The sequence below is a fragment of the Rhizobium sp. P40RR-XXII genome (assembly GCF_012641405.1).
Taxonomy (GTDB): Bacteria; Pseudomonadota; Alphaproteobacteria; order Rhizobiales; family Rhizobiaceae; genus Rhizobium.
The window spans coordinates 1-57,671 of the sequence record NZ_JABAII010000005.1 but is presented as its reverse complement, the minus strand read 5'-3'; the positions used below and the strand labels follow the sequence as shown (position 1 = coordinate 57,671).

Below are 57,671 nucleotides of genomic sequence, written 5' to 3'. Positions count from 1 at the left end.
CCGGGGGTGACTTCGGTCAGGAAGGGCGACCACGTCATTCCGCTCTATACGCCCGAATGCCGCGAATGCCCGTCCTGCCTGTCGCGCAAGACCAACCTGTGCACGGCGATCCGCGCGACGCAGGGCCAAGGCCTGATGCCGGACGGCACCTCGCGCTTCTCGATCGGCAAGGACAAGATCCATCACTATATGGGCTGCTCGACCTTCGCCAATTATACCGTGCTGCCGGAGATTGCCGTTGCCAAGGTCAATCCCGACGCCCCCTTCGACAAGATCTGCTATATCGGCTGCGGCGTGACGACGGGCATCGGCGCGGTCATCAACACCGCCAAGGTGGAGATGGGGGCAACGGCGATCGTCTTCGGTCTCGGCGGCATCGGCCTCAACGTCATCCAGGGCTTGAGGCTGGCCGGCGCCGACATGATCATCGGCGTCGATCTCAACAATGACAAGAGGGAATGGGGCGAGCGCTTCGGCATGACGCATTTCGTCAATCCGAAGGAAGTCGGCGACGACATCGTGCCCTACCTCGTCAACATGACGAAGCGCGGCGCCGATCAGATCGGCGGGGCCGACTATACCTTCGACTGCACCGGCAACACCAAGGTGATGCGCCAGGCGCTGGAGGCGAGCCATCGCGGCTGGGGCAAGTCGGTGGTGATCGGCGTTGCCGGCGCCGGCCAGGAGATCTCGACGCGGCCGTTCCAGCTGGTGACCGGCCGCTCGTGGATGGGCACGGCCTTCGGCGGCGCGCGCGGCCGCACCGATGTGCCGAAGATCGTCGACTGGTACATGGAAGGCAAGATCGAGATCGATCCGATGATCACCCACACTATGCCGCTCGAAGACATCAACAAGGGGTTTGAGCTCATGCACTCCGGAAAGAGTGTCAGGGGCGTCGTGGTGTACTGACAAAGAAACGAAATCGGCTAAGTTTCCTGAAGGACTTGTAGCAAAGTAGGCTCAGCCTATGCTTGCGACATGAGGGAATTCGTTTGCCCAGTTTATATTTTTCGAAGTGAGCAGTTTGTTCCGCGGAGCCCGACGCTCGTCACCGTTGCTCCGCGGGATTACGTCATTGCGCTTTTCGGTGGCGGAGGCGTCATGGGCGAAGCCGGGCTTTCTTCCATATTCGGCGGAGCCGTCGTTTTTAAAAATGATGCAACGGGAGAGCTCTTCCTCGGCGTTTGGGGCGCACGTAACGCCTCGCGATTTCGCCGGCTGATCCGCACGAATATGCAAACGATCAATTTCAAAGATCCTCCTTCAGCGCGTCTTGTTTTCTGGCAAGCAGAGGAAGTGCGGCCCAGGTCGGTGAGAAAATAATAGGTTTGTAGCGACGGATAAGGTGGCAGCGATCGTTCAAGAAGGACGCCGCTCTCGCAATGTGGGCCGGCGGCTTGAACATGAATGGCCTTCAGCCAAAAGGATATGCCCATGACCCGCAAGCTGCTAAATGCGGCCGTCGCCGCTTTCTTTGTCCTGTCATCCGCAACAGTGGTCTTCGCGCAGACGACGACACCAGCGACGAGCGCTACGCCTGCTTCTACGACGACTCCCGCCACTGCGGCACCATCCTCGACCATGCCGTCGAAGGATGAAATCAAGACGGCGCGGCAGGCCTGCCGGCAAGATGCGATAGGGCAGGGCCTCAAGGGCCAGGCACGCAAGGATGCAGTCAAAGGCTGCTTGCAGCAGAAGTATCCGGTTCTGGCGAAGCGTAAGACCTGCCATGATCAAGGCACGACCAAGGGTCTGGAAAAGAAGGCTCTGCGCGATTTCGTCAAGCAGTGCATCGCCGCAAGCTAAGCTGCCGACACCAGCTTCGATCGGAATGCCATTTCCACGCATGGTCAGCCTCTACAGACCGACCATGCCAGGCTGCCGCGTAAAACCCGACGCTGGCCCTTTTTCGCGACGGCACGTCGCTTTTTCTCCCTGCCAGAGGCAACAGGAGTCAGGGCGTAAGGTGCTTTTCGATCCAGGTCGGCTTTCATTCGGCATTGTTCTGCCGGCACAGGAGAGAACCCCTTAGCTGGGGGTTGCCGCTCAAGCGGATAGATTGGGTTTCGACGCCTTATGGGTGAGGGACGTTCCCTTCAATAGCGAAAGCTATTCCGATCCGATCGGCCATGCCGGTCCATGGGTTTTTCTCGAAGCTTTAGCGGTCTCGACATCCAGGATCGCCCGGGCAACGGGCGCGATCGTGCTGCCTCTGCGGCATCCGCTTCATATCGCCAAAAGCGCATCTCATGCGAACCAGCACTTCTGCCGATTGGGATGGGCTACTTCCATGCAGCCTCGTTTTTCTTCTCGTAGTCGCCAAAGGCCTTTTTCAGGCCCCCTAGAACCTCTGCTGCGGTTTCGAACATGGCCTTCAACTGCGGCTCGTCCACCTTTTGAAGGTCTTCCCGCAGATGATCCATGGTTTCCTGCAGGCGCTTTTGCATCTTTTGCGTATGATGACGCGGATCACGATCGGCTTCACTGATCATCGGTATTCTCCTATGGTTTGTGCTTCGATGAACCGCCAATCAGTTTGGTGGTTAAAGGCCAAACTCTTTACCTCTAGTCTCGGTTCCCGATATCGATTTTCGAGAGTGTTGCTTATTTGATGGTGATGAATGGAGCACCAGGACCTTCTTCGATATGGGGCGTGATCGCGTATCGCGTCCTGGAGTTTTTGGTGCTGCTCGGCGGGGATATTTGCCAATACCTTGTCAGCAGGCAGCGTCACATCGAGATTCTCGGGCTCCGTCAGATGCCACACGAAGCGCCGCACGGCTCCGCCATCGCCAACCGCGCAGCGGTCACCTATGGCCAATAAGCGGCGGCGTGCCAATTCGACACGCAACTATCCCAGCCATACCATCGGCCATAACATGATCGCCTACCAGTATAGGCTGGCCAGTCGAATACCGCATGTGTTCGCCCCAGATTGATTTCCTAGCTCACCAGTCTTGCCGCTCGCCCGTTTTTCCGCTCGGCATTGTTGTAGTAACTCGCAGCCTGCGGCACTGACTTATGCAGCGACTGCTGCATGGCCTCCTGCAGCGGGACTCCGCGGTTCGCCGCCTCGGTCAGATAGCCCGATCGCAGCCCATGCGCCGAAAACATCTCTGCATCCAAGCCAGCCAGCTTGCACCGGCTTTTCAGGATCAGATTGACCGACTGCGGCGTCAGCGCCCGCCTGTCGATATTGCCCCACTGGTCGATCCGCCGGAAGAGCGGCCCGCTCTCGCTCTTGGCCTCCACAAGCCAACGCTTCAGTGCTTCAACCGGCCGGCCGATCAAAACGACATGTGCTTGGTCTTCGGCCGTCGTTGTCTTCGTGCGGCCGAGATTGACGGTGAGACACGGGAGGAGAGGGGAGGCGGGGTCTTTCGGATCTGCATGCACCGGCTCTTCGTCGATGAGATCCTCGACCCGCAGGTCGGCGACTTCCGAACGCCGCCGGCCGCCGGAGGCAAAGGCGGTCAACAGCAAAGCGCGATCGCGGAGATCGACCAGGCGCTCGCCGTTACAGGTGGCCAGCAGCTTTGTCAGAACGTCAGCGGTGACCGCTCGTTTGCTCTTGCGGCGGCGTTGCCGCGCCGCGGCGCGGACTGCGAGCCGCAATGCACTCTTTAGAGACGGAGCAGCAAAAGATCCCGTCAATCCGCGCCAGCGGGTGAGGATCGACCAAGAGGTCAGCCGCCGGCGGACAGTATCGGGGGCATGCGGGCCCTCGACACGCAGCAGGCCTTTGGCGCGCAATCCAATCTCGACGTCATCAGGCATGCCGTGAGAAGAATCCTCGGCGCGTTCGACCGGATCCCAGAGATGATGAGCGACAAATTTCAGGAGCAGGCTTTCTGGCGCCGGCCAGGGCAGGGGAGCGCCGGTCGACAGCTCGCACCAGGCTTCGAGGTAGCCGAGATCGGAGGCAAATGCGCGCAACGTATTGGCGCCCATGCCCTCCTTGGCCAGATGTTTGAGGGTGGCGACATCGTCGTCCGTCAGCAGCGTTGCCAGCTGATCGCGGTGGGCGAATGGCAGGATGGCGTCGAGCGCGTCCAGTTCTTCGGCGCGGCTTTGGACCGGATCGGCGGGCGAGGCGCCGACGATAGCCTTGCTTGTCATTGGGTAACCGACGCGGGATGACATCTCACGTCCGTCCGCCCGAAATTATTCCCCTTGAATAGCAAGGGCGCCTTGGCAATCGCGGCAACGGCGTACGAATAGCAGTCGCCCATATTAAGGCCGGCTGGATGGCGACCTTTACCAAACAGGTCGAAGGCCTTCTCGGCAGCATAATAATGCCGCTCGCCAAAGGCCACCGCGGTCACATTTGGCAACGCCACGAGCTGTGAAATGATGGTTGCAGCGTTGGGAAAGCTCTTGCCGCTGAGCACCATTCGTGCCTCAAGCAAGGTCGGCCAGCCAATGACGACTTCCCCACGGGTGACGAGCGCATGAAATCGTTCAGCTTCTGGCTCTCCCAGTGACGTGGCCACAATCACCGACGTATCGACGGCGATCATTTCGGCAAACCGTTTTCGTCGTAGAGATCATCGTGGGCGGAGGTGGTGCCGGATGGCACGGACCGTCGGCCCTCCGCCATTAACTCCCAAAGCGTATCGGCTGGCGTCTGTGCCGGCTTTTGCCGCAGTTCTTGATCGTAGTGCTCGAGCGCGATCTCGACGAGCTTGTTAATCGGTTGGCCCGTGCGTCTAGCCAGTGCGTGCGCAAGATCGCGTGCCTTGCTGCTGCGGATGGAAAGCTGCGGTTCGGACATTTTGAGCGCTCCTGGCACGGATGACATGACGCTAAGATAGGGCTTTGTGGCGAGGATAGCAAGGTTCGACGGTCAGATGGCTCACTATCGATACTCGGTACTTATCGATGGTTAAAGCATCAACTCGCAGTCATACCATGTGAGGAATAGTAATTTGAATATAGAGTTCGTTTAGCAAATCGTTTACCATAAAATCAATGGCTTACGATCTCGAAAAAATCAGCATGAGTGCCCTGATGCGGCCAGCTTTCGACGCGTGCACCGCGCTCACCCGTCTCGACGAGCGGATCGCCCGCTCGCCGGTCGGCGCGGGCTGGATTGAGCGCATTCATTTCGCCGACGCTTGCGCCTCGCTGTGGATCGACGGCGAACTTGTTCATCTCGAAGACCTCGTCCTTCACGACGCCACCCGCGATATTCGCACACCCACCCACGAACTCACCATCGCCCGCGATGTGCTGCGAACTCGCCGGCGCATTGCCGGCCAACCATCTGACTGGGCGCTTTCCGCCGACGGCATTCGAACGCTGCGGCAGACGGAGCCAGTGGCGTCGATCGGCGCCGACGAAGCAGAGGCGGGCGGCGCCACCAGGCGCGCCGTCGCGATCGATCTGGTAGGGGAGGGGGAAAACGCTGACAGTGGCGAAGATCTTCCCGGCGTCGACTATGCTGACATCGATGCCGTGCTCGCTCGATCGGAAGCGGCGATCGCGAACGCCACACGGCCCGACCGCGGCGGCGGGGCCGAAAAAGATCCGATGATCTATGATCTGGATTGGGACGAGGACGAGCGGCTGGAGGAGTGGCGTGGGGTGTTGCGGCAGGCGCAATATTTGCCAGCGGTGCTACAGTCTATCATCGCCCTCGATGCCTGGAACGAACTTTCCGTCCTTCAGCACGCGCCCTGGCTCGGCCGGCTGCTGGCCGCGTCGATATTGCGTCAGGCCGGCGTTACCACCGGCGCGCATCTTGCCGCCATCAACCTCGGCCTCAAAACCATTCCCGTCGATCGCCGTCGGCATCGTGATGGGGAGACCCGGCTGCTCGCCATCGCCCACGGATTTTTGGCGGCGGCCGAGATCGGCATGAAAGAGCATGACCGGCTGGCGTTGGCGAAAACGATGATGGACCGGAAGCTGGAGGGGCGGAGGACGTCTTCCAAATTGCCAGAATTGGCAGAGCTGGTGATGGCGCGGCCGCTTGTGTCGGCCGGGATGGTGGCGAAGACGCTCGACGTCACGCCGCAGGCGGCGCGACGGATCGTTTTGGAACTCGGCCTCAGAGAGATGACGGGGAGGGGGAGGTTTCGGGCATGGGGAGTCTTGTAGTCATTTGGTCGTCTGAGCCTCGAATACGCAGTCAGAGCAATTTCCAAAGATCAGGGGCTGTGTACAACCTAAACTTTCGCCTTTGCGGTGCATCGCCCACCAGCTACAAAACAAGAAAAGCGGCTTTCTTACAATGGATGCATCGAGTGAAGATCACATCGTTATTTAGATGGTGCGCGTCGGTGTTTGCACAAAAAGCAAAAGATACGCCATCTAAATATGTGGATCTTGCTCCAACTGATGAGGCTGACGAGCACGGCATCTACGCGGATGCGTTGATGGTCGCGACGAACAATCCGAATGTCTCCAACATTGCGCTGACTGGCCCCTACGGATCTGGAAAAAGCAGCATCATCAAAACTTTCCGTCGGAGGTATAACAGACCAGTCCTTCAAATTTCGCTTGCCGCTTTTTTACCAGAGGCCGATGGGTCCGTTACAACCAACGAAACCCAGGCAGCGTCGCCCAAAAAAGGCAATGTCAGCAAGCAGGAGATCGAACGAAGCATCCTCCAGCAGATGCTCTACGGCGCGGATTCCAACAGTTTACCGCTTTCGCGCTTCAAACGCATCCAGACCCCCAGGTGGTGGTCAAAGTTCACCTCGCTGTTCATCATGGCTGGGCTGTTTTCTTGCTGGCACCTCTTTAGCAACCGAGATGCCGTCCTGAGCGGTGAGTTTTTCAAGCCCGTCGCCTTTGCAAACTGGCTTAATTTCGCAACATTTTCGGTTGGGTTTCTCTTCGTCTGGCTTGCCTTCCACCAGATATATATAAAAAGTCTCGGCCTCTCCCTAAAAAGCATTTCGCTTAAAGACATTGAAATAACGCCGGAGACAGCAAAAGAAGAATCGATCCTCAATAGGCACTTGGACGAGATTATATATTTCTTCCAAGCCACCAAGTACGATCTGGTCATTATAGAGGATCTGGATAGGTTCAATAACCCTGAAATTTTTGTGACGCTTCGGGAAATCAACAGCCTGGTAAACGCTAACGCTGGAGTTAAACGACCGATCCGCTTCCTCTACGCCCTTCGCGATAATATGTTTGTAAACACGGATAGAACCAAGTTTTTCGAATTTATTGTTCCCGTTATTCCGATCATCAATAGCTCAAACTCCATCGACAAGGTGATCGAACAGGGGCAGCGACTGTCCTTGGATGAACGGCTAGACAGGCAGTTTCTTCGTGAGGTGTCTCGCTATCTTAGCGACCTGAGATTGATCCATAATATTTTCAATGAATACACCGTCTATGTTGCAAATTTGGAAACTGACGGCGAGAACATTCTCGACGCAAACAAACTACTTGCCATCCTGATTTATAAGAATGTACTGCCGAGCGATTTCGAAGAGTTACATCGCGAAAAGGGAAAACTAGCTGAGATCCTCAGCCGCCACGATTCATACGTGATAAGTGCTGAGGCTCATTACAAAGCACAAATTTCTCAATTAGAAAATCAAATCAGCGACGCTGAAAGGCTTGTACCGAGCGATCTGGAAGAACTTCGCAAGATTTACGCTATGGCTTTAATTGCGAAACTTCCGCAAGGCTTCACGTCCATTGTGAGACCGAATGGTGAAAATGTCCCATTCTCCGGCCTGACGATGCATCCAGATTTCGAAGAGGTCATCGAGCAGGATCATATTACGGCGCTGCAAGCATACTACAATAATCGCCAGAACGTTAACATCAAAGGATTTCAGAGTTCGGTAAGTGAAGTTCTCACATACAGAGATCGAAAGGCGCTGATCGAGCGCAAGTCTGCCGAATTCAGAGCCACTGCAGCCAGAAGCGTTAGAGAACTTAGACTGAAAATCGCTGCTTTACGCACGGCAAAATTCAACGAGCTGGTTCGCGCAAATTCGGGAGACATCGAAGATTTATTCGACGCTTTCGGTGAAAATAGCGAGCTTGTAAGGTTTCTGGTGCTCGAAGGATTCCTTGATGATACGTACTATCAATATACTTCTTTGTTCCATCGTGGCCGGCTTTCGCCCTCAGACAATAAGTTTCTCATCCAGATCCGGAGCTTCAAGGCTCCGGATCCTGAATTTCAGGTCGATAACCCGACGGAAGTCATCGCGGCCATGCGTGACGATGATTTTCGCCAGAAATTCGTGTTGAACGTCACGTTGGTTGACTGCTTGCTTGGTAATTCTGGCCAATACAATAGCCAAATCGTGAAGCTTATCGACTATGTCTCATCGAACTTTGATGAATGTGCACCCTTCTTTTCGGCATACTATCAAACCGGCCAGCGTAACAGCGAGTTCCTGACAACTCTCGTAAATCGATGGCCAGGATTTGTAGCCGCCGCAGTTGCGGGTCCACAGAACGCGGTTCATGTTGCACGCTTGATCGCGCATCTGCCTGCGAAAGTGCTCGAAACTCTGCCTCGTAAAACTACCGAAATCTCTGACTATTTGGCTTCGAACCTTGCTTCGGTTCTCGCTCTCCAAGTCGATTTCGAACCGAGTCGATTGGCCGTCTTTCAGTTTCAGACCGAAGATCTTGGCAGCGTTGGACCCTATCCAGCGGCCGTCCGAGTGTTGAGCGATCACGGCCTTTACACGATCACTGCGGAGAACGTCGGTTTCATATTTCGCAACGTATTGGGATCCGGCAGTACGGCGGACTTGGAGATCAAGCACTACTCAACCGTCTTGCGGGAGGGATACGCGCCGTTGACCGACAAGGTCCATAGTGATTTTGACCGCTACCTCAAAGGCATACTTCTTCGGCCTGGCAACTCGGAGGAGGATGTTTTGGTGATCCTGGATGTACTTAACCACGAAGAAATAGGATCGGAGTTTTTGGAGCAGTTCCTTGAGCAGCAGCGAGCGAAGCTACCGACGCTGGAGCGGGTCCCGAGCCGACTTCGATCTGCCGTATTCCGTTTATCAAGAATCGAACCATCTTGGGAAAACTGCTTAACTTTTCTATCAAGCGAAGAATTCGATGCTCAAATACTCACTGCCTACCTGGAGAGGACCGAAGTCAGGTCGATATTGTCGCAGGTACCTGTCGGTGGAGAGAATGAAGCTCGTCCCGTTCGTCTCTTCCTGTTCAATAACGATGATTTCGACATCGACTCCTATCGAGCCTATATCCGAAGACTTCCAAGAAAATTCGACCAGTTCTCCGAGACTGTTGGTGAAGAAAAGCTGCGTGTTCTCGTTGAAGAGGAGGCCGTCACCTTCTCTGAAAAAGCATTTTCATTTCTCGTTGGAAAGGATGCGCTACAGGTTCTATTCGTGACAAAGAATATCGACAGCTTCCTGACCAATGAAGACAAATATTCGGTAAACGATGATTTCCGTGAGAAACTCCTCGATTCAGCCATTGGTGATGAGCAGAAGCTCAAAGTCATCGCCAAAATGGACCTGACCGCACTAGGAGTCTCGGCACATCGTGCTTCACTCATCGGCCGTATTATACATCGCACAGACGCAAATGTGAGCAACCTGCCGGCAGAAGCTGCCTGCGCGATGGTCGTAAACCTTGGGCCCGTCGAGATCCAAGTCGCAATGTTCAATAGATGCCAAAAGCTGATGTCTGACGAGCAGGTCAGAGCCGTAATCCAGCAGTTGCCGAAACCATATTCGGAAATCGAGCCAGGCTGGCGACAACCGACAATACCAAACACACCAGAAAACCAGGAGTTAGTGCGATGGCTGCAGTCGCGCTCGATCATTTCATCATCGAAGGTAACGGTCTCCTTCTTTTCCGACGCCGAAATTCGAATCTTTAATTTCAGGAAATAGTGGTCATGGCTGCTGCAGCCCTGGTGAGTTGAAGTTTGAGTCTTGAGGACGATCCGATCACTCTTTTCGCCAAACGATACGGTTCACAATGAACATCAAAAACAAAGATCGAAGCACAAAAACCTCCCACCGCAGGCCCCCTGAAGCAGAGCTAGAAGCGATGATGTCCGAGGCGCTGGGGAGGGCATTTCCGTCTGTTCCACGACGCAATTTTCGCCTTCAGGAACGCTTCGTGGTGACAGTCGGTCATGAAACGCTCGAGGTGGATGGTCTGCGCGATTGGAAAGCCGTCGGACGCGCGGATATCATCCTGTTCCATCAGGATCGACCGCTCGCCGTCGTTGAATTGAAACGCACCGGGTTGGACCTGACGGACGATGATCGCCGTCAGGGTCAGAGCTACGCAAACCAGCTGACCCCGCGTCCCCCTCTGGTGATCGTTACCAATGGGAGCGATTGCCGTCTCTCCGACAGTTCGACAGGTGCCCCTTTGGTACCGGAGTCGACCGAAGGCGAGATCGTTACCAAGCTCTTCGAGAACGCGGCGAAGGTCGCAGCCGCCAATTTGGATTGGGCGATCGAGGTCCTGATGGGGCCGGACGCCGGCGTGTGGCCAGGTGCGGTCCGCGCGCGAACGCGTCACGTGCTCGATCAAATGACCGGGGCCGCATCGACGCATGCCAAACCGTTTGTCAGCAATTTCCTAATTCCCCGGGTCGCGACGGTCGCCGTCAAGCGAGCTCTCGATGCGGGGCAGTCGACCATTTTGATCACTGGAGCGCCGCTTAGCGGAAAGAGCCATATTCTGCGGGAATTTGCAGAACGCATGGCGAGCTCGAAAACTTACGCTGTTTTCCTGGTCCGCGGTGGGCGTGGAGGGGCAGGCCTCTTCCAGAGGATTGCAAATATGCTGTCCGCCGCGCTCGAGTGGGCCGTTACGGAAGACGACATCCGACAATGGCTCAGGCGCCTCTCGCGCAGTGTTGGCGACCCTGTGCTCGTCCTTGCAATTGACGGAGTCGTTCCCGGTTCACCGATTGCGAATGACATCGAAGAAATTTCTGAGTCGGGTTTCGGCTCGCGGTTGCGGCTTTTGGCTACGACCGACGACGCCAGCGGCTTGCTCTCCGGCTCGAACGGCCGTGATGTTACTGCGCTGGGAGAGGCCGCCCAAACCATCCAGGTCGAAGTGCTGAGCCAGATAGAGTTTCAAAAGGCGCAAGAGGTTCTCGCGGGCCACCGGATCGGTTTTCTGAAAGGAGCGGATTTCGCCGGCGAATACCGCGCTCCCTGGCTGCTTCGGACCCTGCTCGCCGATGTTAGCCAGGATAGGCGGCACGCGGACCATGGCGTGGTGCTGTCCTCCATGTTGGGTATATCGTTCATCGATGCAGTGAGAAAGCGATTTGCGGCAATTGGGGAAGCGGCTCGCGGCTTCCGCCTTATTGCGCGCGACTTCGTCGCCGATGTGGCACGGACCTCGAGCGAGCTCGCCTTGGAAATTTCGCATGGGTTCGTGGTCCGGCGTGATGCTCTGCAGCAGCCGGCGCGTGACGTCATCGAGAGCCTCACTGCGCAAGGATGGTTGCGGACCTATCGCCATGCTGGCGGTGAAGATGTGATCGCGCCACGCGCACCTGACCTGTTCCTGAGTGAGTTGGCCTACGCCATCTCGGAGGAACTGGAGCTGCAGGCTGCGGCGAATCCTCAAGAGGCCGGCCACTGGTTGGCAGATCGCCTCGAGGGCGTCTTCCTTGGAGACCTGATCGGAGCACAAGCCATTCGAGATATGGCCACGAGGCAGGGCAGCTTCTCAAGCGGCCTGCTGGTCGGACTCTATGATCGAGCACCCCGCGCGAAACCCTTCAAGGAGGGCGTGGTTGCTTTTCAAAAGCCTGATGGCACGCTTCAGGATCTTCGCATCAATGGCGATGGTACGATAACGCTGCTGGACGCGGCGAGACAGCCCCTAGGAGACCCGGTTGATCTCGAAGGTGAGCTACCGCAGACCTATGGTCCGATGGTAGGGTGGATGATCCTTGCCCAGCTCGCCTATCTCCCTGCAGCGGTCGGGGACGACGATCAGCCGTCGATGGGTGGCTCTTTGCTGCTTGAGATCGGAACCTGCCCGTTCCCGTTGATGCGAGCGGCCCGCGACCCGATCGGGCATCTAGTTCACGATATCGCCGGGCACGGGTCGGTGCTTTGCGTCGAAAACGGTATCGTCGAACCCGCGACATCGGCAATGCAGCAATTCTTCACGGCCCAATGGAAAGACGCTGACTCGTGGCTCGACGAGGCATTGTCTCGTAATTCGCTGCCCCTTTTGAATCGTATCCTGATTGCTTTGCGTCAGGTTCGTCACGTTTCTACCGGAGCCAGGAAGGAATGGGCGAAAAAGGTGCTCAAAGATCGAATCGATCCCGCGATCGCGGCCATCCTGAAGCAGGACAAGCCTTCGTCGAAACGTCCTGGGAAGAAAGTGCGTAAGAACATTGGTCAGAAGTAGCCGTTCGTTAGGCTGGTCTTCTAGAACGGCAATTATCCGCCAACAGGAGACATAAATAAAGTGAACGGGTTAACGTCAGTTATCTCCGATAATGACGGTATGCCTATGTCAACCTCTGAGCTGAGCTTGAGGGAGATGACCGGGAGGGGAGGTTGCGGCCGTGGGGATACTCTAGCCGCAAGCGTTCGGAGCCCTACCTTTTCTCGAAGGCAAAGCGGGTGCAACAATAACTAGTTCAAAAGCAGAACCGGCACGTAGGTCGACGAAAAGAGGAGCAATGGAGCCCGGATCACCATCGTTAAAGCTCTTGTGCCCCGGATGTGGGGCTACAATTCAGGAAATTCTGAAAGAAGCGCCGCCCTACGACCTCATGGCTGATCACGGGTCCGAAACGCAGGGTTCTGTCTACCAAGCCATAGTTTGCAGCAAGTGCGATCGTCGGTTTCAAGTTCATGTCAGGAATACGGGTTCAGGCCTGGTAGCAGGGCTGCAGGATGAAACCACGGCGGTCAGCGTGATCGATGATCCGACTACGAGTCCAGATGACGAATGGGATACTGAAGCCTATCAGCGCGAAAACCTGCCAAATGACCCTGGGCAGATCTTCAAGTTTGCGACCTACGACATCGACTTTATTGCCGGCGAGGTGGAGAGCGGAGGCCATGGATCGGTTGCTGCGCTGAACCGCATGTTGCTGGTCCAATACTTTTCCGCGATCGAGGCGTATCTTAGCGACCGCCTGATCCGCCTGCTGCTCGACAATCCCAAATCCTTGGCAGCACTCGTTATCGGCAACAAGGAATGGGCCGGCGAAAAGATTAGTGTCGTTGAGCTTGCATCAAATGCACATGCTTTTCGCGACTGGGTGCACACGCGCTTGCGCGAGCTGATGTACCACAACTTCGTGAAGATCGATCAATATTATCGAAGTGCGCTCGGCTCTACGATATTTCCCGATGAAGCGACGAAAAAAGTACTTATGGAGTTCGTTCCTGTACGGCATGATTGCGTCCACCGTTACGGTCGCGATCACGACGGTCGAGAGCGTACAATAAGTAAAGTAGATCTTGATAAGCTGGGTAGCGCCCTTGAAAACATGGTCGCCCACCTTGAGGGATTGTTTGTCCGGCGGCGCACAAACGGGTGAGGCATTGTTGGGTGCCTGCATGGCAAACTCCGGGATAGGTGACTGCGCGAGGCCAAGATGTGGGGGCGGAGAAATGTCCATTCATACCGTGATCGTCGATGGCCCCCTTTCATTGCGGATGCAACGGCTCGCTGCTGCGCGCGAAGGCGCGATCGGGCGCCAGATACTAACGCTTCCCCTTCTAGCTGCTCGGCTCGCGGGCGGCTTCATAGCTCCAGCTTCACGAGAAAACTTGTATCCCGCGATACGAGCGGGTCTTGCCGCTGGGATGTACGACGACATCGGACAGGTCTCCGACCTGCCCGGAATGCCATCTGCTGTACTCACCTCACTCCGAAGCTGGTGGGACGCCGGCATCCTAACTGAAATTGCGGATAACCCCCGCCTTCGTGACTTCACTATGCTGGAACGGCGTGTGAGAGAGGCATTGCCTGCGGGTACACTTGCCCCGCCAGACCTCGTTGAAGCGGCACTGAAGCGCCTGCACCACGCTCCAAAACTCTTGGGTTCCGTCACGCTTCAAGAGATCCCCGACATCAAGCCCATCTGGCGCCAGCTCATTGTACAGCTCTGCGATGTTGTTCCAGTGCGATGGGTCGCTCCGGCTCATTGCCAGCGGAACTGGTTCGCGGGAACGGTGGAAGCTTTGCCGGCCGGCCGCAGCCAGATCACCGCCGCCGATCTCTGCGCCGATCCGCGAAGCGAGGTGCGAGAGGCGCTGCGCTGGGCGCGGGCGCTCATTGCGGAGGACGGCATATCTCCGAGTGAAATCGCGATCACGGCCACTTCGCCGAATACGTGGGACGATACGTTTTTGGTGCTTGCGCGCGAGGCTGGGCTTCCACTGCATTTTAGCCATGGCGTCCCCGCCTTGGCGACACGCGAGGGACAGAGCTGTGCCGCGTTGGCTGATGTTCTACTGAGGGGCCTCTCGCAAGAACGCGTGCGCCTCTTGTTCGCCCGGGTTTCTCCAGCTCGTCAGAATATCCCTCTCGACTGGGCCAAGGGTTTAAGGCGAAGCGCTGCTCTCTCGACCGGGCAGCACTGGCGACACGCCCTCAGGCAAGCACGGGCCGAGCGGGCCGATGGAGATGCTGCCGAAAATGCGTTGTTACCGGTTATCGAGCTTCTCGCTCGCGGGCTCCTCGAGGCGGATCGAGCGGGACGACTTCTGTTGCATGGGCCGGCGCTCACCTTGTGGCAGGATGCCCTACGCATGGCGCCTCCTCAAGCAGTGGAGCTCTCGCTCCAGGCACTCCGGGTCGATGACGGAAAAGAGCCTGGCAGCAGCGTCGTGTGGGGACCGGCTCGTCATCTAGCCGGCGCCTCTCGCAAGCATGTCCGGCTTCTTGGCCTCGAAGCAAACGCCTGGCCGCGCCAGGCGATCGAAGATCCGTTGCTGCCGCAGCATCTACTCGGGAAGATTAGGCTTCCGTCAGCTGATATAGCCGACGAGGACCGAAGGATGCACAACCTCATCGTAAGTCAGTCTGACGGTTATGCGCTCTCACGCGGACACAGAAGTGCGACGGGTGCGCTGCAAGCCGCGAGCACGCTATGGCGCCGCGATCAGGAGCGGATCGTGAGCCGGAGCGGCATCCCTAGGCATGCCTTCAGCGAAAGCGATCGCCTGTATGCAAGACCTCCCGATGCAGGCAAGCAACGGCAGGTTCGGTCCAGCCGCGCCTGTTGGCGGGCTTGGCAGGACAGCGAGCGGCATACCATGCACGACGGGCTGGTTCGGGCCAATCATCCTTTGATCCTGGATGCACTCGCGGAGGTGCAATCCACGACGTCCATAAATCGCCTCCTTTGCAATCCGCTCGGGTTTGTCTGGGAGTACGCGCTTCACTGGCGTGAGCCCAATCTGGACCCCCAGCCGCTGGCGCTTGACCATCGCGCGTTTGGAGAACTCGTCCACGCCCTCATTGGAGGCGTTCTCCGCAACGGTGCGCCGAGGAATACCGATGAGATCGAGATCGGTCTAGCGGATGAAGCCAGGCGATTGGGCGATGCGTGGCCAATCGAACGTGCTGTCCCACCGGGTCTGCTATGGCGCCATACCATGACAGTGGCCCGCGAACGCGCATCCCGCGGGTTGAGGGATGCTCTAGGAGAACCTCGTGGCACGAGTTGGACCGAACTTACATTCGGCGAGCCCATCGCCGAGCCTCATCCTTGGACGACGCTTTCGCCCGTCTCTGTGGGAGCGACCGGTGTTGCATTTCGCGGCAGAATCGATCGGCTCGACGAGGACGGGTCTCGAGGTACGGCTATCATAACCGACTACAAGGCAGGTGCGGCGCCCGAGCGGAAGAGGACTATCGTTTTCAATCGAGGAACAGAGCTCCAACGCGTTTTCTATGCCCTGGCCGCCAGATCGTTGCTGCCGGAGGTTCGGAACGTCGAGTCTCGGCTGACCTATCTCAGACATGAGCCCGCCCGCACTTTGAGCTTGGTCCACGACGAACTCGTAGCTGCAATTGAGGAAGCGATCACCTTCACAGCCGCTGGTGTCGAACTTCAGAAGACCGGGCAGATTGCGCCGGGTCCCCAACCAGAGTTTTTTGACCCGATTTCGATCGCGCTTCCATCCGACCTAGAAGTCTACCGTCGTACCAAGCAACGTCCCTTCGCGCAGGTGAATAGCCCGCTATCAAAGCTTTGGAGCAGCCCGTGACCGCTGACCTAGATGCTCGTAGACGCGCGTTGACAGACTTCAAATCCAACATCCTGGTCGAGGCAGCCGCTGGCACCGGCAAGACGTCCTTGATGGCTGCCCGTGTTGCGATGATGATAGCGAGCGGGATTGAACCCTCCAAGATCGCCGCGATCACCTTCACCGAACCAGCGGCAAGCGAGCTTGAAGCGCGAATTCGTTGGACGATTGCGGAGCTCCGGGCCGGAAAGATCCCGCCGGCGCTTGCGAAAATACTTACTCAGCCGCTAGACGCGGATGCGCTTGCTCGTCTCGAGGCCGCGGCTCCGCAACTCGATGAGATCACGGCGACGACGATCCACGGCTTCTGCCAAGGCATCATCCGCTCGCACGGGCTCGCCGCGGGTCTGGATCCCGGATCCAGAGTGGTTGATGCGACAGTCGCCGAGGCCCTCTTCGACGAAGTGCTCGCCGAGTGGCTGAAGGACAAACTGGCGGACAGCGCCGACGAAGATGGAGCGATCGCTACTCTGGCCAAGGACGACCCGCTTGGCGTTGTCGAGCGCGTTCGCGAGCTTGCCATATTGCGCCGCGACCATCGTACCGCGAGCGCTCCTGCATCTGATTTTTCATCCCGGCCGGACCGGACATTCAACGAAGCCGTCGTGGCGTTTTCCCGCTGGCACGCCGCCGGTCCAGCCGAGGCTGGCACAGCGGATTTGATCAATGACCTGGAGCATCTCGCGGCATTCTATAACGAGACCCTGGCGAATACCGCTTTCCCAGAGCTTTGGCGCTTGACGCAGCCTCCACGCATCGAAGCGATGTTGCCGCGGTCCATCGATCTACAGCCCTATCGCAGAATGGCCGCCTGGAAGAGTGTCCTCGGAGCCGCCGAGGGCAAGCGTCGCGGTGACGAAGCGTCCGCCCGCTACGAGCAGGTAACCGCGGCATATCGAACCATGATCGGGTCGATTGCCCAGAGGCTTGTGCACGAACTTGCTGCAGCCTTGAGCGAAGTGATCGACGCGTATGACCTCCGCAAGCGTGATGCTGCGGTGTTGGATTTCGATGACCTTCTGCTTCAGGCGCGCCTTCTTGTCTGCGAGCATACGGAAATCCGCGAATGGCTCGCGTGGCGCTACTCGCATCTCCTCGTCGATGAATTCCAGGACACTGACCCGCTGCAGGCCGAGATCCTGTTTTTCATCGCGGCAACCGCGCCTCCCACCCGCTGGGAACAGGCTCAGCTTCGGCCCGGCGCGCTGTTTCTGGTCGGCGATCCTAAACAGGCCATCTATCGGTTTCGCGGGGCCGACATCGAAGCTTATGCAGTGGCAAAGTCGGTGATCGCAAAATCAACAAATGGCTGCCTGCTTGCCGTTACGGCCAATTTTCGGTCCCGGGCGGAAGTGCTCGAACATGTCAACAAGGCTTTCGAGGAGGTTCTTGCTAAGCCGGGTCAGCCGGGCTTCGTACCATTGACCGCCACGGTTAATCCCCCGCCGCTGCCATTTCCAGCCGCGGCGAAGCTCACGATCGACGTACCGCGCGATGTCCGCGCAGAGGAGCAGCGCGAGGCGGAGGCGGAGGCAGTGGCCGAGCTTTGCGCACGCCTGATCGGGGCACTTACGATCACCAGGGCAGACGGCACGGAGCGGCGCCTTCGCGCAGGCGACATTGCCTTGCTCGCGCCCACCCATACCGATTTATGGCGTTACGAGCGCGCCCTTGAAGGACACCGGATCTCTGTTGCATCTCAGGCTGGTAACGCACTTTTCCGGCGGCAGGAATTGCAAGATCTTCTGGCTCTGGTCCGAACCTTGGCCGATCCCCTGGACACACTCGCGTTTGGCGCCCTCATGCGCGGCCCTGTTGTTGGACTGAGCGATGAAGAGTTGCTCGACATTACGGCGGCGCTCAAGCCTGACGCGGACGGGCGCCGCCGATTTCAGTTGCGGACGGTGGCTGACGATGTTGTACACTCCCTCGCTCGTGAGGTACTCGTCAAACTCCAGGGTCTGCACCGTCTCGCGGCGGAACTCACGCCCATGCAATTGCTGGCGTACGCTATCGAACGCTTGAACCTCCGGGTGGTGATGGCAGCGCGTCATGGCCAACGCAACGCCCGAGCACTGGCGAACCTCGATGCAATTGTCGAGCTCGCCAGGCCTTACGGAGTCGCTGGCTTGCGAGCGTTTGCGCTCGACCTCCAGCGGGGGTGGGAGCGAAAACGCCGCCACCCTGAGGGACGGGTGGATGTCTCTGGAGACGCGGTCGAAATTGTCACGATGCACAGCGCCAAGGGGCTTGAATGGCCTGTCGTCATCACGGTGAATTCGTCAACTCGTTTCAAGCCTCAGGACCAGTTCGTCTATCGCCAATCAGACGATACCCTTCACTGGATCGTCGGCGGCATTGAGCCGCCGGACTTGGCAGCCGCCCGCAGCGAGGAAGAGTTTCGTGAAGCGAGGCAGCGTGAACGGCTGTGGTATGTCGCGACGACGCGTGCCCGCGATCTGCTCGTCATCCCCGATCTGCCAGGAGCCTCGTCGCGCTCGTGGTCCAGGGTCATGGATTTGGGACAGAAGCGCCTGGGTGAGCTTCGAACGGACATGCTGCCTGCGTCCGAAGTGACCAATGCTGATGTCCTCGTCAACGAGCAGACCGACGCGATTTTTCTCGCCGAGCGCGAGCGCATCGATGCCGCCTCGGAGTCAATCCTCTGGGATCGCCCAAGCAAGCGCGATCCAGACCGCAGCGCAGACACAACCGACAGCTTTGTTGTGGATATTACGACCGACGGCCAGCGGATTGTCGGCGCAGGCGCCCTCCGCGGCAACGTTCTTCACAAGCTTATGGAGGAGTTTCTCAACGGCGAACTGTCTGATGGCGAGGACGAGGTCATTCGGCGCGCGGCCCAACTGCTTGACCAGCTGCAAGCAGTTGTGGATGACGATCCCAACGAACGCAGGCCGGATCCCGAGGAGATGGGGAGAACAGCACTGCGGACATTGCGCATGCCCGACCTTGAGCCGTTCATGGGGCGGCTCGTGCCCGAAATTTCGCTATGGGCAGCAGCCCCGCCACGCTATCTGGCCGGCCGCGCGGATGCCGCCTGGATCGACGGTGATCGCATCGCCCTGGTCATAGACTGGAAATCGGATGTGAATCCGGATGCGACTGCGCAGGGTGCACACGCGGCACAGCTCCGTGACTATCTGAGCGTGACCGGCGCTGAACGCGGGGCCGTCGTTTACATGTCAGCTGGCCATGTCTCCTGGGTCGAACCATGAGTCCCCTGATCACCAGACAGGATTGAGTATCGGGGAAGAGGAGCAAACGGTCACCCGGCTAGATCCACGCGTCATCGCGACATAGAGGTTTCGAGCGTTGAGGGCACCAGCGTTAAGAACAACGGAGACATCGGCTTCAAGGCCCTTGAGTAGCAAGGTGCTGCCGACCGAGCGTCGGGCAAGCGGCCGCCCAACCAACCGCGACTGCTCGCGGATCGCAACGGTCGCCTCCCGGAAGGATGGTCCCCCTGGGGAGGCGGCGAGCTGCAGGGCGCGCTGTACTGCGGCAAGCACCGCCGGACGATAACACCGCACCCCGCCCGCCCTGTTGATAGACACCAAAAGGTCTGCAACCGCGCTCAGCGTTCGCTCCTGCTCGAACACAACGGCCGCCTGTTCCATGTCGGACAAGCCACGGCCAAGACTGCCCGCCCGGGCGGCAGCGATCGACCGCACAAGGTCATCGGCTGAAAAATTGCTCATCAGGTTTTCAGCAAATCCAGCAGCCACGGCCAGCGCTTCCGGGCGGCTGAGATCAAGCGTAGCTCCAAACTCCGTGAGGTCGCGCAAGTCTACGGCTTCTACAGTGACGGCACCGTCGACCTGACGTGCGAACCGGCGCTGCCCGGTCGGGTCGGTGCTGTCGCCGATAATCAGCACCTTTGCGTCGCTCGGGACTTGTACGCCGGCGGCCGCGAGACGAAGCGCATCATCGCGCCGACCATCGAGCTCAATCCACTGAACTGCAGCGGGTGCCATTCGCAGATCGATCGGCGTGCCGCTAGCGAGCTGGGGTCGGAGAGAGAGCAACCAACTCCCCAATTCGGCGGCTCCGGCATTGTTCCACCGCCATGGAGTAGTGAGTTCCCCCACCACCGGAAAGAACGCCAGAACCTCTGAATTCCAGTCCGCTAGACGGTCGGCCCCGAAGCCGAAGATGGATTGGAAAGGGTCTCCGACGATCGCCGTTGGCAGGCTCTGGGCGAGCCACGTCACGAGCACGTGCTGCCGGATCGAGCAGTCCTGGTACTCGTCGACGAACAGCCTTTCGTAGCTGGCGGCCAGGATGTCGTGCACGTGCCCGGCTGCGACGAGCCGTGCCGCTGCATCTCGGATGGCCTCATAATTCGGCCGGGCACCGGTTATGATCCGCAGATCGTGGCCCGCGCGCTGCGGAAATATTGAAATCAGTCGGATGGCAAAACCATCCAACGTGGCTGCTCGATAAGAGCTGGGTTTCACTCCGACCTTTTCGAGCCGCCCACGCAGGGCTGCAACACCGGCATTCGTGTGCGTCAACACCAAAACCGGTTTCGCGCCGCTATGCCGCGCAAGCGCGTCCGTAATGAGTTGCGTCTTCCCACAGCCAGCAGGCGCTACGACAAGTCCCCGCCCGATTGCATTCAGGTCGATTTCACCGGCTGCCATCTTCAACCCAATCCAACACGCCATCCATCACGCTCGTCAGACTGGCGTTGGCGGCAGCATAAGAAGGTCCGACGATGGTCCGTCCAGCGGTCTCCATAGTTGTAATGGTCTTAAGCCAGCCGAACCGCGCCGCAGCGTTCCCCAGGAGCGTTCGCCTGGCGGCATCGAAGCCATTAATCAAAGCGTCGGTTTCAAGAACAATCAGAGACGTCGAGCTGTTCGAAATCGTCTTGATATGCGCGTCGATGAGTGCACGATCTTTTGCTTCGACCGCAAGTTCAAGAAGTTGCGCGACGGACGCGTCTGACAAGGCAGAAAACAGCTCCTGCTCCAGCGCCCGCCCGCCGCCCCAGGCGAAAACCTGCCCTCCGCCGGCGAGGAAGGCTGCTTCCGCGGCTGCAGGCGCGGCTTTGTCACTATCGCGGAGGATGGCGACGCGGTATCCAAGGGACTGCAACGCGTTGGCGCGGCTGAACGTCTCATCGCCATTGCCGTTGACCAGCGTGGCGCCGCAGGCGGCGAGAGATAATTCACCTGTTCCGGTAAAATGTTGATCCAGCCCGCGCATAAGGCCGATCTCGCTTCCGCCTTCACACACAACGATGGAGGTGGCGAGGAGGGCATGGGCGTGAGCCCGGATGGTTCCCTGGACGTCGCCTGCGTCACTGGCACGGGTCACGGTGTGTTCGTGATCCTTGTGTCGGACAATGTGCAGCTGGTGAGCGCTTAGTTCGGTGACGGTCGTTGGTGAATGGCTAGTCGCGAACACCTGCATCGGAGGCACTTCTTCCTTCGCACCGAGCGCCCCGAGTAAGCGGATGATGCGGTGCGGCTCGAGACCGTATTCCAGTTCGTCGATCAGGAAGGTCGTTGCCTTCTCTGCAGCTTTCCGCTGTAAAGCGGCGATCAAAAGACGCGACGATCCCAAGCCGAGCGACCTCAGTGGAATACCGCTCCCGTCGTGCAGCGAGATCGAGCCGCCCGTAAAGCTGATCGAACCGGCGTCGATAAGGGCCTGCACCGCCGCACCGACAGGAACGCCCATTTCACCTGCAGCGGCGGTGACGATCTTCAATGACCCTTCCAACTCCTTGAGTTTCTCCTGATCAAAAGCATCACGCATCTCGCGCGCCAGCCGGGTCAGTTCGCTCGACGTATCTGCTTTGCCTTCTGTGATTTTGCTCAACACCGAGCCACGCCGCCACGTTAGGTGTGAGTCGCCCGCTCCACCGAGCCGCGCCGGGGCGATCCGGGTGCGATCGGCCCAATTGAGGTTGCGCGTTCGTCCCGCTGCCTGCGCGCGCGGCGACACGAGCGTCCATTCCGGCTCGAGGTCGCTCTGCACATTGAGTTGCAGGGTTAGTGCCGTCTCCAATCCGGCACCTGGCTCGGCCTCAACGATTCCCGTCACCGCGTTGAAGCCCACGAGGAAGTCGCCATACGCGTCGATGTTCTTGAGCGGATCATCGAGGGCGCCAAGCGTAACGGAAATGCGGATAGGCTGGTCAAAGTCGATCCCGTGGAAATCCGCATCCGTGAAGGACAACGATCGCCGCGCGCCGAGGCATAAATCAATCGCGTCGAGAATAGTTGATTTCCCGCTGTCGCCTGGGCCGACCAGACAGTTTACCCCCGGTCCTGGCAGCCATCGAAGCTTTTTAATCGCGCGAAAGTTCGCAATTTGTAGTAGCCGAACTACAGTCATGCCGCCCCCTCAAAAATTGCGTTTGCCGCGATAAGCTTCTGCGGTCAGCCGTGGGCAAACCCGGGTATACGGCGTGCTAAATGAGACCATGGGCCTATGCTTAGCACAAGCGTCCACGTCCCAACGGTATCAACCCCGACTTGATGAGCCTGGGGCATCAAAAAGGTGTGGAAATCCGCCAAGCATCGCGAGGCGAAAAACAGTAGTGACGAGTGGTTGAAACGAAGGTCCTTGCAGAAGGATGATCTGTCGCACACGATTAGCCCCGCGAGACGCGGCCAGCCTCTCCGAGACTCGATAGGGTTCCTTTTGGCATTCGATCGAACGTCGAGCGACCTTCAAGCATCTGAACGAAGGCTTCGTTGCGGTTGTCGGCGCGATCGAGCAAGCGGTCGAACGCGATCACCTCAACCATGAGGTTAAGCGTGGAAAAATAGCGATAGGCCATCTGACCCCCATAGTTCGTAATCACGAAGTCCTCATTTTTGAGGTACTTGCTCAAACTGTCGTTCCAATCCGCGAGTACGTATCCCCGCACCATGGTTGTCGGTGAGATGTTTATCTCCCGGCCTTGCGAAGTTATAACTTTTTGTTTTTCGCGAATGTCCGAAATCTGGTTCTTAAGCTGGTCAACCGGATTATCAGTGGTACCGTCGTTATCGGCCGAATAGCCCTTTTTCTGTGGCCGCTTCATCTCTACGACCATCAACTCATTCTCGTTGTTGATAAGAATATCGTGGGCGAACTGCCCTTTGGCCCGATATTTCCCCTCGGGTGTTCGATCGCTGGAGATATATTGGGCATACGCAAGGTCATCGTCGAGGAGCCATAGGTTATGTGCACTGTAGTCGACTTCTTCGCTGTCCTTGTAGCGCGGGTAGATCAGCTGATGCACCTTATCTTCTGTCGCCAGACCGTCTTCCTGTTTCTTAAGAAGTTCGCGAAATATTCGAATGACGTGGTTCCTATAGGCCACATAAACGGCCAACGCCTCTTTCGCGTCTTCTGGTATCTGAGTTCGCACAATCTGAACCAGTTGATCGACGCTTGCGTTTGCATCGATCTTGGTAAAATCGAATTTTCTACGAAAGCGCTCTACGAACAGGTCCTGAGCGAGCTGCTCTTTCGTTTCAGTTATAGAGCGCTTTTGCACGAAATCGTTGGCCGATTTGTCGCCCAGGCCTCGTCGTAGCAAGGGGTCGACTGCGATCAGGTGTTCGACGTCCGCGACCATTTTCGCACGGCGCTCAGCGGTGTAGCTGTTTTCCATGGTCAAGATGTGCTGCTTAGCCATCGCGACCAAGTGATCTTTTATGGATTTCTTCTTACCGTCGTGATCAATCTTCCCGTGCAGATTCATGATCCTGTCGCGAGATTGAGAGGACACGAAGAAATCGCTGGAGACGCCGACTAGGTAATAGTACCGGCGCGGTCCGTCGTCGGTCATTTCTGAGAAGGGCTTATCGTTGAGGCCAGATGAAATGTTTTCCAGGTCGCTCGACGCACGATTATTGGCATAGAAATACAATCGGTGCTTTTTGGCTTGTCCCTCACTCACTTTGAAGTACGAGAAATCAAACCGTTTCCTATCATGGCCAATTTCAAGATATTCAGTCTTTGTTCCTCCTGTCGAAAGCGATTTCTGGAAATAATCGTAGAGATTGAACCTTATCCCTCGGATATCGAGAATGAAATTATGCGGAACCTTCTTTTGGATAAATTCGATGAGGAAGTGGTCAAGCAGCGCCGCGACAATGGCGTCATCCGCGTCGACCCCAGAGTATCGGTCGCCTTCAAGAATGAAAAATTCTTGCGCGTCAGCAAGTGGGCTTCTCATCAAAACGGTAAGGCCGGTTCCAAAGCGATGAGTCCCAGCACCTAGATCAGGCGATACTGCGATGAGGTTGTCCTCCTTGGCAAAAGGCTCGTAGCGGTAGGAACCGCCACCTGTCCAGCCGTCTGAGGCGTTCTGCCGTGATGAATAGAAAACCTCGCCAAAAACTTTGAAGGTGATAAAGCGACCGAAACCCTTGCCTCCGCGCTCAAGTTTCTTTCCTGTTAACGGAGTAAGAAATGAATTCAGATTGTTCTCGTCAAATCCGATACCGTTGTCGGCGATAGTGATCTGTTGAGCGTCAACATCGAAGTCTATTTCAATGCGTCCATTCTCTTCGAGGTCGTCACCCCATCGCTCTTCGATCGAATGAAAGGAATTCGATACGGCCTCGTACAGCGGAAACAAAAAGCCATGCAGGCCGTCGGGCAATGTCGCTCGCTTTACCTCAGCTTCAAGATCAATGGATTTGTGCTTCACGTATGCCTCAGTGTTTTGGCGGCTGACATTGGCCAAAATGCCCGTGATGCCCCGCAAGTGCAATCTTTGCTTTCACTGGCGCTTGCGTACCCCACAGATCGATACCGGCGAGTTCTCGCGCGTTCTTGCAGGAACCCTCGCATTGATCAGATGGCTGTTGCTCCAGCTGCGCAAGTTATTGGGTGAATACCATCACCTAAATGGCGACTAAGCCCCAAAGTCGGTGTCTATCAAAGACCAATGTGCGGCTCCACAAAAATGAACCCAGCCGGCGGTTCGGGCCTTTCACGACACCAAATTACTACAAGCCGCGACGGCCCCAGCAGTTGTATCCTCCAGGGTGAACCGTAAGGCATCCATGGCCATGCGCCGGTACGAGGCTTATGTCTTGGACCAAGTTCGACAGCATTTTCACCGCCCTAGATCGCTCTCCAGATAGCAGACGCTCGATTAATCTTGTTGGACGGTCTCAAGGTACGCTTTGATACCGGCAAGTGCTACGTGCATGTCGATCCGATCTGAAAAGGGATCCATAAGGACACCGATTTGCTTGGCCATAGCTGGATGGATCGGCACCTTTTCTGCTCCCGCCTTCTTCTTTCCGAAGCGGCTCAAGCTGCACATTGCGACGGTTTCGATACCCTTGTCCGTGAGAGGTTTGACGACTTTCCCGAACCACTGGATATGATCGGCGTAGGTGTCGAAATGGGGATGCACGATTTTGTATTGCTCAGATCGAGTTGGGAACCGCTTGAGCGCTGGATTGACCCTGACCTCTTTCTCCTTTTTGGCAAGATTACAATCCTTGCAAGAAATGCTCAAGTTCTGAGGTACAAACATGAACCTGGGTGCTGCATCACGGGATATGATGTGTTCCCCGTCCCAAACTGCATTGTTGTTAGTCGCGATTTCAAATGTGCAATAGCAGCACCGCTGACCCTGTTCAGCAATGTAGTGGTCCTTAATCTGCTTTCGAATTGGAGCGACTTCATCGTCGCCCCAATAGGACCCAGCCTGATCGACAGCAGAACGGTCTTCATAGTTTTTGATGATGAGCTGATTTGCGTCGGAATAGACAACCGGGTTCATTACGACGCCTTCGTTCCCGCAGACCGAGCGACATCAGCAATATCGCCGATAATATCCGCAATTGGGTCTCCCGGTTTCAATTGCTGACTGATCTTGTGAAGATCAGCTGTGACCTCGTCGAATTCCGGCGACTTCGACTTACCTTCCGAGATGAGTTCGAGTGCTGCGACGACCCTCCCTCTGACATAGAGGTTTCCGGGCATTGGCGTACCGAACACCTCCGCGAGTAGGTAGTCTGCCGACTGACCGGTAATAGCTTCTGTGGCCGGCATTGACGGTTGGTCGAGCGCGATGACGTTCGCATGCTTGGGAAGCTCCGATATGACCATCGGAGAATGCGTGGCGATAACGAAGTGGCATCCTTTGAAACGGGCGAACGTCTTGATTAGCAAATTGACGTAGTCGACCTGCCACTCAGGATGCAGGCTGAGTTCTGGCTCGTCGATCAACACAAGGCTCGCATTGTTGATGACCGAAGCCAACGCAAGCAGCGCGCAGATCATGCTCAGCTGTCCGGAGCTGGCGCGTCGCAGGTTGGAAACCGGACCGTTGACTTGTTTAACCTCGACACCGGAAAGCCGGAGAAACCCTGCGCGCCGCAGCGGTTGCAGGACGCGAAAAGTATCGTCGAGATCGCCTCCGTAATTGAAATCCGCAACCGTCTTGACGAACCCGTCCTCAGCGCGCCCCATTGCCAGGTCCAGCAGATTGTTCAGCTCCGCTTCGTCAAAGCCGCTACGAAGCATTTCCTCGACGTTGCGGCTTTCTGAGAAGTCGCCGATCGTTTTCCAGTCGACCCTTTCTCCGCGCTTCAACCGCCGCAACACTGACGAGTGGATCCGTATCTTGTAAATGACGGTCAGGATCGGCTCCAGCCCAAGGAATTGAAATACCGAGCCAATATTGATGCGACGGAGCGCCTCGTTCTCCGCCTCTTCGAACAGATTGTTCAGTGACCGAAAGAGAAGGGATTCCATCGAAGCTTTGCCGAATTGATCGCGAAGCCCGAGATACTCGTAGATCGAGGCATCAACCGGCTTGACAGAATGTCGGATGGACCGTGGAACCGGGAATTTATCGAAGGGACTGATGGTTAGCGCGACGACCCGTCTCGGAAGCGGCAAATCAAAAATAGATATCTTTACTCCGTCAAGCCGACATTCCAAGGTTTGCTTGCCATAGTAGTCTATCGTGCAGTGGCGCCCATCGATCATGTATGAGAGGTGCTCGAGTGAAAACTCCCTGATTGTGCGACGTTTTCGCGTCTGCAACTGCTCCAACGTCACAAACGTCTGGACGATCGAACTGAGAAGGTGCGACTTTCCGGTACCGTTTTTGCCTATCAGAGCAGTGATGTGTTCCGACGACGAGTAGTTTGGTGTCTGAGGCAGCTCGCTGAACGAAACATGAGGGTTCATCCATTCCTGCTGTCGACGCCACGGAAGGTCCACTTGAACCTTTGCTGTGCGCGCAGCCAGCAGCTGGAAATCGTCCCGTGCGTACATGGTTCCCCTCACACTGACCCTGAGCGGTAAAAGAGGGTCATGATCCTGCATATCCGCTCTTTGATGCCTGCTAAATCACGTTTTCAGGTTGTAACGTAGCCATCCACAACAACATTGAAGATAGGAGCCGATCAGAGTCATGGACGACACGCGCCGCCTATCTGCGGGCACGACATGTCGACTCTCCAGCTGGGGAGGGTGCAAAACGAACCAGAAGCCGCGGGAAAGCAGGGCGTCGGATGAACCAGGTGTTCCACACAAATGGAAATTTGTAGTATAGCGCGTTGAGAAATCGCCGGGTCGTTGGTCCAAATCCCTTCAAAGATAAGGCACAACCACGCCTTGACTTAACATGCGAGAAAAATAGACTGTAAAAAACAAAATATGGTTGTATCGAGATGGCATCACGGCATGGCAGATACAATCGCGATCCCACGCCCGCCCAAAGCGCTGGTTATGCGATCGTTGACGCGCCTTCGAAACAGCTTTCTTCATCTGCTCTATCATTTATCAAGCTGTTCGGGATCCAGTTTGGAGTTGACGCAAATACCGGCGCAATCGTAGCCCCGAATCATTGGTATATCACCGGATCATGGAACGGTGCGCTTGTTTCCAACAGCACCGGCGCCGTCCTTCATCTAGAAGCTGATGTCGAAATTCACTCGATATATGCGTTGCGGTGTTCGCTCGATCTTTCACTTCAAGATGACGGAACGGGTGGGCTTGCTCCTGCACCAAGCCAGCCTCCGCAAGGGGGAGCGAACTTCTTCCACTTTGTTCAACGCGGAGAGGACCCCGGGGAGCGACCGTTCGTATTGGACTTCGGCTACTTTGCGATCGGCGCAGAAACGGGCGCAATGGATTGGCTTTCCGCCGTAGAGGGAACCATCAGTTTTTCAGCCGGAACGGGGCAGCTGTGGGGTGGCGATCCATTGCCGATCGAGCTTAGCGTCGGCTCGGGCGCATGGTCGATCGATTTGGGATCGGCCCATTGCAAGATTGTGGCGGAGATCGATACTCTGCGGCTTTCCACGGCATGCGTCGATGCCTCGACAGGGTCATGGTTGCCCCTGGCAACCTTGGTGGGAGCCGCGTTTACCGCTGATTTGAGTGCGCCTCCTTCTTCCTTGACCTGCCGCTTCGCCCCTGCGGATCCCGATGCCGTGCTTCCGCTTGGCGCAGAGAGGGGTGATGAGATTTGCAAGGATTCGACCGAGCAATTTGCGATCACCTATACGGCGACGATGTTCTCCATCGAGGCCACCTGGAGTGCTGGCGCGCTGGCGACGTTGGAAGCCATCGACCTGTTGCCGGCGCCAGGCAGTGCTGCTTTCAATATTGATTCCTATTCCATCATAAAGGCGAACGGGACCGCACTTCGCTTCGGCGTGCCCGGCAGAGTGCCATGCTGGATAAGGCCTGCAAGCGGCGCACGTCCTGGCACTGTTCTTCTCGGGTTCGACGTTGCGATGTCCGGGCTGATCCAGTCTGAGGGATCCGATTACATCGGTTGGGACCAATCACTTGTTTTCGGATCCTCGCCGACCGCGACGCTGGATGGAGTGGGCGATCCCTGGATGTCGACTGTTCCTGGGATCTCGGGCAATCTCACCAAGAAATTTTCATTACCCTTTCTTTCCATGGACGGTCAGCCGGTCTCTGTCAAAGTGGGACGCAGGGCAGGACGCTGGCGGGCGACCGCCCAGCAAAATGATCCTGTCTCTGAAATTGCGAACTGGGTTTTCAGCGGACAGCGGCTATGCTTGCCAATCTGCCCGCGACCACTCGTCAATCTTGTGTCGGACGATACGAGGACGACATTCGAGGCCGCCATTCGACCGGACAGAAGCGATCTGACCGCGCAGGACTGGGACATCCTGCACGATACTCATTTTCACGATCTGCCGGATGCCGGTGTTGGGCCGGTCAGGACTTTATCTCTGGCAGACCTTCCAAACCTTGAAGACTTCGGAGCGAAAAGCGAGATCTCGCAATACAAAAGTATCCGGCGTTTTGGTGCGCTTGCCGTTCCGATGACGGTCGACGCCGGCAATCCGCGTAAGTTCGATCTCATTCTTCGCGGCGAGACCCAGGCCATCGAATTCACCGCCGAGGTCGCGCTGGAAGCGGGTGGCAAGCTCACCTTGCCGCAGGGCCAACTGGTTCTGGCCAGCGACGGTTACATGTCCGGTTGGCCGATCTATCTGGGGGCTTACGACCCAGATTTGTCTATCTCGGATCTGCTTGAAAACAAGTTTTCGAAAGACATCCAGGATGAATTGCGGGCCCATTGCGCAAGTCTTTTCGATCCCAATCTGTTTCCAAGGGGTTGGGTTGGGGCGATTTTATTCGGCCTGGTCGGTCAGGCGCAAAATGGAAGCGAGTTTGAACTTGCCCTGGGGCGAAGCTTCTCCGTCGGCTTCGTCGCGATCACCGAAGATCCCTCCGGGCAGACGTTGATCTACGCGGCGCAGGCCAATGTCGAGAAGGATATTCCTCCCACACGCAACCAAAATATCCTCGAAGCAGCTCTCGATGTCACTCGGTTCGAATTCCTTGTGATCGGCAACCGGCTGACGCGAATGTCGTCAATGATGCGATTGACGATCTGGTCTATGCTCGGTCTTGCGGCGCGTGCTGGTGAGGTGAAGGTCATCTTGAGTTCGTCGCTCGATGGCGACCAGTTGGACATCAGGGCCTATCTCGACACGTCCGTGGTCCTTGTCGAAGACGGTGAACCGCCGATACGATCGATCAGCATATCTGCTGTGGCCGGACGAGCGTTCGACCAGAGCGGGTACGGTCTTGCGATCAATGCGGAAATTCTCCTCGCTCCCCTGTTGTTTGGAAAGGCGTTCGCCTGGTTCGACACGGCAAAGTCTGAACCGTGGGTCTCGGTGAGAAACGTCGTGCTCCTCCCACGAAGCGATATCCTTCCAGGTTTCGTTTATCTGGAGCCCAAATATGGATCGGTCATTTTTCCGGTCGACAGCGATCACTACCAACTGACCGACATTCTTGGCGCCTCTATTCGGCTGAAGACAGTCGGGATTTCATGGGACGGCGACATCACAAATCGGCAAGCCGGTTATCAGCGGTTATTCTGGAACACGGTCTGGTCAGGCGAGACGCTGTGGTTCGAGGCCGAACTTGATGCCGGACAACTATCCAGTCTCGCAGCAGAGACCGGCGAGCGCCTGATCCTCCGTTTCATGGTTCAATTTCCGATCAGCGGGGGTATCGTTGATACCAACGGGTATTGGATCGGCGTTTCGGCGGCGGCTATCCGCAATCTCAAGATCGGCCTTTACCGGATTGCCACACTGTCTGCCAAAAGACTGGAGTTGAAGCGCACCAGCTACGGTCAGGATGATATACCCTATTTCGATCTGATCGATGCTGGAATTGAGGTTGCCGGCAAGATGCTGGTCAGCGGTATCACTGCGCGGATCTTCGTCGGCCGTGACGGTCAAGGCGGATTCCTGATATCCTGGGAGCCGAACCAGGGCGGGCCGGGGCAGCCCGAATGGTTCCTTGCCGGCCACAATATCCGGCTCGAGCAAAGTATGCTCGATGCGGTTATGGATCCGTATCCGAATCCCGCGTCGAGCCCGCCACTTCAGAAATATCTGGAAAAAGGCAGCGCGGACCTCGTGTTTCCGCGGGGAATGACGACCGGTCGTAAGGATATGACCAGTTGGCTGGTGGCGACAGCTTTCAAACTCAGTGATCTTTTCGCGGTGAAAGTGCTTCTTAGCGACAGCGGCTATGCCGGCCTGACCATTATGGGCGATGATCTTCTCAAACTCATTGGCATCCAGGGGCTCTCGGTTCTCTACATCAGGGGAAACAATCCTGCTGAGGACCGTTTCGAATTGTCCGTTGCGCTCCCTCGCGCAAGCGTCGGTCCCTTCGGGTTCTATGGGGGAATGCTGCGGGTGACGGTGACGCCATCTGGGGACTTTCTGTTTGATCTCGGATTTCCGTGGATGCGGCGTAGCGGGCTTCGCGAATGGGATCGAACGATCGGTGCCTTGGTCGCGGGCTTCCAGGCCTCGGGTGGTCTTTATATCGAGCGGCACTCGTCAGGCTTGATCGACGGATCGATCGTCGAGGTTTCCGCTGGCTATGCGGTGCAATGGGGCGTCGGGGGTACCGCGAATTTCGGACCGGCGAGCGCGTCTTTCAGGGCCGGATATTTTCTGGTCGTCGAAGGGTCGGCGAAGTTGTCGAGAAGCTTGGCGGTAGAGGAAATCCTTCTGTTTGGCGCCGGCGGGGTCGTAGTCGAGGCGCAGGCATCCGTCGACCTTTGGATTCTGGCAGCCAGCATCACCATTCTGGCCTCGGCTGAAGTTTCAGCGACGATCGATTGGAGGAAGAACAATCTTTTGGCTCACTCAGGCCCGCAAGCTGCGGCTCTGCCCGCTCCTCGCGGTTCTGGAGCCCTTGCAACCAACGAAACCGTCATTATCCTCCGTCTCATTGTCGGGATCCGGGTGAAAGCCGAAATCACGATCGACTATTGGCTGGATAGTCAAACATTTCGCATCGACGTCGAAACCTCGGTGGATATGTCCACGAGCATCAAGGTGGAAGGATGATGCGAATGATCAACGTCTTCCTCTCCGTTCGCCCAACTGCGGCACTTGATGAAAGCAATGGCGCCGGCTTCTTCTGGGTGATCATCGACGCGCTTGTCGATACGAATGATGTCGAGGAGTACATCGCGCGCTCGCAGGCTGCCGCAGATTTATCCTTTGCCTTTGTTGCCGACGCGACCAACCCTGCCGACCTTCGCGCTGTCCCTTTTCCCGACGACATGAATTTGACGATAACGCTGGAGTTCGCCGACGGTACGTCAAATACGATGTTGCTGCCAAGACGCGATCGGTATCACTTTTTCGACCGGGCAGCGTTTCTTGATCTCAACCGCAGCGAAATCTGGAAGAGCGGCCGCCAGGACGAGCTAGACAAGATCGACGCCGGGTTCGACCAATCGCCTGCTTTTCGCAACGAGGCGCTGAGAACGCTTCTGCGCCGGGGGCCTACAGAGGGGGAAAGCAAGGATTTCAAGGACCACCTGCTGCGGAGTAGCGGTCTTGGAGCGACGAGGCTGATCAGCGACGCGGTGTTTGATCGATCCGGTCTTGATGAATGCATCATGTTGTTCGGCGTTGGTTCGGACGGAACGTGGGGGACGAACCAGCATAGCCTGGATGGCCAGCTTGTACGGTGCGCGCTTGCTGCGAGCGATCCGACCAGAATAACGGTCTACCTTGAAGGGCTCGCTGTCCAGGACACCATTTCGCGTGAGGTCGTCCCACCCACCCTTGCCCGGCAGGCCCACCTTGCCGGCTTTTTGAAGTCGGCCCCAACGGCGCCAGAAATTTCGGTGACGCAGAATGACGTCGTTGCCAATCGCCTCTATGCGCATGGACGATGGGAGAATGGCGCAAGAGGGCCGATTGACCACCCGAAGCTTGCAACCCTGTTTGCGTTCGCCGACGTTATCACCGATCCCACATCGCCATGTGCTGGCGCGAATGGCCGCAGCGTCATGCGTGTCGTTGCTCCCGACAAGGACGCGCGATGGGACCTTCCGGCCAATCAGTACCTTTCCTTTGTCGCGCTTCGGCAGGTGAAGGGGCGTCTCAAACCCTATCGGGGGACGATCGCAGCAAGTCCGACCGACAACAAGCTCTGGGTTTTTGAGGCTCAGGATGGTTCACAGGTTGCCGAAAACCTGGTTTTGACTGCGACGCTTCAATTGATCGTAAAGGCGGACGCCGCCGGCACACTGTTGTACGAGAACGGTCAAGCGTCACTCCTTCAAGCGGTCGGGACCTTTAATTTCCCGTGGGAGGGGGCGTTCGACAAGGAGAAGCGGACCATCCTCTTTTGGTCGGACAAGGATGCGGTCCAAGCCTGCGATGTCACGCTGTTGTTCGATTGCGGATTTGGCGGAGGATATTTGTGGCGGCAGGCAAATAAGCTACCTGGCCAGAAAACCTTTTGGCAGGCCAATGCCGATGACGACGGATCAACGTCCGAGGATGCCAATTGCGTGATCTTGCTGGATGTCGACGGCAACCCCCCGGGAGGACTTGGCGATCTCTCAGCGCAAATATTGAGGCTGGCCGCGGTGGACTTCGAACTTGCCAACTCGGCGGCAAGGTACGAATCGCGCATCGACTGTCTGACGTATGCTCCGCGGTATTCCGCAGCAAGGGCAGCGGCTGGCGGCCCCGGACCCAGGCCGGGGTTTGGCGCCTTCAACGATTACCGGCCGGCATTCGGCTGGCAAGGAACGGCTGCAAGTTTCCCCCCGTTCCAGGCGGTGGACGATGCCCAGACCAACCCGATTTCTACGGGCTGGCCAGCGGACGTCAAACAATCGGCTTATCACATATCGTTGCGTCAGACCCTTTGGGACAAAGCTGAGGACATTGCGCTGCCTGACCTTGCGGAGGCATTTTATGCAGCGCTTGGGCAAGGCTTGAGCATTGAGCATGTGTTTCGCAACCCGCTCGGCCAAAGCGCGGCTGGATTGGACAACGGATCGGCTTTCGGGTTTCGCTGGAGCCATTTCGCCACCATCACAAAGCCGACGAATATCCGCGTCACCAATTCCGCCGGCGTCGACACGCAGTTCCTGTTGCTGAGTGTTGACGAACAAAACCAGGAACTGGTTCTCACGGCTGATCTCGACATATTGCGGCATTCAGCAAACACAAGCGACTGGCCCGCGGAATGGATGGCGTGGAAATATGTTGCCGAACTCGGACATGCAGCAGACCTGTCCCTTCAGGTCGAACTGCTGAAATTCGATAGCTCCGCCGTGGTCGCGCAGATCCCCGCGTCGGTTGACCAGGCGCCGGTGCTGACCGGTTTCGATTACAGCCAGTTTGACGGCACATTTTCGTTGAACGCCTACAAGCCGATATTCCTCAGCTGGTTGAAGAGTCCGCCTGCGGGCGGAAAGGCGGAAATCGCGCGGTGCTCCCTGAAGCTAAAGGGCGTCAACGCAGGCAGGGTCACCGATGTCGCCCATGCGATCCGCGTGCAAATGTTCATCGCCCGCGCGGACGAAACCCTTCCTCTGGGATGGGCTGGGGATCATACTCTAGAAGCAACGTTCCGGCCGAACTACGACGTCCTGGAACCGGGCGTCGCCCCTCGTCAGAATAATGATACGGCGCTTCTCTGCGCTGCCGATCAATGGATGGCATCGATCAGAAACGGTTTGTTTTACCTCCTGCCACCCGGCGGTCAACTGCTCTCATTGTCCAGTGTGGCGCTCGAACAGAAGGATAGCGCTCCCGAGTTTCTGGCGCCATTCGTATCAGTTCCGTTGCCGGCGCCCGGTGAACTCATCGCGTCGCTTGCGCCGGTTGCGGTGCGCCCGCTCGCGCGTCACGATCAAATGGGTATATTGACGCGACATGTGGTCGACAGGCTCTTCAATCTGCTGGCGCTGGCCGTCAATTGCGCCGTCCCGGACTGGTGGGGAAAATGGAGTGTCTCGGACTGGCAGGCGTATTTTTCCTACATGCCGACGAGGGGAGCGACAGGCACTGCTTTTGACAGTCTCGTGGACGCGCTCATCGCGATGCTTGCGGTCGTTCCGTCAACGGAGGGCCAAAGCGATGGAGCGGCGGCATTGATCGGCATGACGGACGGCCGTCTTCAGGAGACCGGATCGCGAATGCGCGTGCAACTACGCGATTGGATCTGGTCAAACCTGGAGCAAGGTCCTCAATCTTGCGCTTGTATCGTTGCGTTGCTGTCGAGCAATATCGGCCAGACGCTTCCCATCGACCTGTGGCAGATGACATACGCACTCGGCTCATCTGGAGCATTGGACAAGCCGGTGAACGCGACAGCGACGGTCACCGAACTGTCGAAAGCAGTACAATTGTTTTCCAGTGGCACGTCGTTTGCTGTCATGTCTTCTTTGAACCGCGCGAAGTTTACACAAGGGGTAACGATCGAACGTATCTCGGCGATGCGCGGAGCTGCCGCTACCAATCCGAATGCGACTGGAGATCAAGCTTATCTCGATGTGAAATGGGCCGAACTTCCAGGCGGCATCGACACACTTAAGCCCAGCCAACCGCGCATCGGGGTCGCGCTGCCGCCCCTGTCACAGTTCATTCCGCCGCAATTTCTGTCGGTCGCGCGCCGCCAGTTGGAGGGGACCGCATCGGCCTTTTTTCCGCCACCAGGACAGAAAGTGTCGATGGCCGGGCTGGAAGCAAGCAATATCGTCTCGCCGGCGACGGCAACAGAACCCGCTTGCATCGTGATCGCGACGGGAAAAACCGCGCAGCAGCCGGCCTCACGTTATGACGCCAGCATCCGGGTTGCCACCTTCAAGGTCAGACTGCCTGCCGAAGCCGGTGCAGACGCATTGACGAGGGTCTACTTTGAATTCCTGGCCCAACAGCCTCCGGCCGCCGATCCAAGCACGCAATTCCAGGGACGCGCCAAGGATCTTTTGGACCTTCTATCCGGCGATGGTGCAATTGAAGATCTTGACGGGGTGGCGGAGTTGAAGCCACAGGGCACGGATTATCTGTTTTTCAGTGACGCCACCCTTGCGGATATCGTCCGGCTCGGCCCGACATATTCTCCTATGGACGACCAAAGGGTTTATGGTCTGCGGTGGGAGGCGGGAAATGCGGGCGCATGGAACCCCCGGTTCGACCTCAGCGATCGGGTCCTTTGGAGCGAGGTGGGTTTGTCACAAGCGCCAGGAGCCGTTGACGAATTCTATCTTACAATTGTTCTGCAAATGGCCGTCTGGGACCAGCAACCCCTCTGGCTGCGTCAAAGCCGCGGCCTTTTCTCGTTGCAGCGGATTGGTCCCCAGTTTATCGACCATGGCACGGTTGCGGCAACCGGCCTGGAGGCCATCGCCAATGCCAGCGCGGACTACAGCAGTGGCCCGCTCTCGACCCTTCCGGTTGTCACGGTCCCGAAGGGTATTTCCGTATCCGACCTCATTGCCACAGTAGTTGCGGCCGATGTCATCGGGCCGAACGAACCTTGGGGACAGTTCGACGCCAAAGGCACGATATCACACCGGATGACACCACGGTATCCAACTGTGAGTGCTACGGGAGTTTCGTTCAGCGACACACTCTCTGCCTTCGCGCGGGATGCTTCCTATCCGCTGATTAGCATTCACAACGGGCCGGGTATCTTTGGAGGGCTTCCTTTCGACAGCGGCCATGTCGATATGGTCCTTGATGTGGCCTGGTTTTCTAACGACAGTTCGACTCCCTTCTTCGAGGTCAAAGGGCGAAAATTCAAAGTCGGCGCCTAATTGGCATAGACGTACCGCCATCTCACGCGTTGGCTAAAAGCCAGGACACGAAACCCTTTACCACCGCTCCGCGGAATCTATTGCTTATCACATACTTGGTCCTGTCGGTCAGCGTGCCGGCGGTTCGATTCCCGTCAAGGCGAAGATGCTGCTCCAGCATCTGCTTCGACGCCCTCTAGGGTTCTCGCTCAACGACGGCTTAGCGCCTTCAAATCGATCGTTCATGCGGTTCCCGAACCGTCCTGAAAGCCGTTGTTCGCACGCGCCGACGCGAAGGATCAGGAAGGGCGGGGAGCCGCCGGTCGGTTGCCACCCTGGTTGTGAAGGACAGCGCAGGGAGCAGGCTTTGCTCCTGAAACAGACGGTAGCACCTCAACCAACGTCACCGGCCGAGGCTGACGCCAATCCTGGCCGACAGCAGGCGCTCAGAAACTTCGTCCATACGGAATAACCCGTCGCCCTCACCGCCGCTGACAGGGACAGTGAGGCAAAGTGCTTCCGGCCTGGTGGCCGATTTTCGTGGGGTGTTGCTACTGTATGAATATCCATTGGGCCTTGACTTCAGCCAGAACTAGTGTGGACTGTTACATAGTATTGCTGTGTCCTGAGTCCCCGTCATAAGCTGCACGCAGGCTTATTTTCGTAAATCAAGAAAGGAGAGCATTCATGGCACTTAAACCAGGACCAAAGCCGATAGCGAAATCCACAGGGAAACCGGATCAGCGCCGCCGTGATAACAAAAGCACACCAGGGAATACACCGTCCCTCAAACCTAGCAAGTCCACCAAGTAAGGCGCATCAAAGAGGGCTCTCGCTGATTTGCACTTCTACCGCAGTATTCGATGGAACCTGCGCGAAATGCGGCATGGAGTGCGTGCTTGGATGTCGGCTTTCTCGAATTCCCCGCCGATACCGGTCAGTCCGATAACGGACCCAGAATGGATCGTCTTTCATGGCCGGTCGACGGCCTCTTCAGGCATGGAGGGTCCGTTAAGCTATGGGGTTTCGCCTCAGACCCTTTCAACTTGTTCGACCTCGAACCCTCACTCAACTCATTTCTTAGGTAAGACTTTCTGTTTCGGTTGATACAGACGCCGTTTGACGTTTGAGCGCAGAGCGTTGCGCACATCCTTGTCCACCACCGCCAGGTCGAACCATTCCGGGTCAAAGTAGCCACCGCACCAACGAATGGTCTCGGCATATTCTGGATCCTCCCGATCGGCGATGATCTCCAGGAACCGCTCATAACCTGACACACCACCAACATCTTCCGGCGGTCGCGCCCTTTCGCCGGCGATGCAGCTACCGTTTTGGGGTGTTGACGCGAGCGTCAGGAACTCGTCCACCTCAACCGTATGCCGCCAGCCATCCCCGAAATCGTAGTGGTAGCCAAAGACCGAACCTTGTTCGAAGTCCAGCAAGCGAACCTCTGTCTGATCGAAGACGCGAGGATCGTCGTCGGTCGCATCCTCTGTCAGGGTCGCGACGTCGCCATAGCGCAGACCACCAATTCGAAACTCGTAGAGATGATAGTTCCACCAGTTGAAGGCGGCCTGAATTCCGAGATGCAAATGCTCGAGGTTCCAATGAACCGGCAGCACCAGCCGGCGCCAAACGTCCGGCTCGATCTCGTCGATGGAAACTCTGATTTGGACGGCGTTTGAGGGCGTGAACATGGCAGGAATGAACAAGGTCGGAAGAAGATCGTCAAGAAGGCCGCTCGACGTTATTGTTTGGATCGGCTCGCTCCTGACAGCAACCCGACTTGTGCAGCCGTCGATGCTCACTATCTCTGGTATGGGTCTGAACAGGAGCATCGCCATGCATCAAAGCGCGGCCGATATGTTGTTGGAAGTCTGTATCGAAATTCTTCCGCCGGAACGAGAAGGGACGTGCGCTTCGGACGCAACAACCTGTCCCTGCTGTCAAAAGTTGCGCCCGGCATCGAGCATGGATGACGATGGCTGTGGGATTTGCGACGAATGCCTGGCGCCCTGACCTCCTGCCGAGAAGCGCCTCCTTCTGTTCCTGCCTCATTTGAAGCCGCGCTTGCCAGACTACTCGACGGCTATGTTGACGGAAATTTTGGCGGTCGAGCATGGGGCGTGACCGTCAAGCGGTCGCAGGATCTCAAACGGACCTGGCTCTATGGCGAGGAGCTTGGCGGAACAGATATCGTCAGCTTCAACCTCTATCAATTGATTGGGTCGGGGCCGATGCTGAAGCCGTGCGAAATGTCATCCGCCAAGGTGATCGAGTTCGTTCTCGGTTTCGAGCCCAGCACCCGAGAACGCTGCGGCTCGACGACAATGACCGAAAAATAAGCAAAGTTTTCATGCTGCATTGCAACATATGCATGGCTGCACTGCGATTTGAGCGCTGGCGGTCGAGGCAGCCTTTGGTATCTTGAGATCAACGAAGCAATGCACCTCCTCCCGCAAAGCTTCGTGTTTCAGGCGACCCACTCCTCCTCCCAAAGGGCGCCTGATGGAACAGCGGCACTCCTCCTCCCAGCCGTTGTTCAATTCTTTCGAAAAGCCTGCCGCACCTCCTCCCGCGGCAGGCTTTTTCGTTTTCCGATACAATCAAGCTTGAGTTCGGGCGTTACAGCAGACTGCCCTGTTCCACCGGCTCTCCGGATGTCGAGACGATCGTGGACCCGTACGGTTCGCGCGACGAGATAATCAGCGCGTCAATTTGCGACGGGCGGGCCAGATCCTTGGCCTCATCCCAGGGCGCCCGCATCCAGATGTCGGTCTCTTCCTTCGACAGCAACAGGACCGGCATGGCCTTCTCATGGATCGGCTTCACCAGTTCGTTGGGATCGGTAGTCAGGAAACCATAGAGATCGTCGGTCGTGAGCCCGTCCCGGACTTTTCGGACGCTCTGCCATTGCGGCACATGAATGCCCGCAAAAAACATTAGCGACTTTTCCTCATCGCGCGCAAACCAGGCATTGGGGACGTTGCCACCTTCTTGCTTGCTCGCTGGATCCGGTTCGGCGAAGCTGGTGACCGGGACGAGGCATCTATTTTCGACACCGAACCAGCGTTTCCAGTGCGGAAAATTGAGCTTGCGAACGTTAGTCGTACCGCGGTCAGCCTCCATGCGGATCAGTTCTTCGAGATCGAAAGGCTTGCCCTTGGCCTGGAGCTTCTCGGCTTTGGCTTTGGCGGCCTTCTCGAGTGCGAAGCGCGGCGATGGCAGACCCCAGCGCGCATGCACGAGCTGTTTCTTGCCTTCTGCCGTGTTCCGGACGATTGGCCCCATCTGATCCGGGTTCATCTGGTAGGCCGGCATCAGGTTGATCAGGCTTTCAGCGTCCTGCGCCCATTTCGCGACCCAGTCCTTGTCTTCCATGCGGTAAAGGTTGCACATGCCAGATAGCTACTCCGCCGAGCTCGAATGGACGACAATCTAGCGCATAGCGCTGATTTCGCTAGTCGAGCCGAAAGACGTCGGCATTGTCCTGGCGTTCTCGCAAACCCTTGTAGGACGGATGTCGAAGTTTGCCGTCCGCCGTCCAGGCGCGAAACTCGATCTCGGCGATCAGGGTCGGTTCGGCCCAGACAATATCGGCATTTCCGGAATAGGGCAGCGGCGGTTGCGTCCGCTTCCAGCGCAGCTTGTCCAGCATCTTCCGCAGCCGGATAGCCTCCGCTTCCTTGAAGCCCGTGCCGACGCTCCCAACATGGACGAGATCGGCTCCGCGAAAGGCGCCGAGTACCAACGAGCCGAAACCAGCCGGGAACCCCGACGACATCTCATAACCGACAACGAAGAAGGCCTCGCTCTGCACGCATTTGACCTTCACCCAATCGCCCGTCCGGCCGGAGCGATAGGGCCGATCGAGGTGCTTGCCAACGATACCTTCCAAGCCGAGACGGCAGACATGCTCAAGCAGGAGGGCTGGCTCGGCCTCAAGTGTCTCCGACAGCCTGATAGCGCCATCTTTTCCGTTCAACGTGTCCGCGAGGAGATGCCGGCGCGATCGAAATTCGACTCCGCGCAGGTCGTGTCCGTCGAGATAGATAAGATCGAAAGCATAAAGGACGGCGTCGGAGGCACGGTTGCCAGCTTGTTTGCCGGATGCGCCGAGCGATTGCTGCAACAGCCCAAAATCCGGCCGCCCTTCTTCGTCGAGCACAACGGCTTCGCCATCGATGATCATCGTCGCCGGTCCGAGCGCGCGGGCTGCCTCCACGATTGCTGGAAAGCGGTGCGTCCAATCATGGCCGCCACGAGTAAGGACCCGGATCCCCTGCACTTCGATATGCACAGCAAGGCGATAGCCATCCCACTTCAGCTCCCAGCTCCATTCGTTTCCCTTTGGGGGATGAGACTTCAGTTGCGCCAGCGCCGGCTCGACGCGGTCAGGCATCGGATCGAAAGGAAGCTGCGGCTGGGCGGGATTTCGCTTCACGCGCGGCTTTGAGCGGATCGGAGCCTCGGCGTCACGAAGGAGGGGTTTTGATCTCGGAGGCTTCTTCATCGCCCCAGTTCAGCAGAAAAATCTTAAAGACACTGTGACGTTGGCAACTTGTCCCCGCAATTCACACAAAGGGAGTAGCGCTCGGAGACGCCCGGAAAAAAATTCCAGTTGCGGTACGGGCCTGATTTCGCTGGCTATTCTTCCGATTCCTAATGTTCAGGATAATATTCCCATTCTTCCGGTTGCTTGACTCTTTCAATGTTCGGGAACAGATACAGAACATCTGCATTTGATCGACATGATGTCGGCCGCCAACACGACCTTGAAGGGAGCCGTGAACGATGACTGCTGCCCGTGCCTACGGGGTTTCCAATGTGATTTCCGCTCTGCGCGAGCGCATCGCCTCGCTGGAGGGCGTGTCAGCCAAAAAGGCTGGCTGTCTTGCCTTCGGCGTGCCGGAAATCGATGCAGTCCTTCCGGGAGGTGGTCTGGCCTTCGGCGCGTTGCACGAATTTGCAGGTGGCGGAGCCGGGACCGTCGACGGGGCGGCGGCAGCGCTATGCGCAGCGGGAATTGCGGCCCGCACCAAAGGTCCCGTGGTCTGGTGCCTGACGCGGCCGGACCTGTTTTTTCCAGCACTCGCTGAGGTCGGTCTCCATCCTGACCGGGTGATCTTCGTCGAGTCCGACAAGGAGGAAGACGTGCTCGCCAATATGGAAGAAGGGCTCTCCTTCGGCGGGCTCGGCGCGGTGGTCGGTGAACTCGTTCGCCTGCCGATGGTCAGCTCTCGCCGGCTGCAGCTGGCGGCCGAGAAAACAGGGACGATGGCGCTCGCCGTCCGACGATGGCGACGGCAGACGGAGGCGAACGATTTCGGGCAGCCGACGGCTTCGACCACACGGTGGCGGGTCAGCGTCATGCCATCGGAGGAGTTGCCAGTACCGGGTGTCGGCAGGGCGCAATGGTTGCTGGAATTGATGCGCGTGAAAGCGGGTGAATGTGCTGAGTTTCTCGTGAGGGCGTGCGATGACAAGGGTCGTCTCGATCTATCTTCCGGATCTTCCGACGGATCGCATTCGTCGCGCCGATCCCTCGATTTCGCCTGAACAGGCGATCGCCGTGATCGCCAGGAGCGGTTCGAAACGCTGGGTGTCGGCGGCCGACGCGGCCGCCAGAAAAGCCGGCGTGCATGTCGGCATGCCAGCTGCCAAAGCGCAGGCGCTGTTCCGTGGCCTGATGCTAGTCGATGCGGATCCGGCAGCGGATGCCGCAGCACTCGAGCGCATCACGCTCTGGGCGCTGACGCTCTACTCTCCGATCGTCGCAGTCGATGGGATCGACGGCATTGTCATGGACACAGAGGGTGCCGATCACCTGCAGGGGGGCGAGCTGCCGATGGTGACGAGGATCGCCAACCAGTTCCTGGCAAAAAAGCTTACCGCCCGCGTTGCAGTCGCCGACACTTGGGGCGCGGCACACGCCTGTGCCCGTGCCATCAGCCGCGAGACGGTCATCGTGCCGATCGGTGAATCCGTCCGCGCTGTCGAGAAGCTGCCGTTATCGCTGTTGCGTCTTCCGGGAAAGGTCGTCAGCGATCTGCGCACGCTCGGTTTCCAGACGATCGGAGAATTGGCCAATACGCCGCGCGCGCCGCTGACGCTACGTTTCGGTCCGGAAATCGGCCGGCGGCTCGACCAGACATTCGGCCGATTGTCGGAGCCGATCGATCCGATCCGTACCGCCGAGCTCGTCGAGGTCTCCAGAGCCTTTGCAGAACCGATCGGGGCAGCCGAGACGATCAACAAATATGTCGGCCGGCTGGTCGTGCAACTGATCGAGGAGCTGCAAAGGCGTGGCCTCGGCGTTCGACGCGCTGACCTGATCGTCGAGAAGGTCGATGGCAGCAGGCAGGCGATCCGCGCCGGGACGGTGAAGCCGGTGCGCGACGTCGCCTGGCTGACAAAACTCTTCCGCGACCGCACGGAAAAGATCGAGCCCGGCTTCGGCATCGAGAAGCTGACCTTGGTTGCGGTCATGGCCGAGCCGCTGGAGGAGCGCCAGAATTCCTCGTCGCTGGTCGAGGAGGAGGTCACCGACGTCACGCCGCTGATCGATATCTATGGCAACCGCGGTCAGCGGGTCTATCGGGTGGCGCCTGTTGCCTCTGATGTGCCCGAGCGCTCTGTCCAGCGGATCAGCGCCGTGGCCGATCCGGTCGACGTCAGCTGGGTCAGCCATTGGCGCCGGCCAGTCCGCCTGCTGGCCCGTCCGGAGTTGATCGAGGCGATCGCCTTGCTGCCGGACCGGCCGCCCGTCTCGATCACCTGGCGTGGCAAGCGCCGCAAGGTCAAACGGGCTGATGGCCCTGAGCGCATTTTTGGGGAGTGGTGGCAGCGCGACGCCGAGATGGAGGCGGTGCGGGACTACTTCGTCATCGAAGACGAGGCTGGCGAACGTCTCTGGGTCTTTCGCTCCGGTGACGGCATCGATCCGGAAACCGGGTCCCACCGCTGGTTCTGCCATGGGATCTTCGCATGAGCTACGCCGAGCTGCAGGTCACCACCCATTTTTCCTTCCTTCGCGGTGCAAGCTCGGCGCAGGAATTGTTCGAAACCGCCAAGACGCTCGGCATCGAAGCCCTCGGCATCGTCGATCGCAACTCACTGGCCGGGATTGTGCGGGCGCTTGAGGCATCGCGCGCCACCGGATTGCGCCTCGTCGTCGGTTGCCGGCTCGATCTGGCTGATGGCATGTCGTTGCTGGTTTACCCGACAGACCGAGCCGCCTATTCCAGGCTCACGCGTCTGATCACGCTTGGCAAGTCCCGCGGCGGCAAGAACAACTGCATCCTGCACTGGGACGACGTCATCGCCTATGCCGAGGGCATGATCGGGATCCTGGTCCCGGATCTGCCCGATGACCTCTGTGCGATCCAGCTGCGCAAGATGGGCGAGGTGTTTGGCGACCGAGCCTATGTGTCGCTATGCCTTCGGCGTCGGCAGAACGACCAGATGCGGCTGCATGAGATCTCCAACCTCGCTGCCCGGTTCAGGGTGAAGACGGTGGTCACCAATGATGTCCTCTTCCATGAGCCGGGCCGGCGGCAGCTGCAGGACATCGTCACCTGCATCCGCACCCGCACGACGATCGACGAGGTCGGTTTCGAGCGCGAGCGTCATGCCGACCGATACCTGAAGCCGCCGGAAGAAATGGAGCGGCTGTTTCCGCGCTACCCGGAGGCGCTTGCCCGGACGATGGAGATCGTCCGTCGGTGCAAATTCTCGCTTGAAGAGTTGACCTACCAATATCCAGAGGAGGCGATCGTGCCGGGCAAGGATGCCCAGGCGTCGCTCGAGCATTATGTCTGGGAATGCGTGCCGGACCGCTATCCCGAAGGTCTGCCGCCAGATGTTCTGAAGACCGTGCGCCACGAGCTCGATCTCATCCGCACCATGAAATACGCCCCCTATTTTCTCACGGTCTTCTCGATCGTGCGCTATGCGCGCTCGCAAGGCATTCTCTGCCAGGGCAGGGGGTCTGCGGCCAACAGCGCCGTGTGCTACATTCTCGGCATCACCAGCATCGATCCCTCGACCAACGATCTTCTGTTCGAACGATTTGTCAGCCAGGAGCGCGACGAGCCGCCGGATATCGACGTCGATTTCGAGCACGAGCGACGAGAGGAGGTGATCCAGTGGATCTACCAGACCTACAGCCGGGAAAAGGCGGCACTCTGCGCCACCGTGACCCGCTATCGAGCTCGCGGCGCGATCCGCGACGTTGGTAAGGCACTCGGCCTGCCGGAGGACGTGATCAAGGCCTTGTCGTCCGGCATGTGGTCGTGGTCGGAAGAGGTTCCAGACCGCAATATCCGCGAGCTCAACCTCAATCCCGACGACCGCCGTCTGGTGCTAACCCTCAAACTGGCGCAGCAGCTGATGGGCGCCCCGCGGCACCTGGGCCAGCATCCCGGCGGCTTTGTCCTCACCCATGATCGGCTCGACGATCTGGTGCCGATCGAACCGGCGACGATGAAGGATCGGCAGATCATCGATTGGGACAAGGACGACGTCGAAGCTCTGAAGTTCATGAAGGTGGACATCCTGGCGCTCGGCATGCTGACCTGCATGGCCAAGGCCTTCGATCTGATCCGCGATCACAAGGACCGCGATCTCGACCTGTCGAAAATCGAGCAGGAGGACCCCGCGACCTATGCGATGATCCGTAAGGCCGATACGCTCGGCACCTTCCAGATCGAAAGCCGAGCCCAGATGGCGATGCTGCCGCGCCTGAAGCCGCGCACATTTTACGACCTTGTTGTGCAGGTTGCGATCGTCCGGCCTGGACCTATCCAGGGTGACATGGTGCATCCCTATCTTCGCCGGCGGGAAGGCAAGGAGGCTGTCGAGTACCCGACGCCCGAATTGGAAGCCGTGCTCGGCAAGACGCTCGGTGTACCCTTGTTCCAGGAGTCGGCGATGCGGGTGGCGATGGTCTGCGCCGGCTTTACCGGCGGCGAGGCCGATCAGCTGCGCAAGTCGATGGCAACCTTCAAATTTACCGGCGGCGTCTCGAGGTTCAAGGACAAGCTGGTGTCGGGAATGGTCAAGAACGGCTACACGCCGGAATTCGCAGAGAAGACCTTTTCGCAACTCGAAGGCTTCGGCTCCTACGGCTTCCCGGAAAGCCATGCGGCCTCCTTCGCGCTGATCGCCTACGCCTCGAACTACATCAAGTGCCATTATCCGGATGTCTTTTGTGCAGCGCTTTTGAACAGCCAGCCAATGGGCTTCTATGCCCCCGCCCAGATCGTCGGGGATGCGATCAAGCATGAAGTCGAGGTGCGACCGGTCTGCGTCAACCGTTCGCGCTGGGACTGCACGCTAGAAAGGATTGGCAGCGCCGATCGGCATGCGGTCCGGCTGGGGTTTCGGCAGGTGAGGGGACTGGCAGTCGCCGATGCGGCGCGGATTGTCGCAGCGCGCATGAACAGCCCGTTCGCCTCTGTCGACGACATGTGGCGCCGGTCCGGTGTGCCGACGGAAGCGCTTGTCCAGCTCGCGGAGGCCGATGCGTTTCTGCCCTCGCTCAAACTTGAGCGGCGCGATGCGCTTTGGGCGATCAAGGCGCTGCGCGACGAGCCCTTGCCCTTATTTGCCGCCGCGGCCGAACGCGAGATGGCGGCCATTGCCGAGCAGCAGGAGCCGAAGGTGGCTCTTCGGCAAATGACCGACGGCCACAACGTCATTGAGGACTACAGCCATACCGGACTGACTTTGCGGCAACATCCGGTCGCGTTTCTGCGCAAGGACCTGTCGGCACGAAACATCATTCCCTGTGGTGAGGCGATGAATGCCCGGGATGGGCGGTGGGTTTACACGGCCGGCCTCGTGTTAGTTCGGCAAAAACCAGGATCGGCCAAGGGAGTGATGTTCATCACCATCGAGGACGAGACGGGGCCGGCAAATATCGTTGTCTGGCCCACATTGTTTGAGAAACGCAGGCGCGTGGTGCTGGGATCATCGATGATGGCGATCAATGGGCGCATCCAGCGGGAAGGGGAGGTCGTGCATCTCGTCGCACAGCAGTTGTTCGACCTTTCCGGTGACCTGGTCGGGCTTGCTGATCGTGATACGGACTTCAGGCTGCCGACCGGGAGAGGCGATGAATTTGCCCATGGCGGCGGCGTGCCGGATTCACGCGACAGGCCGAAGCCGGTCGTTCCACGGGATATGTTCACACCCGATCTTCACATCGATACGTTGAAGGTGAAGAGCAGAAATTTTCATTGATATTCAGTTTTGAAAACTGTGGTCACTGGTTCGCATCCTGTCAAGGCGAAGGCTTCGGCGGCTTCGCGCCAATAGCGATCACGGCGTTGATGCCATCCATGGGAACAGCCCAGCTTGTCAACGATTTGTTGCCTGTTGCGAGTGGGATCACCGCCCCGCGGCGAGTGAAGGCGCTGTCTGGCAAGTCAATCCGACGTTAGCCAAGTTCATGTATGCCATGCATCCCGAAGAGCGGCCGCATGAAGGATGCCAACACTGGCTTCGGTGCCGTAGCAGGGAATAGTCAGAACCGGCGGCGAACCCTGGCCTTATAGCTCCGGTACTCTTCGCCGAATTTTGTTTCCAGATAGCGTTCTTCGCGGGCGATTACCTGGGTCTGGATTACGATCAGCACCATGGGCAATAGGGCGAAGGCAACTGGCCCGTCGAAGCCGATCGCAAGGCCGGCGTAGATAACCGCCATGGCGAGATACATGGGATTGCGGGTCCACCGATAGGGTCCTGTCGTCGCGCTCTTGGTCGTTGGACGAGACGGTGGCGCGTTGGTGCCTAACCGCCGGAACAGCCCCGCTGCCGCAAGCATCATTGCTGCGCCGGCAACGAACAGCAGCGCGCCCGTCGCGAACAGCAACCGCCAGTCGATGCCGAAAGAGCGCAGGGCGACGAACCGCTCCGCCGCCAGCCCAAACAGCAGCGCTCCCAGATAGATCAGGGGCGGGGGGAAGCGCACACCAGCGCTGTCCGGTTTGACTGCCATGCTCATCCTCTCAAACCAGCATCGACTGCTGGGCCCCAATACCCGCCGTCGCCCCGAGCATGTGCCCCGGGTCAGGCCGGACAAAAACCGGGGACGGCGACCTTTTGGAACAGGTGCGGTCTTGCTTCGACCGATGACGGATATCCTGGAAGTTTCGCGAGGAACTCGGGATCAGTGAAGGCTGCGCGGACCGCCTCGGTGGATTCCCACATCACATAGTTCAGGTAAGTCGGGCTATCGCCGATCGCTCGATGCAGTTGCATGGAAATGAAGCCCGGCGCCTTCGATACGACCTCGGCAGCCGCCTTGAAAGCATCCAGGAAGCCCGCTTCATCTGCACGATCGACGACTGTGAAGAGGTTGATGAGCACGAGAGGCGCGGCCGCGATGCCGAGTTGGCGGTCAAACGGGAATTTCTCGTCGAGAGGTATGAATGGTTTTGCGGCGGCCATGGCGGCGCTCCTGTCTGTCGCAAAATTGAGCTAGGAAGATCAATGCTGCTTGGACTCAAGTGAGCATCGACTGTTGAGCGAAGATACCCGCGCTCGCGCCTTGCCATATCGCCGTGGTAACCGAAGGGATGCCAGGATTGGCAAGGTCACCAGCAGCGTAGATGCCTGGCATGCTTGTCTCGCGGCGCTCATCGGTCTTAAGCGCGATGCCGGTTGGCGTATTGACCGTGGCGAGGCCCAGTGCGTCATGCAGGCTTGCGGACGGCTTGTTGCGGGGATGCGCGAACAGGATGTCGACCGCGCCCTCGGCTCCCGTATCGAGCTTGATAGTGGCGCCATGGCTCCCGTGCCGTACTATTTCGGTGATCCGTCCATCAACGAGAGGGGCATGGCGGGCCGCCAGATCGGCTCGCGTATCGGCGGCAATATCGTGACCATTGCCGAAGACGGTCAATCTGTCTGTCCAATCGTGAAACAGCCTGACCTGATTTATCGACTGCGGGCCAGACCAGACGAGTCCCCAATGCTGGTCGGCAACTTCGAAGCCATCGCAGTATGGGCATGGAATGACGGATGTGCCCCAGTTCTCGGCAAAACCCCGCACATCAGGCATTTGGTCAACAACGCCATAGCTCAGGACCACGCGACGCGCGCTGACGGTTTCACCGTCGCCAGTGAGGACGGAGAAATTATCGATGGTGCCGGAGATGCTGTCGGCGCGGGCATTGACCATTTTGATCGCAGGGTAGCGAGCGAGTTGCTGTCGAGCCTCGGCCAGGATGTCGGACGGTGGCTTGTCATCATGGCCGAGCACACCGTGCGAGCGGCCAGCGAAGCGGTTGCGCTGAAGGCCGGTATCGAAAACGATGACTTTGCGGCGGGCACGGCCAAGCTGCAGGGCGGCGGCTAAACCAGCAAAGCTGCCGCCGATGATGATGACGTCATTCATGGTGATAGACTCCGAGTTACGGATCGAAAGCGATGAGTTGGGCGTGGCCGCTGCCTGAGTACTAGGGACGCCGATGGTGGAAAGCGCAGCCAGCTTCAGCAGTGTTCTCCGTCGCATGGCGCCTCGTAGCTTGGGTTATTGGAATTGGCTTGCATATTTCAGATACTGGATGGTATCGTAAAATTAAATAACGATACTGTCAAGGATCGCAATTGCCATGAGTGAAAATGTCCAAAACCGACGCGGTCGGCCCGCCAACGAGGCGCTTGGCCAAACAATCGTCAATGCAGCGTGCGAACTGTTTGAGGAGTTGGGATTTCATGCGGCGACATTGGATATGGTCGCCCAGCGCGCGAAGATATCCAAGCTTAGCATCCACAAGCACTTTGAAAGCAAGGAAGCGCTGTTTGGCGCGGCCTTTGCAGCACGCTGCCAGCAGTTAATTCCGCAGAAACTTTTTGAAGGCGTCGCCGGCTCAGCCGACGATCAGCTGATGGCGGCGGGATCGTCACTGCTTCGCACCCTTCTGCGCCCGGAAGTCCGCAATGTTGAGGCCATGGTCATGGCCGACACGCCAAACCAGAAGTCATTGAGCAAGCTCCACTACGAAGCAGGGCCCGCCCATATCACTGCGCAAATCGAGGGATTGTTGCGCCGGTTGCATTCGAAGGCGCTCCTGAACGTGCCCGATCCTTTTCAGTCCGCCCGCTTATTTGCAGCACTGTTCAAGGGCTGCGATCTCGCGATTATCGCACGCTTCGATGAGGCTAAAGGATCGGACGATAGCGAGATAGAATCCTACTGCCGCTCAGCCGTCGGCATGTTCATAGCCGCGCACCGCTGCAACGTCGATGCGGGCCGGTAATCCCCGCATCTGTTTGATGCGATTGAAGAAGCGCTCCACCTGATTTCGCTGACGGTATACCCACGGACTGAAACTGAAGGCCTTTTTGCGGTTGGCATCTGCGGGGATGTTCGCCCGGCACTTGCGTTGTTCGGCAAAGCTACGGATTGCATCTGTGTCATATGCCTTGTCGGCAAGGATCGTTGCTCCGGGCTGCAGGTGGATAGCAGAGAGGGGCCAGAACAAGAGCAGTGCGAAATCGTACGCTAAGGGCGAACGGAATGAGAACTTATGCGACCCGCCGTAGCCCGGCTGGCAGACGGAGCGATCGAAATCCGTTGGACATCTGGTGTTCGGCATCCCAGGTGTAGATGCCAGTAAGGTTGATGTGTTCCCAACTCAGCGGCGAGATGTGCTTCAACAGAGTATCCGGAATGTCTCGACGCCCTCGCTTCAGCTGTGTGATTGCACGGTCGAGATAGACTGTATTCCAGTGGACGATCGCACTGACGACGAGGTTGAGACCAGAGGCGCGGAACGCTTGGCTCTCGAACGACCGGTCGCGGATCTCGCCCCGCTCGTGGAAGAACACAGCACGTTTCAGCTTATGGGCGGCCTCGCCCTTGTTGAGACCGGCTTGGCATCTCCGCCGTAGTGCCGGAGTTGAGTACCATTCGATCATGAAGAGCGACCTTTCGATGCGGCCGAGTTCGCGGAGCGCCCTCGCGAGATGGCTTTGCTTCGGAGATGCGGCCAGTTTCTTGAGGATCGTAGACGGCACCACGGACCGCGTCGTGATCGACGCGGCGAGATGGAGCAGATCGTCCCAATGGTCGAGAATCAGGCTGGCATTGATCGGCGCCCCGATGTGGTTCGACAGCGCCGGATATGCATCGCTCTTCTCGAACGTGTGGAACTTCCGGTCTTTGAGATTGCGCAGTCGCGGTGAGAACCGCTTTCCGATCAAGGCGAACAGCCCGAAGATATGATCACTGGCTCCGCCTGTGTCGGTAAAGTGCTCATGGATGTCGAGGGCCGTGTCCTGATCGAAGAGCCCGTCGAGCACATAGGCCGCCTCACTCTCGGTCGGACTGATGGGCAAAATGCTGAAGTAGCCGTACTGATCTGACAAATGGCTATAGAATTTCGATCCGGGCTCGCTGCCGTAATGCAAGTTGATGTCGCCGCGCTTTGCAGCCCGGTCGCTCGCACGGAAGAATTGGCCATCGGACGATGACGTTGTGCCATTGCCCCAAAGGCGCGAATGCGGATGCTGGGTGTGGGCATCGGTGATGCACGCTTGAGCCGCGCGGTAGGTCTCCGATCGGGCGTGGAATGTGCGCATCCACCTAATCTGGTGAGCGCTGATCCCCTTGGAGGCGCCCGCCATTCGCTTGGGGCCAAGGTTCGTCGCATCGGCCAGTACACCGGCGAGCATGGCAGAAACATTTTTTGGGACGTCGCCGGTGCGAACATGCGTGAAGTGATCCGCAAAGCCGGTCCATTCATGCACTTCCCTTAACAGGTCGGGAACTTCGACCAACGGATACATGTCGCTGATCTCGGCATTCAGTTCCTCTGCTGCAACGGGGACTTCGCCGACGGTTGGTGTGACGATCAACGTTCCGGCCTCAAGACGAACTCCTTCGAGCTTTCCGGATCGTGCTCTGTGCGCGAGACGCTGCAGGTTGAACTCGAGCATCTGCCTCGCTTCGGCAAGCCACTGCGCGCCGTCGCTCTCGACCCCCAAACCGAGACGATCGTCTTCCTTCATCGTGATGAATGTCGATCGCGGCATCAGATGCTCGTCAATCGGCCGGAAAGATCGGCTGCCGTCGACCCAGATCTCCGCAGATCTAAGCCGGTCTCGCAAAGCAGCGAGCGTCGCGATCTCGTAGAGACGGCGATCGGGTTTTTCCTGTTCGAAGATCAGCCGCCGATCAGTTTGGCTGAGGTGGCTGACAGGCACCCGCTCCGGGAGTGTCCGCCGCTTCTCGGTATAAAGCCGTTTCAGCAGCGCGATTGCCGCGAGAAGCGGGTCGTGGCGATGCGCCGAGCGGAACGTGAAGGCTAGAAGGAACGCGCCAGCGTATTTGTGGACGGTCGCATATTGCTCGGCTGCTACGATCAACGACGGCGCCTCATTATCGTCGACCATCGACTCGAGCTCAGGCTTCATCCGAAGCAGCCGGTCCCAGCCGACTCTTTGGTCGAGAACATCCAATGCATTCCGACCATAGTCGTTGGCGGATTGCAGTGCGGTGATCGTATCTAGAAACATGCGCAGCGCTTTGGCGGTATTCGCTCTGCAGTCCATCTGTCGCTGCTTCTTTCGATTGTTGGCTTGCGAGAATAACTTGCCCATCAGCTTGATGAACATCGTCACCGCGTCGTCCGTGAGCTTCTGGCCAAGCTTGATGACCTGAGCCACGATCAGAGCGTGGCGGCGGCTGGCGTTGAAGTCGTTGGCAAGCCAGGCCGGCGTTGCGTTGCCCTCCCGGATCATCTGGTCCCAACGTCCGGATGATACGCGCGCCTGCAGTTCCGGATCGATCTCCAGCCGCCGCAGAAAAGCTATTCGCTCGGTCAGCCCGACGAGGTTCGAGGCAGCCGGCGCTTCTGGCGCGGAACGCAGCCAATGGAAGCGCGTCTGGCTGATCGACGGGTCAACCTCTAACAGCCTATCCAGTGATTGAAGCCTGTCGAGTGGGATGTCTTCAATCAAAGTTCTTTCTGCCTGGCGCCGGGCTATGGCACGACCGGCAAGGCCGATCCGTTCGATCGTGTCGATCGCGGGCAGAAGAGCTGCGCGTTCACGAAACACGGCGACAACGGAACTGGCTATCGCAGCACCGTCGTCGGACATGGTCGCCGCCTGGATTGCAGCCAATAGTGCGGCGCGGCGATCTTGCAGCGTCGCACTTCTCGTATCCAGATACACCATCAAGCGCGCCGTATGATCGCGCCGGGTTTCTTCACGGCGTGCATAGAGGTCAAATGCTTCCGGGGCGGCGCCGATCTGATCAGCAACATACTCCAGCATAGCGCGAGGCGGAATTTCTTCTGCCCCCAGCACTCGACCCGGGTATCGCATCAGACATAGCTGAATGGCAAAGCCGAGCCGATTGTGACTACGTCTCCGCAGTTCGATCTCCAGGCGATCCGCTAACGATAACGAATAGTGGCGGATTAGGCTGTCCTCGTCGACTGGGATATCGACCAGCTTCCGGCGATCTTGATCTTTGAGAAGCTTGCGCTTTGCCATCGCCCGACTCCATTAACGACCAATCTGCGTGAAGGGTTGTCGAGTCGGGCCGGACAGAGAAATCAAAACTGGCGCATGTCGATGGCAATCCACAGAGATCGGATGATGCGCATCCGATCTACGGCATGGTTCCGGTTTCGTTCGACCTTAGCGTACGATTTCGGCCTACTCTTGTTCTGACCCCAAGCATGGCCGTAACGGTTTTGGCCATCGACTGCGACATAAATCGATCGTGGTCGGTGCGACCGTATTGGTAATGTTCGTAAAGAATTGTCTGGTCATGCGCTATCAGCAGTCCCGTTGCGGGGTTGCGTGCAAGATAATCAGGCAAGGTGGCCGTAGAGGTTGCGAATGTGCTGACGTCCCCGAACGGATAAGAGAGCGTGATCTCACTTTGAGCTCGTAATAGCGGAGAAGGCTTTTCGGCAGCAGCTACCGTGTTGACTCGAATTCCTGGCAACTGATCAAGATGGCTGTAGTTCCCAACCATATTTTGCAATTTATCATAGGGCCAGCCCACCGGATAGCCAAGTTGCTGGCCATAGGTCTCAGGGTTGGGTCCGGTATCTGAAAACACAGGATCGGCCTTCGGAGGCTCTTGCGCATAGGAGGCTGACGACCCGAAAATAAGTGGCAATACGACAGCCAGTGACCGGTATTTCCATCCGTGCATAGCTATCCTCCCAACGTGTACCGAGGGGAACATTTATAGCATTTGGGTTGCGACTTTTGTGACGATTGTTCGGAGGGGGCTTGCAAATAGCCCGTCTGCTTTCGGCCGATAGCCTTTGAACTATCCTTTCTTGGGTAGCGTACCGATGCGCTCCGCTTCTAAGAGTGGGCTGAGTTAGAATGGGCGCCCGACCAATTCTGCCAACGGCGGCACCTTTGATCCGCCCACGTCCAGGTCAAGGCGATCGCCAAGATAAGTATAGGATGAGATGCCGAGCTTCTGACAGGTCTTCAATAAACCAAGCATGACGTCGCGCGCGATACGACCGTCAAGGCTCATGGTGCCACCGGAGATCTTTCGCTTGGTGACGAAGGTCCGCAGATCGTTCTCAGAAGCGTTGGTATGCAGCGGAATATCGGGATGCTCGAGTACCTTGAGAAGCTCCCGGCGGCGTCGGTACAAGCGCACCAGGAGCTTGTCGAGTGCGTCATATCCGGTGCGCAGGATGAAGATGCGATCGAACCTGCGCCGGAAAGCCGGGATTGCTTGCGGAACGACATTTTGCTTCCAGACCTTGAGCGCCTTGTAGAAGCGCCAGACGAGGTCGCGGATCAATTCGACGCATCGCACCTCTCGTCGCTTTGCCGGCATCAGCTTTTGCAACAGGCGTTCGCAATGGATCCAACACAAAGCGTGATTGCCGACGCGGAACTGGCCAGCATCGTCGGAGACAATGACCGTGCTGCCGAGCAAGCCGTGATGGCGGATCGCGCCCCAGCTGCTGGCTTCGAGAAGCAGGCGCAACAGTTGCCGATCAAAGATATCGATGCTTCTACCGGTCAAATATTCCAGGAAGGCAACCTGGTCGGCGAAGATGGTGGTGGACCTGGTGGTGAGCTTCTCCACGATCGCCTGCTCGGCGCCCTGTGTCCGCAGCCAGTTTATGGCCTCCTCGTTCAGGATATAGTCCTGATGACCTGCTTTCAGGATCGATAGGAAATTGAGCCGCGATTTGGAAAAGCTGGTGCGGAAGATGGAAAAGCGCTCACCACCGATCTGGGTGGTGTAGGCGTTGCGCCTGATGTGACGGGCGCCGGTGTCGTCGACGGTGATGAAGGGCGTCGAAACCAGCCCGGCATGCAGAACCGCGCTATCTTCAATGATAAACGGATCGAGATGTGTGGTCAGCAGTCGCAGGACCTGCCGCTTCGAGATCTCGATGCCGATGCTGTTCAGCATCTCGGTCAGCCTGGGCGTCGTGACTGTCCCTGTGCATGTAGCGCCAGACAGATTCGACGCAAATTGCGACCAAAGCCGCAGGCGACTCCGTCGGGCAAGGGAGCCGTTATCAGTTTGCCCTGAGGCGTCAGCCAGCGTTCGCGCCGATAATGGACAAGCTCCGCGGCAAGTATCAGGTCACGCACGAAGAAGCTTTTGTACCCTTTGAAGCGTGAGCCTTCGGGTATGTCGGCCTTCAGTGTCACGGTGCGAGTGATCCGATTCTTGTCCCGCTTATGGCCGCGGGGCAGCTTGCCGGCTGTTCGATTTTCCCCGGGATTATCCCTGGCCGGATCTGTTTCTTGTCCATACCCGACGGTCGAAACGGCGGACGCGGCGGCAGTTTCTTCAGCCGCGCGATCTCGTCGCGCAGTTGTTGGTTCTCAACCTTCAGGCGGACATTTTCCAACCGGAGTTCGGCATTGCCTTGCCGCAAGGCATCGTGGCCCCTGAACATTAAAAGGGCACGGATATACGGTAGGCGGATCAGAGGGAGAACGGGATGGGCCGGAAGCCGTTTTCGTCGAGAGCGGGCTTTTCCTCCCAGAGATAATCGCCCGTCAGATTTACATGTTTCCCATGTGAGCGGCGACAGGCTGGAAAGCAGATGCTCGGGAATGATTTGCCCAGCTTCGCCCAACGTGTCGACGACGCGGCCAGTGTAGATCGTATTCCAATGGATGATGGCGGTGACGATCAGGTTGAGAGCGGAGGCTCGGATAGATAGAGCGCGACCGACAATATCGGTTCGACGCTGTCGTCTCCGGCGGCTACAATAAGGGTACCATCACCGGCGACTATGCCAATGTCAGCCAGCAAAGCGGGATTGTCGCCGGTGGCGGCGGCTATCATGTCGTCACAAACGGCACCATAGGTCTCGTTGGCGGTCTGATCGCTTCGACCGCTGATCCCAGCAACAACGACCTAACCGCCAGCCAGATCCTTTATTCCAACATCGCAAACTCGATGTCGGCTTCTTCGACCAGCTACGGGATCAGCCTGATAGGTCCCGGCACGGTGGCGTCGCCTTAATGGAAGCCAGGATCTGAAGGGTGCTTTTCAGGCGTCAACCGACAATGCGATTTCACGCCAGGCGGCGATGGCCTGGGTGCGGAGTTGGCGATGATCGGTGGCAGAGAGATGTTTCCGATGGAGCTGAAAGAGGTTGGCGACCTGACCATGGACCGAGACGAAACGTTGACATTGTCGCGCTGACTTAAAGCACATCATTCGCCGCTCTCGGCGCCGTAGCGGCAGATGAGAATTTTCGGCACGGTTGTTCAATCCCTTGTGCGATCGATGCTCTACGCCCGGCATCAACTCGGCCTTTGCGGCGGAATACGAACGCAGCTTGTCAGTCACCAGCACCCGCGGGGTGGTACCCTGGTTCTTGAGCAGCTTGCGCATCAGACGCAACGCTGCTGCCTTGTTCCTTCTGCTTTGCAGCAGGGTATCGAGGACATAACCGTTTGCATCGACGGCGCGCCACAGCCAGTATTTCTTTCCCTTGATCGTCACCACCATCTCATCGAGCTGCCACTTGTCGGCAAAGTGGCCTCGTGAGCGGCGCCGGAGCTGATGAGCGAACTTCAAGCCGAATTTCGCCGCCCATTCCGCGACGGTCTGAAACGTGACGGTGATGCCGCGCTCAGCCAACAGATCTTCGACGTCGCGCAGGCTCAACGGGAACCGATAATACAGCCACACCGCATGGGCAATGATCTCAGCAGGAAACCGGTGGCGTCTGAAGTGAGCATGCGGGGCTTCGGTCATGACAGCCCGATTATCAAGTCGATTCAAACCAGCCGATTAAGGCGACGCCACCCCAATCGCGCCTCCGATGACGTCATTTTCCCTGCTCAGCTTGACGCTCGGCCACCAGATAGCAGCGTGCGAAGCCCGTAGATCATGACCTCGTGCTGAGGAATGGCATCCCTGTCGAAGATCACCCAGCAATCATGGTCTTAGAGAATTGAAGATCGCTCTAGCATTGGCTGCGATGGTAGCCGACTGCGTCATGAAAAAGTCCGTCGTGCTTCTGAAATCGTACGAGATGGCGAGCTGCTCTGATAACTGTTCGGTGGCAGTGCAATAGAGCCAGGGTTGGCTCTTAGAATGAAAATCCCGGCATCGGGCGAAATATCCGTCTGGCCGCATCAGATAGAAGTCATTTTGCGAGCCATAGGTTCGGAGGCCATCGGGCCCTACGATAGCTTGGTTTTTCAACATGGCTTCGCGTTCGCGGGCCTGGGGATCAAAGCCCTGGGCTTTAACGGAAACCGTTATTTCGACAGGCTTGTCGGGTATAACGTCCGTCGGAATGAGGTGGCAGGCCATTTCGGCCCATGGATATTCAGGATGTGGGCGCGAGCAGAAC

Annotated in this window: 35 protein-coding genes and 4 pseudogenes (1 of these 39 running past the window's edge); 17 read left to right on the top strand and 22 right to left on the bottom strand. The window is 57.9% G+C overall.

Annotated features, from left to right (window positions below):
• From HGP16_RS11390 to HGP16_RS34400, 4 genes and pseudogenes are all read left to right on the top strand, one after another.
• Positions 1 to 912 carry the 3' portion of an S-(hydroxymethyl)glutathione dehydrogenase/class III alcohol dehydrogenase gene (locus HGP16_RS11390; protein ID WP_168840121.1) on the top strand. The gene continues 216 nt to the left of window position 1, outside the view, so 912 of the gene's 1,128 nt are visible here — the last part of the coding sequence; its start codon lies off the left edge, out of view; it ends in the stop codon at positions 910 to 912.
• A 192-nt stretch (positions 913 to 1,104) separates the two neighbouring features.
• Positions 1,105 to 1,326 (top strand): hypothetical protein, encoded by a 222-nt coding sequence (locus tag HGP16_RS11385; protein ID WP_168840120.1) that lies wholly within the window; start codon positions 1,105 to 1,107, stop codon positions 1,324 to 1,326.
• Positions 1,327 to 1,437: 111 nt separating this feature from the next.
• Positions 1,438 to 1,809: a PsiF family protein gene (locus HGP16_RS11380; protein ID WP_168840119.1), complete on the top strand. Its 372-nt coding sequence runs from the start codon at positions 1,438 to 1,440 to the stop codon at positions 1,807 to 1,809.
• A gap of 226 nt (positions 1,810 to 2,035) precedes the next feature.
• Positions 2,036 to 2,242 (top strand): annotated as a pseudogene (locus HGP16_RS34400) (LLM class flavin-dependent oxidoreductase); the annotation flags it as partial.
• A gap of 43 nt (positions 2,243 to 2,285) precedes the next feature.
• Here HGP16_RS34400 and HGP16_RS11370 read toward each other — a convergent pair.
• The 4 genes from HGP16_RS11370 to HGP16_RS11355 form a co-directional block, all read right to left on the bottom strand.
• Positions 2,286 to 2,495, bottom strand: coding sequence for a hypothetical protein (locus HGP16_RS11370; RefSeq protein WP_168840118.1), 210 nt, complete (start codon positions 2,493 to 2,495; stop codon positions 2,286 to 2,288).
• A gap of 451 nt (positions 2,496 to 2,946) precedes the next feature.
• On the bottom strand, positions 2,947 to 4,122 hold the full coding sequence (locus HGP16_RS11365; RefSeq protein ID WP_168840117.1) for a site-specific integrase: 1,176 nt from the start codon (positions 4,120 to 4,122) through the stop codon (positions 2,947 to 2,949).
• Entirely contained in the window at positions 4,119 to 4,523 is a 405-nt protein-coding gene (locus HGP16_RS11360) for a type II toxin-antitoxin system VapC family toxin (RefSeq protein ID WP_168840116.1), read from the bottom strand. The genes HGP16_RS11365 and HGP16_RS11360 overlap by 4 nt, the downstream gene beginning before the upstream one ends.
• Positions 4,520 to 4,777, bottom strand: a complete 258-nt coding sequence (locus tag HGP16_RS11355) for a type II toxin-antitoxin system VapB family antitoxin (RefSeq protein ID WP_168840115.1) — start codon at positions 4,775 to 4,777, stop codon at positions 4,520 to 4,522. Before HGP16_RS11355 ends, HGP16_RS11360 begins: the two co-directional genes overlap by 4 nt.
• Before the next feature lie 197 nt (positions 4,778 to 4,974).
• Between HGP16_RS11355 and HGP16_RS11350 the strand changes: the two genes are divergently transcribed.
• The 6 genes from HGP16_RS11350 to HGP16_RS11325 all read left to right on the top strand — a co-directional run bounded on the left by HGP16_RS11350 (position 4,975) and on the right by HGP16_RS11325 (position 19,483).
• Positions 4,975 to 6,105 (top strand): RHE_PE00001 family protein, encoded by a 1,131-nt coding sequence (locus HGP16_RS11350; protein WP_168840114.1) that lies wholly within the window; start codon positions 4,975 to 4,977, stop codon positions 6,103 to 6,105.
• A 146-nt stretch (positions 6,106 to 6,251) separates the two neighbouring features.
• Positions 6,252 to 9,872 carry an ATP-binding protein gene (locus tag HGP16_RS11345; RefSeq protein WP_312867311.1) on the top strand — a complete coding sequence of 1,207 codons (3,621 nt, stop codon included), beginning with the start codon at positions 6,252 to 6,254 and terminating at the stop codon, positions 9,870 to 9,872.
• An 88-nt stretch (positions 9,873 to 9,960) separates the two neighbouring features.
• On the top strand, positions 9,961 to 12,381 hold the full coding sequence (locus HGP16_RS11340; protein WP_168840113.1) for a type I restriction enzyme HsdR N-terminal domain-containing protein: 2,421 nt from the start codon (positions 9,961 to 9,963) through the stop codon (positions 12,379 to 12,381).
• Positions 12,382 to 12,658: 277 nt separating this feature from the next.
• Positions 12,659 to 13,528 (top strand): hypothetical protein, encoded by an 870-nt coding sequence (locus HGP16_RS11335; protein WP_168840112.1) that lies wholly within the window; start codon positions 12,659 to 12,661, stop codon positions 13,526 to 13,528.
• Positions 13,529 to 13,601: 73 nt separating this feature from the next.
• On the top strand, positions 13,602 to 16,208 hold the full coding sequence (locus tag HGP16_RS11330) for a PD-(D/E)XK nuclease family protein (RefSeq protein WP_168840111.1): 2,607 nt from the start codon (positions 13,602 to 13,604) through the stop codon (positions 16,206 to 16,208).
• 29 nt (positions 16,209 to 16,237) lie between these two features.
• Entirely contained in the window at positions 16,238 to 19,483 is a 3,246-nt protein-coding gene (locus HGP16_RS11325; protein WP_246705514.1) for an exodeoxyribonuclease V subunit beta, read from the top strand.
• A gap of 9 nt (positions 19,484 to 19,492) precedes the next feature.
• Here HGP16_RS11325 and HGP16_RS11320 read toward each other — a convergent pair whose 3' ends face one another.
• The 5 genes from HGP16_RS11320 to HGP16_RS11300 all read right to left on the bottom strand — a co-directional run bounded on the left by HGP16_RS11320 (position 19,493) and on the right by HGP16_RS11300 (position 27,524).
• Positions 19,493 to 20,911: a UvrD-helicase domain-containing protein gene (locus HGP16_RS11320; RefSeq protein ID WP_168840109.1), complete on the bottom strand. Its 1,419-nt coding sequence runs from the start codon at positions 20,909 to 20,911 to the stop codon at positions 19,493 to 19,495.
• Positions 20,898 to 22,616 (bottom strand): ATP-dependent endonuclease, encoded by a 1,719-nt coding sequence (locus tag HGP16_RS11315; RefSeq protein WP_168840108.1) that lies wholly within the window; start codon positions 22,614 to 22,616, stop codon positions 20,898 to 20,900. Before HGP16_RS11315 ends, HGP16_RS11320 begins: the two co-directional genes overlap by 14 nt.
• Before the next feature lie 259 nt (positions 22,617 to 22,875).
• The gene (locus tag HGP16_RS11310) at positions 22,876 to 24,930 is read right to left on the bottom strand and encodes an ATP-binding protein (protein ID WP_312867310.1); all 2,055 of its coding nucleotides are present in this window, start codon (positions 24,928 to 24,930) and stop codon (positions 22,876 to 22,878) included.
• Positions 24,931 to 25,380: 450 nt separating this feature from the next.
• Complete coding sequence (locus HGP16_RS11305; RefSeq protein ID WP_168840107.1) at positions 25,381 to 26,019, bottom strand: hypothetical protein; 639 nt, start codon at positions 26,017 to 26,019, stop codon at positions 25,381 to 25,383.
• A complete protein-coding gene (locus tag HGP16_RS11300) occupies positions 26,019 to 27,524 on the bottom strand; it encodes an ATP-binding protein (RefSeq protein ID WP_168840106.1) in 1,506 nt (501 codons plus the stop codon). The genes HGP16_RS11305 and HGP16_RS11300 overlap by 1 nt, the downstream gene beginning before the upstream one ends.
• A gap of 398 nt (positions 27,525 to 27,922) precedes the next feature.
• Here HGP16_RS11300 and HGP16_RS11295 point away from each other — a divergent pair, with 398 nt between their 5' ends.
• Entirely contained in the window at positions 27,923 to 32,125 is a 4,203-nt protein-coding gene (locus HGP16_RS11295; protein ID WP_168840105.1) for a hypothetical protein, read from the top strand.
• Between the two features lie 5 nt (positions 32,126 to 32,130).
• On the top strand, positions 32,131 to 36,852 hold the full coding sequence (locus HGP16_RS11290; RefSeq protein ID WP_168840104.1) for a hypothetical protein: 4,722 nt from the start codon (positions 32,131 to 32,133) through the stop codon (positions 36,850 to 36,852).
• A 1,052-nt stretch (positions 36,853 to 37,904) separates the two neighbouring features.
• Here the strand turns inward: HGP16_RS11290 and HGP16_RS11285 are convergent.
• Positions 37,905 to 38,528, bottom strand: a complete 624-nt coding sequence (locus tag HGP16_RS11285; protein ID WP_168840416.1) for a plasmid pRiA4b ORF-3 family protein — start codon at positions 38,526 to 38,528, stop codon at positions 37,905 to 37,907.
• 306 nt (positions 38,529 to 38,834) lie between these two features.
• Here HGP16_RS11285 and HGP16_RS11280 point away from each other — a divergent pair, with 306 nt between their 5' ends.
• On the top strand, positions 38,835 to 39,176 hold the full coding sequence (locus HGP16_RS11280; protein WP_168840103.1) for a hypothetical protein: 342 nt from the start codon (positions 38,835 to 38,837) through the stop codon (positions 39,174 to 39,176).
• 280 nt (positions 39,177 to 39,456) lie between these two features.
• Here the strand turns inward: HGP16_RS11280 and HGP16_RS11275 are convergent, their stop codons facing one another.
• Positions 39,457 to 40,230 carry an SOS response-associated peptidase family protein gene (locus HGP16_RS11275; RefSeq protein ID WP_168840102.1) on the bottom strand — a complete coding sequence of 258 codons (774 nt, stop codon included), beginning with the start codon at positions 40,228 to 40,230 and terminating at the stop codon, positions 39,457 to 39,459.
• A 61-nt stretch (positions 40,231 to 40,291) separates the two neighbouring features.
• The gene (gene ligD, locus HGP16_RS11270) at positions 40,292 to 41,344 is read right to left on the bottom strand and encodes a non-homologous end-joining DNA ligase (protein ID WP_168840101.1); all 1,053 of its coding nucleotides are present in this window, start codon (positions 41,342 to 41,344) and stop codon (positions 40,292 to 40,294) included.
• A 281-nt stretch (positions 41,345 to 41,625) separates the two neighbouring features.
• Here ligD and HGP16_RS11265 point away from each other — a divergent pair, with 281 nt between their 5' ends.
• From HGP16_RS11265 to HGP16_RS11255, 3 genes are read left to right on the top strand one after another with little or no spacing between them, the layout of a single operon-like run.
• Positions 41,626 to 42,390, top strand: coding sequence for an ImuA family protein (locus HGP16_RS11265; protein ID WP_168840100.1), 765 nt, complete (start codon positions 41,626 to 41,628; stop codon positions 42,388 to 42,390).
• Positions 42,311 to 43,822 carry a Y-family DNA polymerase gene (locus HGP16_RS11260; RefSeq protein WP_168840099.1) on the top strand — a complete coding sequence of 504 codons (1,512 nt, stop codon included), beginning with the start codon at positions 42,311 to 42,313 and terminating at the stop codon, positions 43,820 to 43,822. The genes HGP16_RS11265 and HGP16_RS11260 overlap by 80 nt, the downstream gene beginning before the upstream one ends.
• On the top strand, positions 43,819 to 47,076 hold the full coding sequence (locus HGP16_RS11255) for an error-prone DNA polymerase (RefSeq protein ID WP_168840098.1): 3,258 nt from the start codon (positions 43,819 to 43,821) through the stop codon (positions 47,074 to 47,076). The genes HGP16_RS11260 and HGP16_RS11255 overlap by 4 nt, the downstream gene beginning before the upstream one ends.
• A gap of 283 nt (positions 47,077 to 47,359) precedes the next feature.
• Here HGP16_RS11255 and HGP16_RS11250 read toward each other — a convergent pair whose 3' ends face one another.
• From HGP16_RS11250 to HGP16_RS11240, 3 genes are all read right to left on the bottom strand, one after another.
• Entirely contained in the window at positions 47,360 to 47,833 is a 474-nt protein-coding gene (locus HGP16_RS11250) for a methyltransferase family protein (RefSeq protein WP_168840097.1), read from the bottom strand.
• 71 nt (positions 47,834 to 47,904) lie between these two features.
• Positions 47,905 to 48,285, bottom strand: coding sequence for an antibiotic biosynthesis monooxygenase (locus HGP16_RS11245; protein ID WP_168840096.1), 381 nt, complete (start codon positions 48,283 to 48,285; stop codon positions 47,905 to 47,907).
• 55 nt (positions 48,286 to 48,340) lie between these two features.
• On the bottom strand, positions 48,341 to 49,234 hold the full coding sequence (locus HGP16_RS11240) for an NAD(P)/FAD-dependent oxidoreductase (RefSeq protein WP_205927508.1): 894 nt from the start codon (positions 49,232 to 49,234) through the stop codon (positions 48,341 to 48,343).
• A gap of 217 nt (positions 49,235 to 49,451) precedes the next feature.
• Between HGP16_RS11240 and HGP16_RS11235 the strand changes: the two genes are divergently transcribed.
• On the top strand, positions 49,452 to 50,099 hold the full coding sequence (locus HGP16_RS11235) for a TetR/AcrR family transcriptional regulator (protein ID WP_168840094.1): 648 nt from the start codon (positions 49,452 to 49,454) through the stop codon (positions 50,097 to 50,099).
• Here HGP16_RS11235 and HGP16_RS33935 read toward each other — a convergent pair.
• The 7 genes and pseudogenes from HGP16_RS33935 to HGP16_RS11200 form a co-directional block, all read right to left on the bottom strand.
• A pseudogene (locus HGP16_RS33935) lies at positions 50,082 to 50,288 on the bottom strand (transposase); the annotation flags it as partial. The gene HGP16_RS11235 and the pseudogene HGP16_RS33935 sit on opposite strands and share 18 nt — an antisense overlap.
• A gap of 79 nt (positions 50,289 to 50,367) precedes the next feature.
• Positions 50,368 to 53,343 carry a Tn3 family transposase gene (locus HGP16_RS11225; protein ID WP_168840092.1) on the bottom strand — a complete coding sequence of 992 codons (2,976 nt, stop codon included), beginning with the start codon at positions 53,341 to 53,343 and terminating at the stop codon, positions 50,368 to 50,370.
• 118 nt (positions 53,344 to 53,461) lie between these two features.
• On the bottom strand, positions 53,462 to 54,016 hold the full coding sequence (locus HGP16_RS11220) for a hypothetical protein (RefSeq protein WP_168840091.1): 555 nt from the start codon (positions 54,014 to 54,016) through the stop codon (positions 53,462 to 53,464).
• A gap of 174 nt (positions 54,017 to 54,190) precedes the next feature.
• Entirely contained in the window at positions 54,191 to 55,255 is a 1,065-nt protein-coding gene (locus HGP16_RS11215) for a transposase (RefSeq protein WP_246705513.1), read from the bottom strand.
• 525 nt (positions 55,256 to 55,780) lie between these two features.
• Positions 55,781 to 56,060: pseudogene (locus tag HGP16_RS11210) on the bottom strand (Tn3 family transposase); the annotation flags it as partial.
• A 293-nt stretch (positions 56,061 to 56,353) separates the two neighbouring features.
• Positions 56,354 to 57,067, bottom strand: coding sequence for an IS6 family transposase (locus HGP16_RS11205; protein WP_168840090.1), 714 nt, complete (start codon positions 57,065 to 57,067; stop codon positions 56,354 to 56,356).
• A gap of 183 nt (positions 57,068 to 57,250) precedes the next feature.
• Positions 57,251 to 57,671, bottom strand: a pseudogene (locus HGP16_RS11200) (hypothetical protein); the annotation flags it as partial.

Coding starts and splice junctions, on each gene's coding strand:
- HGP16_RS11385 (WP_168840120.1), top strand. CDS start 1,105: ATGGGCGAAGCCGGGCTTTCTTCCATATTCGGCGGAGCCGTCGTTTTT.
- HGP16_RS11380 (WP_168840119.1), top strand. CDS start 1,438: ATGACCCGCAAGCTGCTAAATGCGGCCGTCGCCGCTTTCTTTGTCCTG.
- HGP16_RS11370 (WP_168840118.1), bottom strand. CDS start 2,495: ATGATCAGTGAAGCCGATCGTGATCCGCGTCATCATACGCAAAAGATG.
- HGP16_RS11365 (WP_168840117.1), bottom strand. CDS start 4,122: ATGACAAGCAAGGCTATCGTCGGCGCCTCGCCCGCCGATCCGGTCCAA.
- HGP16_RS11360 (WP_168840116.1), bottom strand. CDS start 4,523: ATGATCGCCGTCGATACGTCGGTGATTGTGGCCACGTCACTGGGAGAG.
- HGP16_RS11355 (WP_168840115.1), bottom strand. CDS start 4,777: ATGTCCGAACCGCAGCTTTCCATCCGCAGCAGCAAGGCACGCGATCTT.
- HGP16_RS11350 (WP_168840114.1), top strand. CDS start 4,975: ATGGCTTACGATCTCGAAAAAATCAGCATGAGTGCCCTGATGCGGCCA.
- HGP16_RS11340 (WP_168840113.1), top strand. CDS start 9,961: ATGAACATCAAAAACAAAGATCGAAGCACAAAAACCTCCCACCGCAGG.
- HGP16_RS11335 (WP_168840112.1), top strand. CDS start 12,659: ATGGAGCCCGGATCACCATCGTTAAAGCTCTTGTGCCCCGGATGTGGG.
- HGP16_RS11330 (WP_168840111.1), top strand. CDS start 13,602: ATGTCCATTCATACCGTGATCGTCGATGGCCCCCTTTCATTGCGGATG.
- HGP16_RS11320 (WP_168840109.1), bottom strand. CDS start 20,911: ATGGCAGCCGGTGAAATCGACCTGAATGCAATCGGGCGGGGACTTGTC.
- HGP16_RS11315 (WP_168840108.1), bottom strand. CDS start 22,616: ATGACTGTAGTTCGGCTACTACAAATTGCGAACTTTCGCGCGATTAAA.
- HGP16_RS11305 (WP_168840107.1), bottom strand. CDS start 26,019: ATGAACCCGGTTGTCTATTCCGACGCAAATCAGCTCATCATCAAAAAC.
- HGP16_RS11300 (WP_168840106.1), bottom strand. CDS start 27,524: ATGTACGCACGGGACGATTTCCAGCTGCTGGCTGCGCGCACAGCAAAG.
- HGP16_RS11295 (WP_168840105.1), top strand. CDS start 27,923: ATGGCATCACGGCATGGCAGATACAATCGCGATCCCACGCCCGCCCAA.
- HGP16_RS11290 (WP_168840104.1), top strand. CDS start 32,131: ATGATCAACGTCTTCCTCTCCGTTCGCCCAACTGCGGCACTTGATGAA.
- HGP16_RS11285 (WP_168840416.1), bottom strand. CDS start 38,528: ATGTTCACGCCCTCAAACGCCGTCCAAATCAGAGTTTCCATCGACGAG.
- HGP16_RS11280 (WP_168840103.1), top strand. CDS start 38,835: ATGCCTGGCGCCCTGACCTCCTGCCGAGAAGCGCCTCCTTCTGTTCCT.
- HGP16_RS11275 (WP_168840102.1), bottom strand. CDS start 40,230: ATGTGCAACCTTTACCGCATGGAAGACAAGGACTGGGTCGCGAAATGG.
- ligD (WP_168840101.1), bottom strand. CDS start 41,344: ATGAAGAAGCCTCCGAGATCAAAACCCCTCCTTCGTGACGCCGAGGCT.
- HGP16_RS11265 (WP_168840100.1), top strand. CDS start 41,626: ATGACTGCTGCCCGTGCCTACGGGGTTTCCAATGTGATTTCCGCTCTG.
- HGP16_RS11260 (WP_168840099.1), top strand. CDS start 42,311: ATGACAAGGGTCGTCTCGATCTATCTTCCGGATCTTCCGACGGATCGC.
- HGP16_RS11255 (WP_168840098.1), top strand. CDS start 43,819: ATGAGCTACGCCGAGCTGCAGGTCACCACCCATTTTTCCTTCCTTCGC.
- HGP16_RS11250 (WP_168840097.1), bottom strand. CDS start 47,833: ATGGCAGTCAAACCGGACAGCGCTGGTGTGCGCTTCCCCCCGCCCCTG.
- HGP16_RS11245 (WP_168840096.1), bottom strand. CDS start 48,285: ATGGCCGCCGCAAAACCATTCATACCTCTCGACGAGAAATTCCCGTTT.
- HGP16_RS11240 (WP_205927508.1), bottom strand. CDS start 49,234: ATGAATGACGTCATCATCATCGGCGGCAGCTTTGCTGGTTTAGCCGCC.
- HGP16_RS11235 (WP_168840094.1), top strand. CDS start 49,452: ATGAGTGAAAATGTCCAAAACCGACGCGGTCGGCCCGCCAACGAGGCG.
- HGP16_RS11225 (WP_168840092.1), bottom strand. CDS start 53,343: ATGGCAAAGCGCAAGCTTCTCAAAGATCAAGATCGCCGGAAGCTGGTC.
- HGP16_RS11220 (WP_168840091.1), bottom strand. CDS start 54,016: ATGCACGGATGGAAATACCGGTCACTGGCTGTCGTATTGCCACTTATT.
- HGP16_RS11215 (WP_246705513.1), bottom strand. CDS start 55,255: ATGCTGAACAGCATCGGCATCGAGATCTCGAAGCGGCAGGTCCTGCGA.
- HGP16_RS11205 (WP_168840090.1), bottom strand. CDS start 57,067: ATGACCGAAGCCCCGCATGCTCACTTCAGACGCCACCGGTTTCCTGCT.